General features: G+C 46.7%; 57 protein-coding genes and 1 other RNA gene (1 of these 58 running past the window's edge). 33 read left to right on the top strand and 25 right to left on the bottom strand.

From position 1 onward, the window contains the following. Window positions 1-222: 222 nt before the first annotated feature. Window positions 223-1,749 carry an alanine/glycine:cation symporter family protein gene (locus V7723_RS14355; RefSeq protein WP_335685177.1) on the bottom strand — a complete coding sequence of 509 codons (1,527 nt, stop codon included), beginning with the start codon at window positions 1,747-1,749 and terminating at the stop codon, window positions 223-225. A gap of 234 nt (window positions 1,750-1,983) precedes the next feature. Between V7723_RS14355 and V7723_RS14360 the strand changes: the two genes are divergently transcribed. The 5 genes from V7723_RS14360 (at window position 1,984) to V7723_RS14380 (ending at window position 7,202) form a co-directional block, all read left to right on the top strand. Continuing rightward, window positions 1,984-2,451, top strand: a complete 468-nt coding sequence (locus V7723_RS14360) for an Lrp/AsnC ligand binding domain-containing protein (RefSeq protein ID WP_443024232.1) — start codon at window positions 1,984-1,986, stop codon at window positions 2,449-2,451. A 12-nt stretch (window positions 2,452-2,463) separates the two neighbouring features. Then, window positions 2,464-3,801, top strand: a complete 1,338-nt coding sequence (gene guaD, locus V7723_RS14365) for a guanine deaminase (protein ID WP_335685179.1) — start codon at window positions 2,464-2,466, stop codon at window positions 3,799-3,801. A 189-nt stretch (window positions 3,802-3,990) separates the two neighbouring features. Then, a complete protein-coding gene (locus tag V7723_RS14370; protein ID WP_335685180.1) occupies window positions 3,991-6,168 on the top strand; it encodes a malate synthase G in 2,178 nt (725 codons plus the stop codon). Window positions 6,169-6,207: 39 nt separating this feature from the next. Beyond that, window positions 6,208-6,633, top strand: a complete 426-nt coding sequence (locus V7723_RS14375; RefSeq protein WP_335685181.1) for a GlcG/HbpS family heme-binding protein — start codon at window positions 6,208-6,210, stop codon at window positions 6,631-6,633. Window positions 6,634-6,734: 101 nt separating this feature from the next. Further along, window positions 6,735-7,202: a MarR family winged helix-turn-helix transcriptional regulator gene (locus V7723_RS14380; protein WP_335685182.1), complete on the top strand. Its 468-nt coding sequence runs from the start codon at window positions 6,735-6,737 to the stop codon at window positions 7,200-7,202. Here the strand turns inward: V7723_RS14380 and V7723_RS14385 are convergent. Beyond that, window positions 7,195-8,091 (bottom strand): LysR family transcriptional regulator, encoded by an 897-nt coding sequence (locus V7723_RS14385; protein WP_335685183.1) that lies wholly within the window; start codon window positions 8,089-8,091, stop codon window positions 7,195-7,197. The two genes, V7723_RS14380 and V7723_RS14385, sit on opposite strands and share 8 nt — an antisense overlap. 99 nt (window positions 8,092-8,190) lie before the next feature. Between V7723_RS14385 and V7723_RS14390 the strand changes: the two genes are divergently transcribed. From V7723_RS14390 to V7723_RS14420, 7 genes are all read left to right on the top strand, one after another. Further along, on the top strand, window positions 8,191-8,790 hold the full coding sequence (locus tag V7723_RS14390) for a cysteine hydrolase family protein (RefSeq protein ID WP_335685184.1): 600 nt from the start codon (window positions 8,191-8,193) through the stop codon (window positions 8,788-8,790). Window positions 8,791-9,398: 608 nt separating this feature from the next. After that, entirely contained in the window at window positions 9,399-9,950 is a 552-nt protein-coding gene (locus V7723_RS14395; RefSeq protein ID WP_335685185.1) for a hypothetical protein, read from the top strand. Next, a complete protein-coding gene (locus tag V7723_RS14400) occupies window positions 9,925-10,641 on the top strand; it encodes a hypothetical protein (RefSeq protein WP_335685186.1) in 717 nt (238 codons plus the stop codon). The genes V7723_RS14395 and V7723_RS14400 overlap by 26 nt, the downstream gene beginning before the upstream one ends. A gap of 115 nt (window positions 10,642-10,756) precedes the next feature. Next, entirely contained in the window at window positions 10,757-11,158 is a 402-nt protein-coding gene (locus V7723_RS14405; RefSeq protein ID WP_335685187.1) for a PilZ domain-containing protein, read from the top strand. After that, window positions 11,159-12,115, top strand: coding sequence for a response regulator (locus V7723_RS14410; RefSeq protein WP_335685188.1), 957 nt, complete (start codon window positions 11,159-11,161; stop codon window positions 12,113-12,115). A gap of 143 nt (window positions 12,116-12,258) precedes the next feature. After that, window positions 12,259-13,317: a TAXI family TRAP transporter solute-binding subunit gene (locus V7723_RS14415; RefSeq protein WP_335685189.1), complete on the top strand. Its 1,059-nt coding sequence runs from the start codon at window positions 12,259-12,261 to the stop codon at window positions 13,315-13,317. Between the two features lie 73 nt (window positions 13,318-13,390). Next, window positions 13,391-14,776 (top strand): leucyl aminopeptidase family protein, encoded by a 1,386-nt coding sequence (locus V7723_RS14420; RefSeq protein ID WP_335685190.1) that lies wholly within the window; start codon window positions 13,391-13,393, stop codon window positions 14,774-14,776. Here V7723_RS14420 and V7723_RS14425 read toward each other — a convergent pair. From V7723_RS14425 to V7723_RS14460, 8 genes are all read right to left on the bottom strand, one after another. After that, window positions 14,773-15,702 (bottom strand): 2-hydroxyacid dehydrogenase, encoded by a 930-nt coding sequence (locus tag V7723_RS14425; RefSeq protein ID WP_335685191.1) that lies wholly within the window; start codon window positions 15,700-15,702, stop codon window positions 14,773-14,775. The genes V7723_RS14420 and V7723_RS14425 overlap by 4 nt on opposite strands. A 27-nt stretch (window positions 15,703-15,729) precedes the next feature. Next, window positions 15,730-17,352 (bottom strand): ABC transporter ATP-binding protein, encoded by a 1,623-nt coding sequence (locus V7723_RS14430; RefSeq protein WP_335685192.1) that lies wholly within the window; start codon window positions 17,350-17,352, stop codon window positions 15,730-15,732. Continuing rightward, complete coding sequence (locus tag V7723_RS14435; protein ID WP_335685193.1) at window positions 17,352-18,377, bottom strand: ABC transporter permease; 1,026 nt, start codon at window positions 18,375-18,377, stop codon at window positions 17,352-17,354. Before V7723_RS14435 ends, V7723_RS14430 begins: the two co-directional genes overlap by 1 nt. A gap of 3 nt (window positions 18,378-18,380) precedes the next feature. Next, a complete protein-coding gene (locus V7723_RS14440; RefSeq protein ID WP_335685194.1) occupies window positions 18,381-19,484 on the bottom strand; it encodes a microcin C ABC transporter permease YejB in 1,104 nt (367 codons plus the stop codon). A gap of 29 nt (window positions 19,485-19,513) precedes the next feature. Further along, entirely contained in the window at window positions 19,514-21,379 is a 1,866-nt protein-coding gene (locus V7723_RS14445) for an extracellular solute-binding protein (RefSeq protein ID WP_335685195.1), read from the bottom strand. A gap of 11 nt (window positions 21,380-21,390) precedes the next feature. Next, entirely contained in the window at window positions 21,391-23,241 is a 1,851-nt protein-coding gene (locus V7723_RS14450) for an extracellular solute-binding protein (protein ID WP_335685196.1), read from the bottom strand. Window positions 23,242-23,341: 100 nt separating this feature from the next. Next, a complete protein-coding gene (locus V7723_RS14455) occupies window positions 23,342-24,115 on the bottom strand; it encodes an inositol monophosphatase family protein (RefSeq protein WP_335685197.1) in 774 nt (257 codons plus the stop codon). Between the two features lie 18 nt (window positions 24,116-24,133). Beyond that, complete coding sequence (locus tag V7723_RS14460; RefSeq protein WP_335685198.1) at window positions 24,134-24,679, bottom strand: c-type cytochrome; 546 nt, start codon at window positions 24,677-24,679, stop codon at window positions 24,134-24,136. Between the two features lie 165 nt (window positions 24,680-24,844). Between V7723_RS14460 and V7723_RS14465 the strand changes: the two genes are divergently transcribed. The 4 genes from V7723_RS14465 to V7723_RS14480 all read left to right on the top strand — a co-directional run bounded on the left by V7723_RS14465 (window position 24,845) and on the right by V7723_RS14480 (window position 28,207). Then, window positions 24,845-25,597: a 3-deoxy-manno-octulosonate cytidylyltransferase gene (locus V7723_RS14465; protein ID WP_335685199.1), complete on the top strand. Its 753-nt coding sequence runs from the start codon at window positions 24,845-24,847 to the stop codon at window positions 25,595-25,597. A gap of 27 nt (window positions 25,598-25,624) precedes the next feature. Continuing rightward, on the top strand, window positions 25,625-26,485 hold the full coding sequence (locus V7723_RS14470; RefSeq protein ID WP_335685200.1) for a prephenate dehydratase: 861 nt from the start codon (window positions 25,625-25,627) through the stop codon (window positions 26,483-26,485). 82 nt (window positions 26,486-26,567) lie between these two features. Further along, window positions 26,568-27,146, top strand: coding sequence for a queuosine precursor transporter (locus V7723_RS14475; RefSeq protein WP_335685201.1), 579 nt, complete (start codon window positions 26,568-26,570; stop codon window positions 27,144-27,146). Between the two features lie 203 nt (window positions 27,147-27,349). Continuing rightward, window positions 27,350-28,207 (top strand): DMT family transporter, encoded by an 858-nt coding sequence (locus V7723_RS14480; protein WP_335685202.1) that lies wholly within the window; start codon window positions 27,350-27,352, stop codon window positions 28,205-28,207. A gap of 14 nt (window positions 28,208-28,221) precedes the next feature. On the opposite strand, the gene nudC is transcribed toward V7723_RS14480, so the two are convergent. Further along, on the bottom strand, window positions 28,222-29,139 hold the full coding sequence (gene nudC / locus V7723_RS14485) for an NAD(+) diphosphatase (RefSeq protein WP_335685203.1): 918 nt from the start codon (window positions 29,137-29,139) through the stop codon (window positions 28,222-28,224). 134 nt (window positions 29,140-29,273) lie between these two features. On the opposite strand from nudC, the gene ffs reads away from it, so the two are divergent. From ffs to recR, 4 genes are all read left to right on the top strand, one after another. After that, window positions 29,274-29,369: signal recognition particle sRNA small type (gene ffs / locus V7723_RS14490), an RNA gene on the top strand. A 97-nt stretch (window positions 29,370-29,466) separates the two neighbouring features. After that, window positions 29,467-31,287, top strand: a complete 1,821-nt coding sequence (locus V7723_RS14495) for a DNA polymerase III subunit gamma/tau (RefSeq protein ID WP_335685204.1) — start codon at window positions 29,467-29,469, stop codon at window positions 31,285-31,287. Between the two features lie 27 nt (window positions 31,288-31,314). Beyond that, window positions 31,315-31,638, top strand: coding sequence for a YbaB/EbfC family nucleoid-associated protein (locus V7723_RS14500; RefSeq protein WP_335685205.1), 324 nt, complete (start codon window positions 31,315-31,317; stop codon window positions 31,636-31,638). 21 nt (window positions 31,639-31,659) lie between these two features. After that, on the top strand, window positions 31,660-32,271 hold the full coding sequence (gene recR / locus V7723_RS14505; RefSeq protein ID WP_335685206.1) for a recombination mediator RecR: 612 nt from the start codon (window positions 31,660-31,662) through the stop codon (window positions 32,269-32,271). Here recR and V7723_RS14510 read toward each other — a convergent pair. Further along, window positions 32,268-33,392: a DNA recombination protein RmuC gene (locus V7723_RS14510; protein ID WP_335685207.1), complete on the bottom strand. Its 1,125-nt coding sequence runs from the start codon at window positions 33,390-33,392 to the stop codon at window positions 32,268-32,270. The two genes, recR and V7723_RS14510, sit on opposite strands and share 4 nt — an antisense overlap. Window positions 33,393-33,514: 122 nt before the next feature. Between V7723_RS14510 and def the strand changes: the two genes are divergently transcribed. Genes def through truA form a run of 3 tightly spaced genes read left to right on the top strand, consistent with a single transcriptional unit; the run spans window position 33,515 to window position 35,705 of the window. Further along, window positions 33,515-34,033, top strand: coding sequence for a peptide deformylase (def, locus tag V7723_RS14515; protein ID WP_335685208.1), 519 nt, complete (start codon window positions 33,515-33,517; stop codon window positions 34,031-34,033). An 11-nt stretch (window positions 34,034-34,044) separates the two neighbouring features. Further along, window positions 34,045-34,968: a methionyl-tRNA formyltransferase gene (gene fmt, locus V7723_RS14520; RefSeq protein WP_335685209.1), complete on the top strand. Its 924-nt coding sequence runs from the start codon at window positions 34,045-34,047 to the stop codon at window positions 34,966-34,968. Continuing rightward, the gene (truA, locus tag V7723_RS14525; RefSeq protein ID WP_335685210.1) at window positions 34,968-35,705 is read left to right on the top strand and encodes a tRNA pseudouridine(38-40) synthase TruA; all 738 of its coding nucleotides are present in this window, start codon (window positions 34,968-34,970) and stop codon (window positions 35,703-35,705) included. Before fmt ends, truA begins: the two co-directional genes overlap by 1 nt. Before the next feature lie 14 nt (window positions 35,706-35,719). Here truA and V7723_RS14530 read toward each other — a convergent pair whose 3' ends face one another. Together V7723_RS14530 and dapE are read right to left on the bottom strand one after the other, a co-directional pair. After that, on the bottom strand, window positions 35,720-36,298 hold the full coding sequence (locus tag V7723_RS14530) for a hypothetical protein (protein WP_335685211.1): 579 nt from the start codon (window positions 36,296-36,298) through the stop codon (window positions 35,720-35,722). 5 nt (window positions 36,299-36,303) lie between these two features. Further along, entirely contained in the window at window positions 36,304-37,473 is a 1,170-nt protein-coding gene (gene dapE, locus V7723_RS14535; protein ID WP_335685212.1) for a succinyl-diaminopimelate desuccinylase, read from the bottom strand. Window positions 37,474-37,605: 132 nt separating this feature from the next. Here dapE and V7723_RS14540 point away from each other — a divergent pair, with 132 nt between their 5' ends. After that, window positions 37,606-38,487 carry a DMT family transporter gene (locus V7723_RS14540; protein ID WP_335685213.1) on the top strand — a complete coding sequence of 294 codons (882 nt, stop codon included), beginning with the start codon at window positions 37,606-37,608 and terminating at the stop codon, window positions 38,485-38,487. 33 nt (window positions 38,488-38,520) lie between these two features. Here V7723_RS14540 and dapD read toward each other — a convergent pair whose 3' ends face one another. Together dapD and V7723_RS14550 are read right to left on the bottom strand one after the other, a co-directional pair. Further along, a complete protein-coding gene (dapD, locus tag V7723_RS14545; protein WP_335685214.1) occupies window positions 38,521-39,366 on the bottom strand; it encodes a 2,3,4,5-tetrahydropyridine-2,6-dicarboxylate N-succinyltransferase in 846 nt (281 codons plus the stop codon). Window positions 39,367-39,453: 87 nt separating this feature from the next. After that, the gene (locus tag V7723_RS14550) at window positions 39,454-40,152 is read right to left on the bottom strand and encodes a pyrimidine 5'-nucleotidase (protein ID WP_335685215.1); all 699 of its coding nucleotides are present in this window, start codon (window positions 40,150-40,152) and stop codon (window positions 39,454-39,456) included. Window positions 40,153-40,337: 185 nt separating this feature from the next. On the opposite strand from V7723_RS14550, the gene V7723_RS14555 reads away from it, so the two are divergent. Beyond that, window positions 40,338-41,588 (top strand): DUF2336 domain-containing protein, encoded by a 1,251-nt coding sequence (locus V7723_RS14555; protein ID WP_335685216.1) that lies wholly within the window; start codon window positions 40,338-40,340, stop codon window positions 41,586-41,588. Here V7723_RS14555 and argB read toward each other — a convergent pair. The 6 genes from argB to rpmH are packed head-to-tail and all read right to left on the bottom strand — an operon-like array spanning window position 41,585 to window position 45,722. Continuing rightward, on the bottom strand, window positions 41,585-42,496 hold the full coding sequence (gene argB, locus V7723_RS14560; RefSeq protein WP_335685217.1) for an acetylglutamate kinase: 912 nt from the start codon (window positions 42,494-42,496) through the stop codon (window positions 41,585-41,587). The genes V7723_RS14555 and argB overlap by 4 nt on opposite strands. 9 nt (window positions 42,497-42,505) lie before the next feature. Beyond that, window positions 42,506-43,159: a ribosome biogenesis GTP-binding protein YihA/YsxC gene (gene yihA / locus V7723_RS14565; protein ID WP_335685218.1), complete on the bottom strand. Its 654-nt coding sequence runs from the start codon at window positions 43,157-43,159 to the stop codon at window positions 42,506-42,508. Between the two features lie 13 nt (window positions 43,160-43,172). Beyond that, entirely contained in the window at window positions 43,173-44,912 is a 1,740-nt protein-coding gene (yidC, locus tag V7723_RS14570; protein WP_335685219.1) for a membrane protein insertase YidC, read from the bottom strand. Between the two features lie 16 nt (window positions 44,913-44,928). Next, window positions 44,929-45,192 carry a membrane protein insertion efficiency factor YidD gene (gene yidD / locus V7723_RS14575; protein ID WP_443024233.1) on the bottom strand — a complete coding sequence of 88 codons (264 nt, stop codon included), beginning with the start codon at window positions 45,190-45,192 and terminating at the stop codon, window positions 44,929-44,931. A 14-nt stretch (window positions 45,193-45,206) separates the two neighbouring features. Next, a complete protein-coding gene (rnpA, locus tag V7723_RS14580) occupies window positions 45,207-45,584 on the bottom strand; it encodes a ribonuclease P protein component (RefSeq protein WP_335685221.1) in 378 nt (125 codons plus the stop codon). Window positions 45,585-45,587: 3 nt separating this feature from the next. Then, on the bottom strand, window positions 45,588-45,722 hold the full coding sequence (gene rpmH / locus V7723_RS14585) for a 50S ribosomal protein L34 (RefSeq protein ID WP_161313830.1): 135 nt from the start codon (window positions 45,720-45,722) through the stop codon (window positions 45,588-45,590). Between the two features lie 317 nt (window positions 45,723-46,039). On the opposite strand from rpmH, the gene V7723_RS14590 reads away from it, so the two are divergent. The 6 genes from V7723_RS14590 (at window position 46,040) to V7723_RS14615 (ending at window position 51,489) form a co-directional block, all read left to right on the top strand. Next, window positions 46,040-46,828 (top strand): TVP38/TMEM64 family protein, encoded by a 789-nt coding sequence (locus V7723_RS14590; RefSeq protein ID WP_335685222.1) that lies wholly within the window; start codon window positions 46,040-46,042, stop codon window positions 46,826-46,828. 16 nt (window positions 46,829-46,844) lie between these two features. Next, window positions 46,845-48,275: a dihydrolipoyl dehydrogenase family protein gene (locus V7723_RS14595; RefSeq protein ID WP_335685223.1), complete on the top strand. Its 1,431-nt coding sequence runs from the start codon at window positions 46,845-46,847 to the stop codon at window positions 48,273-48,275. A 122-nt stretch (window positions 48,276-48,397) separates the two neighbouring features. Continuing rightward, window positions 48,398-48,643, top strand: a complete 246-nt coding sequence (locus V7723_RS14600; RefSeq protein WP_335685224.1) for a hypothetical protein — start codon at window positions 48,398-48,400, stop codon at window positions 48,641-48,643. Window positions 48,644-48,801: 158 nt separating this feature from the next. Beyond that, on the top strand, window positions 48,802-50,133 hold the full coding sequence (locus tag V7723_RS14605) for a sensor histidine kinase (protein ID WP_335685225.1): 1,332 nt from the start codon (window positions 48,802-48,804) through the stop codon (window positions 50,131-50,133). Between the two features lie 108 nt (window positions 50,134-50,241). Next, window positions 50,242-50,595 (top strand): hypothetical protein, encoded by a 354-nt coding sequence (locus tag V7723_RS14610; RefSeq protein ID WP_335685226.1) that lies wholly within the window; start codon window positions 50,242-50,244, stop codon window positions 50,593-50,595. A 120-nt stretch (window positions 50,596-50,715) separates the two neighbouring features. Beyond that, window positions 50,716-51,489, top strand: a complete 774-nt coding sequence (locus tag V7723_RS14615; protein WP_335685227.1) for a methyltransferase domain-containing protein — start codon at window positions 50,716-50,718, stop codon at window positions 51,487-51,489. Window positions 51,490-51,497: 8 nt separating this feature from the next. On the opposite strand, the gene ggt is transcribed toward V7723_RS14615, so the two are convergent. Further along, window positions 51,498-53,213, bottom strand: coding sequence for a gamma-glutamyltransferase (ggt, locus tag V7723_RS14620; RefSeq protein WP_335685228.1), 1,716 nt, complete (start codon window positions 53,211-53,213; stop codon window positions 51,498-51,500). Window positions 53,214-53,321: 108 nt separating this feature from the next. On the opposite strand from ggt, the gene V7723_RS14625 reads away from it, so the two are divergent. Both V7723_RS14625 and V7723_RS14630 read left to right on the top strand, forming a co-directional pair. Continuing rightward, window positions 53,322-54,323, top strand: a complete 1,002-nt coding sequence (locus V7723_RS14625; protein ID WP_335685229.1) for a P1 family peptidase — start codon at window positions 53,322-53,324, stop codon at window positions 54,321-54,323. A gap of 17 nt (window positions 54,324-54,340) precedes the next feature. Then, the gene (locus V7723_RS14630) at window positions 54,341-55,819 is read left to right on the top strand and encodes an ABC transporter substrate-binding protein (protein ID WP_335685230.1); all 1,479 of its coding nucleotides are present in this window, start codon (window positions 54,341-54,343) and stop codon (window positions 55,817-55,819) included. 107 nt (window positions 55,820-55,926) lie between these two features. Here the strand turns inward: V7723_RS14630 and V7723_RS14635 are convergent, their stop codons facing one another. Then, window positions 55,927-56,676 (bottom strand): glutathione peroxidase, encoded by a 750-nt coding sequence (locus V7723_RS14635; RefSeq protein WP_335685231.1) that lies wholly within the window; start codon window positions 56,674-56,676, stop codon window positions 55,927-55,929. 193 nt (window positions 56,677-56,869) lie between these two features. Continuing rightward, a protein-coding gene (locus V7723_RS14640) for a hypothetical protein (protein WP_335685232.1) crosses the window boundary here: on the bottom strand, window positions 56,870-57,671 show its 3' portion. It continues 338 nt past the right edge of the window; only the last 802 of its 1,140 coding nucleotides appear in the window; the start codon falls outside the window, past its right edge — the gene reads right to left on this strand; it ends in the stop codon at window positions 56,870-56,872.

The raw sequence follows: 57,671 nt of genomic DNA on the forward strand, positions 1-57,671 counted from the left end.
GAGAAAGCTGCAATGCGGGCTACGCTGCACACAGCGTCTGAAAAAATGGACATTGTATCTTCTAATTCCTAAAAAAAGGCAAATTCTATTCCTTTAGTCTAGTCAATTAGATGTCTTTCGTCCTCGGAATTATGGGAAAGTCTTAACAACTTTTTGCGAGCATAGTTGTTTAAGAAATAAGGATAACCGGTTTGCGAGAACTGCCGCAAACCGGTTACTTCATTAAGTAGCGAGTGCGTGCCTATTGCTGGTAATTTTCCCTGTCGCCATTTTTTGCCAGTATTTATCAACTTCTTCTTTAACAACGGGCATTAACAGATAGAGGCCAATAACGTTTGGAATCGACATGGCGAAAATCATTACGTCTGAGAAATCGATAACAGGTGCCAAATCGGCACTCGCACCAACGACTGTAAAAGCGCAAAAAATAATTTTGAAACAAAGGTCTTTTTTACGGCCTTCGCCGACTAAATACGTCCAGGATTTGAGGCCAAAATAGAACCAAGCGATTGCCGTCGATAGAGCGAATAAAATCACCGCGACCGTCAGCAAAATGGGAAACCAAGGTAAAACGGTTCCGAAAGCGGCGGACGTAAGCTGGACACCTGTTAAATCTGTAAGGTGAACTTCGCTTACAACAATGATCAAAGCAGTCATGGCACAGACTACGACGGTATCGAAGAAGGGGCCGAGCATTGCTACATAGCCTTGGGTAACAGGTTCATCCGTTTTCACCGCAGCATGGGCGATTGCAGCTGAGCCTATTCCTGCTTCGTTGGAAAACGCCGCACGTTGAAATCCGACTATCAATGCGCCTATTGCGCCGCCAATAACACCTTGACCCGTGAATGCGCCTGCAAAAATCTCGCTTACAGCCCATCCAATATGATCATAATTGACGGCTAAAATGATGAAACCTGCACCCAAATAGATAATTGCCATTAGCGGTACGAGCTTGCTGGTTACATTGGCAATGGATTTGATGCCGCCAATGATCACGCAACCGATGATAGCAGCAACTATAAGGCCGAAAAGCCAGCCTTTACCGGCCAAAAAGCTTTCAGCGCCGCCAGTGACAGCAACAAACTGATCAAAGGACTGATTAACCTGAAACATATTTCCGCCGCCTATGGCACCACCAATACAACAAATGGCAAACATGATGGCCAGGGTTTTCCCAATGCCGCCGAAGCCCCGTTCTGCAAACCCCGTTTTCAGGTAATACATTGGTCCGCCGGAGATAGTACCGTCCGGATTGATTTGGCGATATTTAACGCCAAGAATTGCCTCAGCAAATTTCGTCGACATGCCCAGTAAACCTGCGACAATCATCCAGAATGTGGCGCCCGGTCCGCCGAGGGATATGGCGACTGCGACACCAGCGATATTTCCTAGGCCGACGGTGCCTGAGAGTGCCGTTGTCAGAGCTTTGAAATGAGATATTTCTCCGGTTTCACCTGGTTTGTCATAGTCTCCGCGAAGGATCGCAAAAGAGTGTCCAATTTTACGAAATTGGACAAATTTGAAGTATACCGTGAATATCACCGCCGCTAACACCAACCAACCAACGATGAGGGGAAAGCTGACGCCTGCTATTGGGATCGAATAGAACATGATATCCAGTGCCGCCGCAGAAAGCGGCATGAAGAATTCGTTGATCTTGTCATCGATCAGATGAAATTCCAGCGCCTGGGCCGTACTTGTTGAGGCAAATAAAGCGGCCAGGGCAATTAGAATTCTAGTTGTCATTTTAGCATCTCCGTACTTTGACATTTTTGTATTGTAATTGGCTTACAGGAAAATGCTACTAGGCAGCGGTATAAGCTACTCAGATATCCCCATTTTTAGTATTTTAACCGGTTAATATACGATTTTCTATACATAGGAAGAAAGCCTTAGGATATACACCTTTTATGAGACATTATTTAGACGATAGGTCTTTATTTCTTAAATAAACGGAATATTTGCATGGTAAGTAATAAAATTGATAGGACAGACTACAGAATTATTAAGGAATTGCAGGATAATGGACGCCTCTCCATAGTAGAATTGTCTAAGCGGGTGAATCTGACCAAGACACCATGTGCGGAAAGGATAAAGCGCCTTGAAAAAACCGGCGTAATTTCAGGCTATTTTACGCAGCTGGATCCCGAAATAGTTGATGCGGGGCATATTGTTATGGTTCAGGTCCAGCTTTCCGGGACCACTGGGAAGGATCTAGAGGATTTTAACGACGCAGTTCGTTGTATTCCTGAAATTCAGTCTTGTTTGATGGTTGCCGGTGGTTTTGACTATTTGTTAAAAGTTAGAACCCGAGATATTGCGTCTTACCGCGAATTATTAGGCAACGCCATATCGAAATTACCCAGCGTATTGCAAACTCATACCTATGTCGTTATGGAAGTGGTAAAAGACGATGTGACTTTGCATTTACCTCCGAACCCAAACTAAAATGAGAAAATGATGAAAACAGCAATTAGAGGGCAGATTTTGTCCTTCCAGGGCAATCCGTTCACAGAACCCATGGAAGATTGTTTGTATGTTGAAGAAGACGGCCTTCTCGTCATGGAGAATGGCTATATTTCGGAAGTGGGTCCTGCCGTAGATTTACTTGGGACACTAGCGTCAGATACTCCGATCGAAGTATATCAAGACGCTCTCATTTGCCCGGGTTTTATCGATTGCCATGTTCACTATCCTCAAACCGAAATCATCGGTGCGTACGGCGCCCAACTTATTGATTGGCTCAATAAATATACCTTTGTCGCGGAACAGAAGTTTTCTGATAAAGCTCACGCCTCCCAGGCTGCGGAAATTTTTCTAAAAGAAACACTCCGCGCTGGAACGACGACGGCATCCGTTTTTTGTACTGTTGATCCTACCTCTGTGGATGCTTTTTTTGAAAAATCTGAAAAGCTCAATATGCGGAATATTGCGGGTAAAGTCCTTATGGATCGAAATGCTCCCGATGGTTTGTTGGATTCGCCACAAACTGGATATGATCAAACCAAGGACCTCATTGCTAAATGGCACGGCAGAGGTCGATCTCTGTACAGTGTAACGCCTAGGTTTGCCCCAACCAGTTCCCCGGAGCAAATGGAAATGACGGGTGCCGTATGGCAGGAGCATCCAGGTACATATTTGCAATCTCATATTTCCGAAAACCTCGGTGAAATAGCTTGGGTTGCAGACCTTTATCCGGATCGAAACAGCTATGCCGATGTCTATCGTCATTACAACCAACTTGGTCCGCGTGCGATATATGGTCATGGCGTGCATTTTTCTGACGATGATTTTCGTTTATTCTCAGAAACCGGGACAGCGTTAGCGCATTGCCCAACTTCCAATCTGTTTTTGGGTAGCGGATTGTTTAGTATTGAAACTGCGATGATGGGGCCAAATAAAGTGCGTACAGGTTTGGCGACGGACTTAGGTGGGGGCACAAATTTCTCACAGCTTGTAAGTATGAACGAGGCTTACAAAATTGCTCAGTTGGCGGGCTACGCGTTGAGCGCCTATCATGCTTTTTATTTGGCCACTCGCGGAGCGGCAAACGCGCTGTATCTTGATGATAAGATTGGAAGCCTTGCAAAAGGGTATGAAGCGGATATTGCGGTTTTGGATTTGAAAGCGACGCCGATAATTGATTACCGCCTTGATTATACTCAATCGTTGGAAGAGACGCTTTTCGTTCTGATGATGATGGGCGACGATCGAGCCAACCGGGCAACTTATGTCGCGGGTGAGCGGGTTTATTTCAATGATAGAGAAGCTGGAAAAGAGTCTTTTGCTGAATTTTAAACAAGCAACGTTGATCCGATTACTCCGATCCACCGTAAATAAACAATAATTATCCCATAACTTTAATACGGCCAGATTAATTATTTCCGCCGCTGAGGAAATTATGTCAGTATGCCGAAAATTTTGCGGGCGGGGGCGCCTCGAAATTCTCGCAAACATCTTGTGAAAAAAAATGAAGAAGGTTGTTAGATGAACGCGCGTATCACCACAGGAAATTTATTGGTCGCACATGAAATTGCCGATCTAGTTCAAAACGAAATACTCCCAGGACTAAATATTGACGCAGATAGAGTGTGGGAATTGCTTGATAGCGTAGTTAGAAATTTTGCTCCGCGCAATCGCAAGCTCTTGTCCAAACGAGATGACCTTCAGGTTAGAATTGATACTTGGCACAATGCTAGAAAAGGCATGCCACATAATGCCGATGAGTATAAGAATTTTTTATTGGAAATAGGTTACTTGGTACCTGAAGGGCCTGCTTTCAACGTTACAACTAACAATGTAGATCCAGAAATATCTACCGTTGCCGGGCCCCAATTAGTGGTACCGGTGATGAATGCACGTTACGCGCTGAATGCAGCGAATGCGCGCTGGGGCAGTTTATACGACGCCGTTTACGGAACGGATGTTTTATCCGAAGAAAATGGATGCGAGAAGGGAACTGGATATAATTCAGTTCGCGGTGCGGCCGTGGTCTCTTACGCAGCATCTGTTCTTGACGACGCGGCGCCCTTGTCCAGCGGAAGCCATGGATCAGCGCAGAGATACAGTTTGCAGGGGGATGAAGGTCGACAAAGGCTCTCTGTAACCTTGACAGATGGAACGAGTACTAGTTTGGCGGATCCGGATCAGTTTGTCGGTTATCTCGGTGAAACTGAGCTTACTTCTGTCTTATTAGTGAAAAATGGTCTGCATCTGGATATTCAGATAGACCGTGATGCACCTATCGGCAAAGATCATCCAGCTGGTGTAAAAGATGTCATTGTGGAATCGGCAGTTTCTACAATTCAAGATGCCGAAGATTCCGTGGCTGCTGTGGACGCAGAGGATAAAGCGCTAGTCTATCGCAACTGGCTTGGACTGATGAAGGGGGACCTTGAGGATAGTTTCGAGAAAAACGGTGAGACAATAAAACGCACACTTAATCCAGATCGAATGTACCAAGATGTTGAGGGTGGAGAGCTAAGATTACACGGCAGGAGTTTATTGCTGGTTCGAAATGTTGGTCATCTTATGACAACCAATGCTGTGCTCGAGGTAAATGGGACGGAAATTCCTGAAGGCATTTTAGATACCGTGATGACAGCTCTTTGTGCCTTACACGATTTAGGGAATGCAAAAGAACTGCAAAATAGTCGCGCCGGTAGTGTGTATATTGTTAAGCCAAAAATGCACGGTCCAGAGGAGGCTGCTTTCACAAATGATCTCTTCGCTGCCGTGGAAGATGGTCTGGAATTGCCCCGTAACACACTTAAGGTCGGTGTTATGGATGAAGAGCGCCGGACAACTCTCAATTTAAAAGAATGCATTCGTGCCGTGTCTGAGCGGGTATTTTTTATCAACACCGGGTTCCTCGACCGGACCGGTGATGAAATACATACGAGTATGGAAGCCGGACCGTTTATGCGGAAAGACGCCGCTAAAGGAGAGCCTTGGATTGCTGCATATGAAGATTGGAATGTTGATATAGGACTGGAAGTTGGATTACCCGGTCATGCTCAAATTGGCAAAGGAATGTGGGCAATGCCGGACGAAATGGCAAAAATGATGGATGCAAAAATTGGCCACCCCAAAGCCGGTGCAAATTGTGCCTGGGTGCCTTCGCCAACTGCGGCGACACTACATGCAACACATTATCATCGCGTGTCCGTTAAGGATCGACAGGTTGAACTCGCATCGAGAGGAAGGGCGAATCTTGACGCCATAATGACGCCGCCTTTACTCGCCGGTCAGAATTTGTCCGAAGCCGAAATCAGGGCTGAGCTTGATAACAATGCACAAGGTATTCTTGGCTATGTCGTGCGCTGGATAGACCAAGGGGTTGGCTGTTCAAAAGTCCCTGATATCAACAACATTGGTCTTATGGAAGACCGCGCAACCTTGCGTATTTCAAGTCAGCATATTGCCAATTGGTTGCACCATGGTGTGTGTTCGGTTGAACAAGTTACAGAAACCATGGAACGTATGGCTGCTGTTGTAGACGATCAAAATTCGGATGATCCAATTTATCAACCGATGGCTGGTAATTTTGATACCTCGATTGCTTACAAAGCGGCTTGTGATTTAATCTTTAAAGGCAAAGAACAGCCAAGCGGATACACCGAGCCTATCTTGCATGCACGGCGGATTGAAGCGAAAGCCCGTTAAGACATTAATTTCCAAATTCATTAAGTGAGGAAAAGAAACATGCTTACAATAAACCGGCTCTCCCACAGTGATGCACTCATTCTCATTGATGGTGCGCGAGAAAAATCCCGTGAAATTGGAATACCAATGTGTATTTCAATTGTTGATGAGTCCGGAAATCTCGTTGCCTTTGAACGTATGGACGGAGGTAAGATTACGAGCATAACAATCTCGCAGGATAAAGCCTTCACAGCCGCTGCAGCCAAAAAAGCGACCCATGAATATAACGCCGCTAATGTCCCTGGAAATTTGGTGTTCGGTATACATACCGAAGTAGGTGGGCGACTGTCGAGTGTTGGTGGCGGTTTGCCAGTTCTCGTCGCAGGTGAGGTAGTTGGCGGTATTGGATTGAGTTCCGGTTCACCGGCCCAAGATATGGAATGTGCGGAAGCTGGCCTGCAGAAATTTTATAAAACGATCGAATAAATCGCTTGGACTTGTTTTCGATCGGAAGATGCGGCTATAACTAATTGTCAGATCCCACAAAACGTTTATGGGGCGGGATCGATAATCTGGGTGCGCAATTAATGACTGAAAATGGAATGATGGCCGGAAACGGCCAAACCGAAGGACTTACTTTGTCGTCATTAGACAACATTGTTGGTTTTCATATGCGAAAAGCAATCTTGAAAGCCCTAAGCAGGGTATCCAAAGTTGCCGGAAGACATTTGGCAACCGGGCAATACTCTGTAATGGCAATTATTCATGAAAACCCCGGTCGAACTCAGTCGGCGATAGCAGAAGCGGCAGGCCTGGATCGATCCTCTCTGGTTCCAATTCTAAATCAATTTGAGAAAAATGGATTCATAACTCGCGTACCAGCTGCCAAAGACAAACGCGCTTATTCAGTTAGCTTGACGGATGAAGGCCGGCGGGAACTTAAAGATTTGGATGTTATGGTACAGGAAATTGAGGCTAAAGTTGTTCATGGCCTCGGTCACCAGGATCACCAACACCTTATCGAACTACTGAAGCGATATCACAGTATTATTTAGGCCGAATTAATCTATTTCCGCTCAAGTGATTTGTATTTTCCAATACTGTCTTTTTGAGCCAATCGACGAAGTATCGAACTCTTGGTGTGTTCTTAAGATCTTTATTCAAAAGTAGCCAAGCTTCTCGGGAAACGATGGGCTCGCCTTTTGAAAGCCGGCAAATGTCTGGGAAGGAATCGCCTAGTTGGCACGGTAAGATTCCAATTCCTACTCCTGCCCGGATCGCGTTCGCAAGAGACAGTGCCGACCCGCTCATCAGGCGGATGTTCGCACTCTCGACATTCGCTGCGAGCCAGCGCATTTCTGGAAGCTGAAATAAGTTTTCATCATAAGCAACCCAAGGCATATCTTCGAGATTTTCTGTCGCGTACTTTGGCAGCTTTTTAGAAGCGCCGTAGATTGAAAATCCAATTTGGGCAAGTTTGCTAATCACCATGTCGCCGTCTATCGGACGAGCCAGTCTGATAGCGATGTCTGCTTGCCGTCGGTTTAAATGCAAATTTTCGCTGTCTGCAATGAACTCAATTTTGATATCTGGAAATTTGTCATAGAAAAAATTGATTTTAGGGATGAGAAAATGATTAATCAGGCTTTCGACTGCGGTGACGCGGACAATCCCCGAAGGAGAATTATCTTGATCAGCGACGATATGCGTTATTGCCACGGCTTCGAGTTCAATTGACTTCGCATGCTTGATAATTTTCTCGCCCATGTCAGTGGGTAAGTATTTGCCCTCGACCTTGTGAATAAGGGGTGTCTCAATTTGCTTTTCCAAAATACTTAATCGCCGCGAAACGGTTGTTTGATTCACGCCAAGTTCGCGTGCGGCGGCAGACAGTGTCCCATGCCTGACTATTGCCAAATAGTATTTTAGATCATTCCAATTCATTCTGCATAATTGCAGATTATTGCCGCAAAGTTAATCCTTTAATTTGCAAAAATGCAGGAGTAATATTTGCCGTAGATCGACTTAACCATGGAGAAAATCATGTCCGACCCTAAAACGTTGCTCTCACTTTCTGGAGCGAATACTAATCCAGGCGCATTATCCGACTCGACATTGATAATTATCGATTGCCAGCAAGAGTATGTCGACGGAATGCTACCGCTGCCTGGGGTACAGAAAGCGTTGTCGGCGGTATCCGACATTTTGTCTCGGGCGAGGGACGCTGGCACACCAATCATTCATGTCGCACATAAAGGTGCCGTGGGTGGCGCGTTTGATCGAACGGCTGCGAATGGTCAGATTGTTTCCCAAGTTGCTCCCTTAAATGAAGAGCTCGTGATCGAAAAACCTTTGCCCAACGCTTTTGCAGGCACCAACTTGGCAGACGAGCTTTCAAATATAGGCCGTAAGGAATTGATCGTATGCGGGTTTATGACCCATATGTGCATAAGTTCAACGGTTCGAGCGGCGTTAGATCTTGGTTATAGAAACACCATTATTGGGGATGCTTGTGCAACAAGGGACCTGCCAATGGTTGGTGGCGGTGTTTTAGATGCAGCAGCATTGCATCAAGCGAGTTTAACGGCATTGGCAGATCGCTTTGCTATAATTGCAGGTGGCTCAAGTGATGTTCCAGATTAAATTGGTCTTGTAAATATGGAAATTGATTCGCCTTGATATGAGACTTTGCTCGATGAATGCACTGCGATTTTAACCAATCAAAATGAGCCCGATTGTTAATTGATCAACATTTGGTGTGCCGCGTTGATAACGGAATGTAATAATGAGTATTGTATCGCAAAAAGTGTATAAAATTTATTTTTATCTACCAATGCGCTTGTTTTTGTAAATTTCTCCCTCATACTTTCGTCCTTACAAATAATATAATGAACCCGGGTATCCGGGGACGGAATAGATGAGGGGCCATATGATGCTGATATTTGGAGATTTGAATAAAGCGCTGTCAGTTAAACTTTGCTATTCGCGGTTTTTGTCTTCGTCCGCAGTAATTTTACTGACGATTTCTATGACTGCAGCTTTCTATTTCTATGAAAATTGGTCTCTGGGCGGCCAAGTTACACCGTTGCAGCAGCTTTCTTCTATTGAGTAGCCGATGAATGATATGTCTTAGAAAGAGAGGTTTTTAACGACTTCAACACAATTTTTTAATCATTTGAATGATACGATTGCAATCCGTCTGATATTGGCACACAGACGTTCCGGCCATAGGCATAAATCGATGATCGTTCATGATTGAAGTACAAAGTAAGTTAGAAAAATATCAGGCCCGTGCTCAGGGAACCAACGTTAATGCAGTAACGCTTCTTGCAACCGATTACCTCAATCACTTCAACGAAGCTCTGATGCTTGCTGAATTAGTTGTGGATATGCCGGAAATGTTGCCGGATTTCGCCGACTGGAAACCGAAATCCTACATCAATCATTTTGTAGAGAGCGGTATCGCTGATCGTGACCTGGCGATTGAAGCTTACGAGTACTCACCTGCGAAATTTAGAAATGAGTTAGATTCTACTATCCAGAAATTGGATTCAAAGATACAGAGATTGCAATTAGTTCTGGGTGATTTTGTACTGCAGAACAGGCCAATCGGATGTTCAGATACTATTGAACAAAGTTGCATTGACTTGAGAAGGTTAATAGATCTGGCTGGGTCGATTATTAATGGTCAATCTGATGGTAAAAGTGCTCAGATATCCATATTGCCACAAAATGTATCTGCTTCTGTTCAAGAAGAAGACGGAATTTTAGAACAAGATGATATTGATGCTTTGTTCGGGTAAGAAAGACATACGCAAGTTCGTCATCGGCTTAGCGCTGGTGATGAGCGGATGTGTGTATTTTGTCGTTCCGGTGCAGGCCGCGACGGATAGAAAATGTCTGGCGACCTGGGAATTTCCCCAGATCAAAACGAATTATGTGAAAGCCAAATCAAAACTCAGTCGAAATAAAACCGGTAAACAGATTGAACGAATAGCTAAAAAAAGTGGTTATTCCAAGCCAAAAGGCCACGGCGGCTTGTTAGGGCTGACCCACTCTTCTATAGGACCCAGTTTTGCGGTCTCAACAAAATATATCGAAGTCGAGAAAGGCCGGTATTGTTTGAAATTACGCAAAGTCGATTTTACTTTTGGCATTCGAAAGTCTGAAATTTATGTCGACCGAAAATACCGTAAATCGTCATGTGCTTACAAAGTCATCTATGCGCATGAGAAACAGCATGTTCGAATAAATGAAAAAACGGTCAATGACTATGCGCCAAAAATTTCCAAGGAACTGAAAAAAAGAGCGGCAGCTATTAAGCCATTTTACACTGATAATCCGAAAGAGGCGGCGCAGCTAATCATTAAGAAACTTACTGTGAGTATGAAACCGATTCTCCAAAAATTCGCGGATCAGCGCGAAAAAGCAAATGATGTGATCGACACGAATGAAGCCTACACCGCAACTCAAGCGAAATGCAGTGATTGGTGAGCAGATTATAATTTCGTTTGTAATTTATTAACATTTTCTTGCTCTAATTCATTAAGGTCTATGGCGCAACAAAGATCTAGCTGAAAAATCAGCTGCTTAGGGACAGAGAACTGACATGATCATTGCCGAAGATATCAAGAAAATGCTGCAGGCCTTGGAGGCGGAAAACAACCACAAGCACGGCGGTTCTATTCAAGATCGTATTTTTCCTCGCCGCGATGGATTATGGCAAGCAACAATCAGAGCTGAAGAGGGGCATGCAAGCCTCCACGAAGCTGAACGTGAAGTCTCTGGTATGATAAAAGATATTTCCGCAAATGGGGCACGTATTGACGTGGACGGTTCATTCTTTGAAAAAAACAATCTATTGCTGACAATTTCGGGACAATGCATTTTCCGGTGCGATTTAGTTTGGCGGCGCGGCAACAAAATCGGGTTGCAATTCTCAGAAGATCCCAAGAAGGTTATCAAGGAACTCGAAAAAATATCTCCGAAAATCGAGTCTATTCATAACTGAATGGTCAACTACTCTTATCAACCGGCTACAGTTCTTCTGTACGATCCGGATCCCGCGCTTCGACACAACACGAGAAGTGCGCTCCTGAATATCGGGTTTGGTGAGGTTGTTGCTATTCAGGAATACAGTGAATTTATTGAAAAAACCTCTGCCAAAGAATTTGACCTTGTATTGGCCGACTCGCGCGCGGTCGGGGGTGATCCAGTGGAGGCCGTTCGCAAAATACGGCGTCATGCAATTGGGAATAATCCATTCGTAAATGTAATTGTCTCGCTTTGGGATACCGCGCCCGAGACGGTGACAAATGCGCTTAATTCCGGCGCTGACGATATTATCTCCCGTCCAATGTCCAGAACGCATATTTTGGAACGCGTGGTTCGCCTTGTCCGAGATCGAAAACCATTTATTGTCACACCTGACTATTTGGGTCCGGACAGGCGACAAGTACCTCGGGGATATCCGCAAGGTTCTGCAATGGTTGTACCGAATTCGCTCCAAGCTAAAATAGAGAACCGTCCGGAATTTGCCGCAACACCGGAAACCATTGAAGCGGCAATGAAGGCAGTAAATGATCGCAAGATCTCAATATTTACGGAACAACTAATCAGATTGTCATCTGCAATACTGCTTCTTTCTGATACGAATGATAGTCATGGCGATCGCGAGAATGTAGTCCAGGCATTGTGCCAAATAAATGATCGGCTGGCCTCCAGGATTAGTGGAACGGCCCTTACACCTGTACTTTCTTTATGCGAGGGATTAAGTGATCTTTTGGAGAATATAAGAAAATCACACAAAATCCTGGATGAGCAGGAAAAAGAGCTATTGAAACAGATTCCGTATGCTATTCACAAAGGATGTAAAGAAGTCCAACGTTCGGCTTCCCTAGCTTTTGATATTCGGGATCTTTCTGCAGATTTGCAAAACCATCGTCGATTTTCGAGATCATCGGCTTGAGATCTTAGGCCATAATGTTGACGGTGTTTTGCAATAGTTCGTATGCGCACTACATTAGGCTTTGATGGAATGTACCGCGACACTACTAGGTCTTCTACATATCATTCCAATAAATTAGATAACAATAGAAGGAGTTACCAAGAATGATCGAGAGGAATACTCCTGTTTATGTCCGAGCAATTGGTACCGTTTTTACAAAACAGATTTTACCGGCTTTGCTCGTTATCTCTAGTTTATTGTTGGTGCCGATTGGTCAAAGTATCGCGCAGGACATTTCTTTTTTTCGGATTGGTACCGGCTCATCCTCCGGTACCTATTATCCTATCGGAACGCTAATCGGATCTGTTATTTCCAGCCCGCCCGGGAGCCGCGCCTGTGAAGATGGCGGATCTTGTGGTGTTCCAGGGCTCATTGTTACTGGCCAGACAACCCGAGGATCCATAGCCAATATTGAAGGCGTTTTGGGTGGTTCGCTGGAAACGGGGCTTGCGCAATCAGATATGGTTCAGGCCGCCTATACGGGGACGGGTGTTTATCGATTGAAGAAACCGGCGAAAGACCTCCGCGTTATTGCTAACTTATATCCGGAAAACATTCATCTTGTTGTTCGGCGAGATGCCGGAATAACGAACATTTCTCAACTCAAGGGTAAGCGGATTTCCTTGGACCTTCCTGGTTCTGGCACCCGTGAAAACGCCAAATTGATATTGTCTGCTTACGGGATAGCACCGCTTGAATATCAAGCAATTCCTGTTAATGCCGATAAGGCCGTTGGGATGATGCTGAATAAAGAACTAGATGCCTTTTTCTTTGTGGCGGGGTATCCCGTCACCGCCGTTTCAGAATTGGCGAATACGGGGATCATCGATCTTCTGCCTATCAATGGAAAGATTGCCGAAAAGATTGTCAACGACCATAGTTACTATTCTCTGAGTGAAATTCCAGAGGGTGTTTATGACGGTATTGCGGCGACTCCATCTTTGGCAGTCAGCACCCAATGGGTCGTGAACGCAAATATGGAAGAAGATGTTGTATATGATGTCACGCGTGCTTTGTGGCATCCAAAAAATCGAGTGCTCCTGGATAATGGGCATTTGAAAGGAAAGCATATTCGCCTCGAAACGGCTTTGGACGGCATTGCGACCCCCCTGCATGCCGGCGCTGAAAAATATTATCGCGAAAATGGAATGATCAAAAACTAGAGAGAGACAGTTTATACGGGTTGTATGGTCTTAGGGGCTTTGTTACTGTTCTTCTAATTCAAGGAGAAACCCTGTGACCCCCAATATTGTATCTACTGCAAACGCTGAAACCCGCCCCATTCTTGTCGTCGAAAAAAGCCAATATGATGAATGGTTGGTCGGGCAATCCGAACATTGGCGAAACTGGATAAATTCTCAGGATTTTGTGGCTGAAGGCGGGCGACATATCTTGTTGCCGAATGAAACCTCTCAGTTTGCTTCTGTTTTGTTCATCCGCAGCAAAGATTTTTCTATTTGGTCCCTGGCAGGCCTTTCAGTGAAACTACCAAAAGGGACTTACGCCCTTGAAACTGGTTTGTCGCCGAAACAGGCGACTGATGTCGCAATTGGCTGGTCTCTGGGGACATATGTTTTCGATCGCTATAAAAAGAACAAAACTGAGCCGGCCATGTTGGTTTTACCTGCCGGTGCAGATGCGGCATTAGTCCAACGTACCGTCAAAGCGACCTATCTTGTCCGGGACCTGATTAACATACCCGCGGCGGATATGGGCCCCTCCGCACTCGAAGCAGCCGCCTCACAGATTGCGGGCGAATTTGAGGCAAGACAAGGCAATATCGTCGGGAATGATCTTATAACTTATCATTACCCAATGGTGCATGCTGTTGGACGGGCGGCAGAAGATCCACCGCGCGTTATTGATATTACCTGGGGAAATCCGGATGCACCGAAGGTAACGCTCGTCGGGAAAGGTGTCTGTTTCGATACAGGCGGTCTGGATATTAAGGCATCGGCTGGCATGTTGATGATGAAAAAGGACATGGGCGGAGCAGCGACTGTTCTTGGCTTGGCGCATATGATCATGGATGCAGCCTTGCCCGTGCGTTTGCGGGTTATAATTCCAGCCGTTGAAAACTCTATTTCTGGCAACGCCTATCGACCTGGCGATGTCCTGACGAGCCGAAACGGTAAAACGGTCGAAATTGGAAACACGGATGCAGAAGGGAGACTTGTACTCGCCGATGCCTTGACAGCTGCAGATGATGACGAACCTGATTTGCTTATCGATATGGCAACACTAACCGGTGCCGCGAGGGTTGCCGTCGGGACAGAAATTTCTGCAACTTTCACGGACGACGATGAGTTATATGCAGCTTTGGCGAAACATGCGGAAATCGAAGCGGACCCTGTTTGGCGGCTTCCGTTATGGGAAGGGTACCGGCATCTAATTGATAGCAAAATTGCAGATTTAAATAACGCGGGATCGAGTCCCTTTGGCGGCGCGATTACAGCGGGACTATTCTTGAAAGAATTCGTTGAAAAGAGTCGAAGCTGGGTTCATTTCGATATTATGGCATATAATTCACGTAGCCGCCCGGGCCGCCCAATTGGCGGTGAGGCGTTCGCAATGCGAGCATTATATGCCATGATTAGTGAACGATATTCGGCTGGACCCTAGTATCCTTTATTGACGTCAACGGCATAGAGGAGCTCTTCACCGTTCTGAGTGCGAATGATGTTTTGCGCGACCAATTTTGCCACACTTTCAGGATCCGAAATACTAGCCACATGAGGTGTAATTCGAACTTTCGGATGATTCCAAAATGGATGATCCTCCGGAAGGGGTTCTGTGCGGAAAACATCCAAAGTGGCCGCAGAAAGGTGTTCACTATTCAACCCTGCGATCAGATCTTCATCAACTACGTGGGAACCTCGTCCTGCATTGATAATACCGGCACCTTTAGGTAATTTGGCAAAGAGGTCGGCATTGAGGAAGTTCGTTGTCGCAGCGGTAAGGGGTAAGAGGCATACGAGAATTTCGGTGCGGGCTAGAAATTCATCGAGTTGGTCATCTCCAAAATAACTAACGACACCGTCAATTTTCTTTTCGGACCGGCTCCAGCCTGCGACATCAAAATTGAGAGCAGTCAAAGCCTGCGCAGCACCACCGCCAAGTTCGCCCATACCCAGAATACCGACTTTTCGATCTGACGCGAAGGGTGCGAATTCTTCTTTCCATAGCTTTTGTCGCTGATTGTTGTCGTAAATAATCTCAAACCGATGATGGTTGAGGACATGTTGGACGACATATTCTGTCATCCGCCCCGTTAGATTCGGATCGACAACACGTGAAAACGGCAAATGGCGCGGAAAATCAGGATCGGCCAGTAAATGATCGACACCGGCCCCTAAAGAATACACAGCCTGTAAATTCTTGAACGTCGCCAGCTCACCATGCGGCATCTTCCAACAAAGGGCGTATTTGATTTCGTCACGGTCTCCGATGTCCGGCCAAATACGAACTTCCAAGTCAGGCACATATTTATTGAGTTCACGTCGCCACCAATCAGGACGATCTATATTACTTTTGAACAGCAATGCCATTTTGTCTTCAACCTCTTTTGGGGATGTTTATGTCCTAAGGATATTATCGCCCGCCGTTTCCAAATCAAACGCGGCTTTCATCAATGCTTTTGTATAGTCTGTTTGCGGATTGTCAAAGATTTGTTGAGAATGGCCCTGCTCGACGATTTTGCCATGCCGCATGACGATGACACTGTCTGCGAGCGCGCGAACAACTTTCAGGTCATGGCTGATAAACAAATACGTCAGGTTATGTCGGTTTTGTAAGTCGCGCAGCAAATCAACAATTTGAGCTTGCACAGACATATCGAGTGCGGAGGTTGGTTCGTCGAGGACAATAAATTTCGGTTTGAGGATCAGGGCCCGGGCGATAGCGATACGCTGACGTTGGCCACCCGAGAATTCATGCGGATATCTATCTTGGGCTTCTGGCGGAATGCCAACTTCCCTTAGAATGTCGGAAATCCTTTCCCGTCGCTCTATTGGGTCACCGCGCCCCTCGTGAACGGTTAGCCCTTCTTCGATTATCTGAGCAACCGACAGGCGTGGGCTCAGGCTGGAATAGGGATCTTGAAAAACAATCTGTATTTCAGACCGCAAGGGGCGTAATGTTTTCCAATTGGCGTTCTGGATAGAATTTCCCTCAAATAAAATATCCCCTTTTGAGGAAATTAATCGGAGGAGAGCTAAGCCGAGAGTAGATTTCCCTGACCCGCTTTCTCCGACAACACCGACAGTATGTCCCTGTTTTATGGACAATGACATGTCATCAACAGCCCGAACATAATCAATGGTACGTTTGAAAAAGCCGGCCTTTATTGGAAAATATACTTTCAAATTCCTGCCGCCCATTATTTCAGGCAGTGCGTCATTTTTCTTTACGGGCAATCCTTTTGGTTCCGCAGCAAGCAACATTTGTGTGTAGTCATGCTGCGGGTTCGAAAATAATTGTTCCGCGCTATTGGCTTCAACAATCTCCCCCGCCGTCATAACGCAAACATTCTTGGCCATTTTGCGGACAATTCCTAGATCATGGGTAATAAGCAAAATGGCCATTCCCATTCGCTGCTGCAAATCCATAAGCAGCTCGAGAATTTGCGCTTGAATTGTTACGTCTAAAGCGGTTGTTGGTTCATCAGCAATCAAAAGGTCCGGCTCGTTAGCCAATGCCATTGCAATCATGACACGCTGGCGCTGGCCACCAGATAACTCGTGGGGAAAGGCATTCAATCGCTCGTCAATGGCGTCCAGGCCTACTAGCTCGAGCAATTCGCGCACGCGCGCGGCGGCGGCTTTTGGTTTCATGCCTTTGTGGACAAGTAAGGTTTCGTTTATCTGTTTTTCAATCGTATGCAACGGATTGAGGGACGTCATAGGTTCCTGGAAAATCATGGAAATATTTTTCCCTCTGATTTTCCGCATATCTTTCTTTGCTTTTCCGACGACTTCCATGCCGTCAACGATAATTGATCCTTTTGGATGCTTCGCAAGAGGGTATGGAAGTAATTGCAAAAGGCTTAGGGCGGTAACCGATTTTCCGGAACCGCTTTCGCCGACGAGCGCCAACGTCTCCCCTTTTTCGATCGAGAAAGACACACCTTTAACCGCAGGCACCTCCACGCCGTCTGATTTAAATGTGACCCAAAGATCCTGTACGTCTACGAGTGCCATTATTGGAAGGTCTTTCTGGGATCAAAGGCGTCGCGGATGCCTTCTTGCATAAAGAAAGCCAGCGTCAACATGATAGAGAGGGTGAGAAACGCAGTGACTCCCAACCACGGAGCTTGAAGATTAGCCTTACCTTGCGCGAGTAACTCTCCAAGGGATGCGGAGCCGGGGGGAAGGCCGAGCCCAAGGAAATCAAGAGACGTCAGACTGACAATGGAGCCTGTCAGAATAAAGGGCAAAAAGGTCAAAGCTGAAACCATGGAATTGGGAAGCAGATGCTTAAACATTATGACACTATCGCGAACGCCCAGTGCGCGTGCCGCCCGAACATAGTCAAAATTCCGAGATCGTAAAAATTCCGCACGGACGACACCAACTAAACTTGGCCAGCTGAAAAGTAGAAGCAGGACCAAAAGAATGGTAAAAGTTGGCTCAATGAGCGAGGCGAGAATAATAAGAATATACAGGCTGGGCATCCCCCCCCAAACCTCCAAAACCCTTTGAAATATTAAGTCGGTCCAGCCGCCAAAATACCCTTGTACAGCACCCGCACTGACCCCGATTAAGGAGCTGAAAATGGTCAGGATCAAACCGAATGAAACGGAAATGCGATAGCCATAGATCACGCGCGCAAGAACGTCCCGACCCTGATCGTCGGTTCCGAGCCAGTTCTCAAAATCAGGTGATGAAGGGGCGGGTGATTTCAGATCGTAATTGATGGTCGTGTAGCTATAACGGATCGGCGGCCAAATTTGCCACCCATCTTCTTCGATGAGGTCTGCGACGAAGGGATCTCGGTAATCTGTTGCCGTTTCAAAATCACCACCGAAATCCGTTTCGGGATACGTAACGAAAGTCGGAAAGTAAAACTGATCTTTGTAGGAAACCAGCAACGGTTTGTCGTTGGCAATGAACTCTGCAAAAAGCGAAAGGATAAAAAGGCTAACGAATAAAACCATCGACCAGTAGCCCCGCTTATTGGCTTTAAAATTCTGATAGCGGCGGCGATTAATAGCGGAAAGACTCATACCCTAAGCCTCCCTTGCTTCAAAATCGATACGGGGGTCGATCAAGGTATATGTCAAATCGCCAATAAGGTTCATGATGAGACCGAGCAGCGCAAAGACGTAAACGGTTGCAAATATCACAGGATAGTCTCGATTAATTGCCGCTTCAAAGCCGAGCAGGCCAAGACCATCAAGGCTGAAAATAACCTCGATCAGCAATGAGCCTGTAAACAAGATGCCGATGAAGGCGCTGGGGAAGCCAGCGATGACGATGAGCATGGCATTGCGAAACACATGGCCATAGAGGACTCTGCTTTCGCTCAATCCTTTTGCGCGCGCCGTTAGAACATACTGCTGACTGATTTGATCGAGAAATGAGTTTTTGGTGAGTTGGGTTAGGGCGGCAAAACCACCAATAACCATTGCAGCGACGGGGAGTGTTATATGCCACAGATAGTCCGTCACCTTGCCAAATATACTCATTTGGTCCCAATTCTCCGAGGTTAATCCTCGCAAGGGGAACCAATCCCAATAAGAGCCGCCTGCGAATAAAACAATCAAGGCAACAGCAAAGAGAAAACTAGGAATAGCATTTCCAATTATGACTAATGAGCTCGTCCAGACGTCAAAGCGAGAACCATCGCGGACGGCCTTGGCAACGCCCAGTGGTATTGAAATTAAATAGACCAGGAGCGTCGTCCAGAGACCTAACGAAATGGACACTGGAAGTTTTTCTATAACAAGATTTACGACGGATTCATCTCGGAAATAGCTCGTCCCAAAATCAAACACCAGATAATTTTTCATCATCAGGAAAAAGCGCTCATAAGCGGGTTTATCGAAACCGAACTGAACTTCCAATTCCTTGATAAATTCGGGATCCAGGCCTTGGGCCCCTCGATAAGAGCTTTCACCACCTAAACTTGTGGTTGCCGTGCCGCCAGCAGCATCACCGCTTGCACTACCACCAATTCGTGATGTGGCGCCAACAGCTGTGCCTTGAATCTCCGCAATAATTTGCTCTATGGGGCCGCCAGGGGCAAATTGTATAACAACAAAATTGAGGACCATAATACCGAAAAGGGTCGGGATCATAAGTAATAAGCGTCTCAGTATATAGGCAAACAAAAACTACCCCCTCTTGCCCATAACAAGGCTTATTTTCCCCGGCGTTCTTCCAAATCTTTGGCTTTCACCGGATCATACCACCAGCTGTGCAGAACCGCACGATCAAAACCGGGTTTTTTGGCCTCCGGTTGACTGAATTTATCCCAATAAGCAATAAAATTTGTATTTTTGTACCATTGTGGAACGAAATAGTAATTCCACATTAATACGCGATCTAACGCGCGCGCTGCTGTCGTCAGATCTTCACGTGTTTTTGCTTGAATAATTTTCTCAACTAGGTCGTCGATTGCAGGGTTCTTGGCTCCGGCGATATTGAGGCCGCCATCAACGTCGGCCGATGTTGAACTCCACCAGTCCCGTTGTTCAACACCCGGAATCTGAGGTTGCGGAAACCGCCGGACGATTATATCAAAATCAAACTCCCGCATGCGGTTTTGCCAACTGGCGGAATCGATAACGCGAACTGTTGCGTCTATGCCTAAACGCTGTAGATTTTTTACATAAGGATTAATAATCCGGGTGAATGATTGCTCGAACAACAAAAATTCAGCTGTCATCTGGTTTCCAGCTTGATCCACCAGTATTTTATTTTCAAGGGTCCAGCCCGCTAACTGAAAAAGATTCAAAGCTTCGCGAATTTGCGGACGAATAATCCCAGATCCGTTCGTCTTCGCGGGCATAAATTCGGCAAGAAAAACATCGGGTGGCAATATTTCACGCCATGGGTCGAGAAGTTCTAGTTCTGCTTTTGAGGGCAGGCCGGTCGCTTTCATATCCGAATTTTCGAAGACGGAGCCTAATCTGTCATATAATCCATAGAATAGATTTGTGTTTGTCCATTCGAAATCAAACAGAAGACTAAAGGCTTTACGGACGTGAATATCCTCGAAGGGTGCACGTCGTGTATTCATGAAAAACGCTTGTAATCCTGTCAAAGAAGAGTTTTCCAGAGTATCTCGTATAATATATCCATTGCGGACAGCAGGCTTGTTTTCGTATTCGGTCGCCCAGCTTCGCGAGGTAAATTCTTCTCTAAAATCATATTCACCTGCAAAAAAGGCTTCCAAAGCGATTGTCCTGTCTCGGTAGTAATCTACTTGAATGCTACCGAAATTATAGCGCCCCTTATGAACGGGCAGATTTTCTGCCCAGTGGTTTTCTATCCGTTCATAGGTGATAGACCGACCGGGGCTGACTTTTGCGACCTTGTAAGGTCCGGACCCCATAAGCGGATCCATACTTGTCACTCCGAATTTACGATCTTTGAAGGACCTTTTGGAAAGGATAGGCATCACAGCGATTTGCCGCGGTAAGTCCCTTGTCAGTGCATCGATCCGAAAATTGAACCGGATTTTAAGAGGAGATAGAACTTTAGCCTCAATGATATCACGATATTGGAAGCGGTAACGGGGGTGGCCTTCGGTTTTCAAAGCCTCGAAGGTAAATGCCACATCTTCTGCTGTAATCGGGCTATTATCGTGAAAACGAGCGGTTGGTCTTAAGTTGAATTCTACCCATTGGCCTTTTTCATCTACTGTCGCCGTTTCCGCCAGAAGACCGTACACAGCATCTGGCTCGTCAAGGGATCGGGTCATTAATTGCGTGAATGTATAATCCGTTTTCCCGCCAATATCTCCGTTGACGATACCAACTTTGCCTTTAAGTAAAAAGGGGTTGAGGCTATCGAAGCTATCAATGTCCCGCAGTCTTATGGCGCCGCCTTTTGGTGCGGAAGGATTTACATAATCAAAATGAGTAAAACCGTCTTTGTATTTCAAATCGCCAAAAGTCGACAAACCGTATTTCGAAGCAGGTTCGGCTTGGCTGAAATTGGCGAATAAAATCCCGAAAAACAAGGCGTAGAAATATGGCGCTTTCAACAAATTACCCCCCAATCCTACTTCCTCTATTTTCCCTGTCTCAGTTTGCGTAAACCATCTTCTAATTTTTCTTCTTTTTCAGGATCTACCCACCAACTAAGAATATCCGTTCCCTGCGACGGATTGATATCGGAATGGCCAAATTTATTCCAATAGGCAATACGGTCGTAGGCCGCATGGAATTGCGGAATTACAAAGAAATTCCAAGTGAGAACCCGGTCAAGGGCATGGACGGCGGGTACCAAGTCTTCATAGGTTGGGGCCGCAATAAGATTTTCAATCAATGCATCGATAACCGGATCATCAATTCCCATCAGGTTTCTGCTGCCGGGCCGCTTGCCGGCCGCGGAACTCCAAAATTCGCGTTGCTCGTTCCCCGGGCTGATGGTTTGTCCGAAACCGCCAGTGGCCATGTCAAAATCATAATTCCGGAGACGCTCGGTGTATTGTGCGGTGTCGACGACTCTGGAAGAAGCATCTACGCCTAGCCGTTTCAGGTTTTTAATAAACGGTCCCGTAATTCTCAGGCTATTTGCATCGTACATTAAGAACTCGATCGTCAGCGGTTTGCTTGTTTTCGGGTCGATAAGTTTTCCATCTCTGATTTCCCAGCCTGCATCAGCGAGAATTTTCTTGGCTGTGCGAAGCGGGCCTCTATCCCGGCCGGTACCGTCGCTAACTGGCGCCTTATACGCTTCACCGAAGACGCGCGCTGGAAGCTGGTCTCTAAAGGGCTCAAGAATTGCCAATTCCTTTTCGCTGGGCAAGCCTGTAGCAGCCATAATGGAATTTTGGAAATAGCTGCTGGTTCGAGAATACTGGTCGTAGAAAATATTTTTATTCAGCCATTCAAAATCGAAAACATATCCCAGTGCTTCGCGCAGCGCCGGATCTTGAAATTTTTCGCGTCGGAGATTGTAGACATAACCCTGAAGGCCCGCGGAACGATCATTTTCAATTGCTTCCTTCGTAACTAATCCGGCTTTTACGGCCGGAAAGTCATAGCCAGTTGCCCAGTTTTTTGCGCTGTTCTCAGATCGGTAGTCATACTCGCCAGCTTTGAACGCTTCCAGCAATACCGCAGTATCCCGATAAAAGTCGTAGCGAATGGTATCGAAATTATTGCGTCCCTTATTAATGGGAATATTGGCGCCCCAATAGTCCGACACCCGCTCATAGGTGATATATCTATTGGCTTCGAATTCTTTCACCTTATAGGGCCCCGAACCTAAGATAGGCGTCAGCGTTGTGCTTTCGAATGTATGGGTTTCGAAATATTTTTTTGAAAGCAGGGGTAAAAGCTGACCAACAATCTGCGGTAACTCACGGTTAGGGGGTCCGGAGAAATGAAACTTTACGCGATGATCTGTCAATTTTTCCGCTTTTTCAACATCAGCATAATAGTACCGAAATAGGGGCGTGCCTTGTTCTTTGACAGCCGTAAGGCTGAAAATTACATCATCTGCGGTAATAGGCGAACCGTCATGAAAACGAGCTTCGGGCCGCATATTGAAAATCGCAAAGCTCAAATCTTCGGCGACTTCAACGCTTTCAGCGACCAGGCCATATTCTGCACTGGGATCGTCCATTGATTGAGTGAGCAATGTTTCGAATGTCAGGCCTAATCCGTTAGCGGACTGCCCTTTGGAGATATATGGATTAAGATTATCAAAGCCTCCCATAGCTGAAAGTTTGATATTTCCGCCTTTCGGGGCATCTGGATTGGCATAGTCAAGATGTTTAAAGTCCGAGCCGTATTTAAGGGGCCCCGCTAGGGACAACCCATGGCTCTTCGTTGTTTTGATATCGGTTGCGAGGCCAGGAGTGGCAACCGTCATCAGAAATGCAAAGACGGCAGCAGACTTCAAGATTCCCATTTACGACCTCACTGTACTAAATTTATATTTGTCTAAACAACAACATGGTAGGTTAACCCTGTGACATCAAGATCAATTTTTGTTTATCGCGATGTCAAATTCAAGCCAGTATTTTTATAGCCTGATCGTGAAGTTGTGCTGTTGCCGCCGCCAAAACATAGCCCGGATTTGAAAGAGTAAGGGGATTTCCGTCCCAATCAGTGATTTTACCACCGGCGTTCTCGACAATCGGAACCAAACCACAATAGTCATAGGGTTTCATGTCACAATCAGCGACAATATCAACAAACCCGGTAGAGAGAAGCGCGTAAGCATAGCAATCATAACCAAAGCGTTTGCGGAGTACTTGATCATAAAGCGCTCTGAAGTTTTTAGCTTTATCGCCTTCAAAGAGCTCTGCTCCCCAGGCGAATAATGTTGCCTCAGATACTTTTTCACAGTGTCTCGCCTTGACGATCTCACCATTTAATCTGGTCTCGCCATTTGCCCCAATCCATCTTTCGCCAGAAATAACCTGATCGAGGATGCCCATAATCGGTACGCCGTTTCGGGTCAGTCCGATTAAGCAGCCAAAAGTTGGACTGCCGGAAATAAATGAGAGAGTGCCATCAATAGGATCGAGTACCCAGACATATTCGGCATCAGTTCGGACCTCGCCATGTTCTTCCCCAAATATGCCATGATCAGGATATTCTGCTTCGATAATCGCGCGCATCGCCGCTTCAGCATTTCGATCGGCGATCGTTACCGGGCTGGCGTCTTCTTTGCCAATGATTTCGATTTTTTGGCGAAATAGCGGACGTATTACGGCGCCGGCCGCATCTGCCAACCGGTGCGCAAGGTCAATAAATTCTTGAGGGCACTCTTTGGTCATGAGTTCCCCGAGCCCAGCTTATTCTGCCGGTGGCAGTGGGACGTCTTCCTTACCGAGTGAACGAAGATAAGCAATCAAGTTGGCGCGCTCATTATCCTTCTTTACACCGGCAAAAGCCATTTTGGTGCCTTTGATATAAGTACTTGGTTTTTTCAGGAAAACATCAAGATCATCATATCCCCAGGCGCCGCCTTTAGCGATTAGCTGGTTGGAGTAAGCGAAACCATCAACTGCACCTTTGTCACGATTTAAAACACCGTGAAGGTTTGGTCCAATTTTATTGGCGCCGCCTTCTTCAGCTGTGTGGCACGCCCCGCATTTCCTGAATACTTTTGCCCCTTTTTCAATATCCGCTTCGGCCAAGAGCGCCCCTAGAGACGGGCCTTCTACGACATCTTTAGATGCAATTTCCGAGGCACCAACATCGCCTGTATCAATTGCATAGGCATTGGTTTCCGGATAAGTCGGATGAATGGCAAGTGTTGCCACTTCATTGACGACCATGATGATAAGGGCGCCCGCTAAAACGGCACCGGCGATTTTATTAAACTCAAAAGTATTCATTGCTGACCTCAGCTATCAAACCTGCCGGTACATTTACCAGTAGGAATAAAAAAAAGCGAGGGGAAATTAACAGCTTTCGTTGCTTCAGTGCACGACGTATATATGCAGCAACACAGGAAACGCTATTCTGTGGCATGCGAGCAACAAATCGGAGATAGAAAGAGCGTGACTATTGTAAGCAATCCAATAATCGTAATACCGGCAAGAATGGCATCCACAAGGCTACCGGGGAAACCCCTAGCTGAGATAGATGGTTTGCCAATGATTGTACAAGTCCTGCGGCGTGCAGAAGAAGCGGATATCGGCCCAGCCATCGTCGCCTGCGCTGAACGCGAAATCGCTGATGTGGTGGAAGCTGCTGGCGGACAAGCCATCTTGACCCGAGCAGACCACCCTTCTGGCTCTGACCGGGTATTTGAAGCGGTAGAAATTTTTGATCCTGATGGTAGTTATGATGCGATAGTAAACCTGCAAGGTGACTTGCCAGCTCTAGATCCGAAAGCAGTTTCCGCTGTTTTCCAGCCACTTGCGGCACCAGGCGTAGACATATCAACACTCGTGGCGGAGATAATCGATCGGACAGAGCTGGAAGATGAAAGCGCCGTAAAGGCGGTTGTTAGTTTTTCGGCTGGATCCAAAGTTGGCCGGGCCGTTTGGTTTAGCCGCCTTAAGTCGCCTTGGGGCGAGGGACCACATTATCATCATATTGGAATATACGCATATCGCCGTGATGCATTGAAGCGCTTTGTTTCATTGCCGGTTGCCCCTTTAGAGGCCCGTGAAAAGCTTGAGCAATTGCGCGCCCTAGAGGCTGGAATGAGAATCGATGCGGCCATCGTTGACACCGTGCCGCTTGGTGTTGATACTCCCGAGGATTTAGCGCGTATGCGCCAGTTGTTTACCTCGTCCTCTGAATGAGGACTTCATTGAAACGGAATTTTGATCATGTCCGATTTGGATCCTGAAAACTGCATTACCTTTCAAGGTGTGCCCGGTGCTTATGGCCATTTGTCTTGCAGCACAGTATTTCCAAAAATGGATGCGATAGCGTGCGATACGTTTTCTGAAGCATTGACGGCTGTTCGTGAAGGCCGTGCGCAATTGGCCATGATTCCGATTGAAAATTCTCTAGGTGGACGCGTTGCTGATATCCATCATCTTTTACCCGAATCGGGCCTGTATATTATTGGGGAACATTTTCAACCGGTTCAGCACCAACTACTTGGCGTGCCCGGATCGACCCTGTCGGACGTTAAGGCTGTCCATAGCCATGAACAAGCTCTTTCGCAATGCCGCGGTTTAACTCGCGATCTTGGAATCGAACCAATTATCCATGCTGATACCGCGGGCTCCGCAAAAATGATCGCAGATTTGGGCGATAAAAGTCAGGCGTCGATTGCATCAAGTCTGGCAGGAAAAATTTATGGCCTGGAAGTTTTACGGGATCGCGTAGAAGATCGCATTGGTAATACAACTCGGTTTGTTATCATGTCGCGCCAGAGAAAAGACCCGGACCCACGCGCAGGTAGCTGCATGACGAGTTTTGTTTTTCAAGTACGGAGTCAACCTGCAGCACTTTACAAGGCGCTGGGTGGATTCGCGACCAATGGAATAAACGTAACGAAACTTGAAAGCTATATAACAGATGCAAGCTTTGCTGCTGCGCAATTTTATATTGATATTGAAGGCCATCCAGAAGAAGCGCATGTGGCTCGCGCAATAGAAGAACTTCAATTTTTTTCAGCAAAACTGAAAATTCTCGGCGTCTATCCACAAAATTCTTATCGAACAGAATATAGCGCTTGATTTAGGTTGATTTCTGCGGGACTCGGGCATATAAGCGCTACCGAAATTGCAATGGCTTAAGCCCTAACAGAAATAGAATAAGATGATTCAGAAATACGTAGATGAATTTAATGCTTTGAACGCAAAGCAGAAGATTTTCCTTCTCATTGGTGTTGTTGCCATGGCGATTGTCGTCACGGCCTCTAATATTCTGGTTGAGATGCCTCTGAATGATTGGTTTACCTGGGGGGCAATTTCTTATCCCTTGGCATTTTTGGTGACTGATATCACCAATCGCACCTTAGGTGTCAGATTTGCGCGTGAAGTAGTGAGTGTCGGATTTATCGTTGCGGTACTGATGTCGCTTTTGATTGCAGACGCCCGGATCGCGGTGGCTTCTGGCTCGGCATTTTTGGTAGCCCAGTTATTGGACATAACAATATTCGATAAATTGCGGCGTCAATCCTGGTGGAAAGCGCCCATTGCTTCTTCGGTAATCGCGTCATTTGTCGATACCCTTATATTCTTCTCACTTGCTTTTGCAGGCACGGGCCTGCCTTGGCATACCTGGGCCATGGGAGATTATGCGGCGAAGCTTATCATGGTTGCTGTTTTGATTTTGCCCTTTCGCGGACTTATTCAAATTACTGATCCTCTCACGTTGGCACCGGCATCCCGCTAAAAACGGCTCCAAACTTTTAATAAATTCCCCGCTATGCTATGTTGCTAAGACCTATCTATGTGTAGCTAGGGTTCCGCTGAATTAAGGTCTGGACCGAGCGCTACGTAACGCCAATATCGGCAGACACCTTAAAGACTAAAAACCTAGGGGGGATGGACGGGTGCGATTTTCTGCGCCCGCAACCCGAAGCTCGAGTGTTTGCCATGAGTCTATTTGCGTTACTTCTTATTCTTGCTGCCGCCTGTTGCCACGCAACCTGGAATTTTCTCGTCAAACGAATTGACGGCGGGCCTGAACTGGTATGGCTGTTTTCCACTTGGACCAGTATTATTTATCTGCCATTGGTTGTCATCCTTTGCTGGATGGAACCGCCGACTTTCGGTGTGCAAGAATGGCTATTTCTTGCCGGAAGCGCCGGCATACACATGGCGTATTTTCTATTACTACAGCAAGGATACAAAAAAGGAGATTTATCTCTTGTTTATCCGACCGCGCGGGCAACTGGGCCATTTCTGTCTGTTATCTTCGCCGTTCTTTTTCTAGGTGAGTTTGTTACGCCGCAGATTATTGTCGGTGGTTTAGCTATTATCGTCGGCATATTCTTTCTTACAGGAGGGCATCAGCGCAGCGGCCGTCAATTGACGATGTCTCTAGTTTTCGGCCTGGCTACGGGCGTTTTAATAGGCAGTTATACTGCGTGGGATGCTTATTCGGTGACAGTTCTCGCTATTCCACCACTTATTTTGGACTATGCCTCTGCGATTAGCCGGGCTGTTCTTTTGTCTCCTTACGCGATCACCCGCCGCGCGTTAGTTCGACAACATTGGCGAAACCATAAGATCGCGGTACTTTGCGTGGCCGTCTTTAATTCCCTGGCGTTTATCCTTTTCCTTATTGCGTTGACCTTCACGCCACTTGTTTATGCAGCTCCCGCACGCGAAGTAAGTGTTTTGATTACGGTCATGTTGGGCACCCTATTGCTAGGAGAAGGCAATTTTCGTCAACGAATTTCTTGGGCATTATTAATTATGCTCGGGATGATACTATTAACCACTGGCTAAACAAGGCTGAAAAGTTATGCAATCCAGGCCTTGGCCAATTGATGGGCAAGAGACATTTCTGGAGACATTCGAAGGCCGGAAGGGTTTGTGCTACTTGCCAACATATCTCGAACCTGATCGCGAGTGAACCAACGCGCATCGCCAAGCTCTGTTGTGTCTACAGTGATGTCCTCGCTAATGGCATCGGCGAAACAGCCAATCATCAATGACGAGGGATAGGGCCAAGGCTGAGACGCATGATATCGGACATCTGCTACCTTAATTCCTGATTCTTCAAATACCTCGCGTCGAACGCCTTGTTCAATGGTTTCGCCAGGTTCAATAAATCCAGCCAGGCAGGAGAAAAAATCTGATGGGAAGTTTATACCTTGGCCCAACAAACATTTATCACCTTTGGTCACCATCATTATAGCGACGGGATCCGTTCGTGGAAAATGTGTCGCATTACAAGTCGAATCAGAGCAAATACGGGAATATCCTAGCTCCTGAGGATGAGTTTTTGAGCCACAAACCGCACAATATCCATGTCGATTATGCCAATCAATCATTGACCTTGCTTGCGCGAGTGCTGCGGCATCTCCTGGCCGGACCTGGGCAGCGACAGAGCGGACATCTATAAACTTGCCCCAATCAGATATTGGTGGCTGCTTCGGATTTGCAATTGTCGATACATCGATGGCGAAATGGCAGGAAAAATCGGCTATTCCGAGAAAGATAAAAGACGCGCCGGCGTCAATGTATTCGCGGACGTCGCTGATACCGCGCCAATCAATGCAAGCCGGACCCTGCAAATCGATTAGGGCTTTTAAGCCGTGTAGGGGCAGAAAACGGCTACTTGGGTCGCCGAGTTTCTCGGCCAGCCATTCAGGATCAGAACGATGATGTGCAGCCCGATCCAAGCGGCTGCCAGTAAATACGATAGGTTTTATCATGGCCGGCAGAGTGTCATATGTTTTCAGAGATCGCAATTAACAAGATAACATTTTGAACAATTGTTCCGATATTAAGTCAAAATACTGTGAAAAAGGACTTGCTAAACCGGATAAACTGAATGATATAAGCGTTGGAAGGCTGGCGATGGGCGTGCTCCTCGCGAACCCGGTCAGATCCGGAAGGAAGCAGCCGCAACGAGTTTCGGCGCGGGTTGTTGTCAGTCTTCTTATTTTCCTCCTCATATCGACATTGCCAATTGGATTATTTGTCCATGCAAGTCAGTTAAAACTTTGATATTGTCGCACAGTCTCTGATAAGATCATCGCATGTCAGATGAAAATTCCAGCACTCCCTATCGTGTCCTTGCCCGTAAATATAGGCCTTCAACTTTCGACGAGCTGATTGGCCATGAAGCAATGGTGAGAACTTTATCTAATGCGTTGGATTCAGGACGCCTTGCACATGCGTTTGTGCTTACAGGTACGCGCGGAATTGGAAAAACAACAACGGCTCGCATTATCGCGCGTGGGCTGAATTGTGTTGGTGCCGATGGCGCTGGGGGCCCTACAATTACGCCGTGCGGGGTTTGTACGAATTGTGTCGCAATTGCTGAAGATCGTCATCAAGATGTTTTGGAGATGGATGCCGCAAGCCGAACCGGCGTTGATGATATTCGAGAATTGATTGATGGCGTTCGGTACTTACCTGTAGCTGCTCGGTTTAAAATTTATATCATCGACGAAGTTCATATGCTGTCTAAGAATGCTTTCAACGCGTTGTTAAAAACGTTGGAAGAGCCTCCCGAGCACGTCAAATTTATATTCGCGACGACAGAAATTCGAAAAATTCCTGTTACGGTGTTGTCGCGCTGCCAAAGATTCGATTTGAAGCGCGTTGATGGTGAGACTCTCGCAGCCTATTTCGCAACAATCGCAGAAAAAGAGAAAGCACAAATTGAGCCCGATGCACTTGCGCTAATTGCGCGTTCGGCAGAAGGCTCCGTCCGTGATGGACTGTCACTACTCGACCAGGCTATTGCACATGGCGACGGTGCTGTTTCTGCTCTTCAGGTTCGAGATATGCTGGGTCTGGCGGACCGAACACAAATACTCGACTTATTGGGGCTGTTGATGTCTGGCGAGATTCGAGGGGCTTTAAATCTTCTCCGGTCTCAATATGATAGTGGCGCGGATCCGATCATCATAATTCAGGATTTGTTGGAATTGACGCATTGGCTTACGGCCTTGAAAGTGACTCCAGAAGCAGCAAATAATGTTGCAATGGCCGGTGGCGATGTTACCCGAGGCCAGGAATTATCCGCCGGACTGTCAATGCCCGTACTGGCGCGGGCCTGGCAAATGCTGCTCAAAGGCCTCGATGAAGTGAGAAAAGCACCCATGTCATTGGCGGCGGCAGAAATGGTTCTGGTTCGTATCGCGTATGTCAGCGACTTGCCATCACCCGAAGAGCTTGCAAAGCAGCTCGACCGGCGAACAGATACCTCTCCGACACCCACAGGGACCGGAAATCCCAGTTCGCCGCCTGGTTCCGCTCCGGTAATGGTTGCGTCCTCGGGAGCTTCAGCGGCGCCGCAATCTGTTTCTCCACTATCAGCTCCGGATAAAAGCCCGCGGGCCCATTTGTCTCTTGTTGCGCAGAATGATCTGGCGGTGGACATACCGCCCGTCGAGAGTATTCCCGAGCCAATCGAAGAAACGGTTATCGGCAAGAAATTACAGTCACTTGAAGATATTGTTGATCTTCTTTCTGACCGGCAGGACATTAAGATCAAAGCCGAAGTCACCAATTTCATGCGTCTCGTAAAGTTTGAAGAGGGCATAATAGAATTTAGCCCGACGCCCGGCGCTTCGCCGGACCTTGCCGCAAAACTTGGTGCTCGATTGCGAGATGTTACAGGGAATAAATGGGCTGTAAAAATGTCGGCAGATGCTGATGGTGCACCGACTTTGGCCGACAAAAGGCGACACGATAAAGCCGCCGAGATCAGCGCTTTGGAAAGCCATCCGATGGTGCGCAATATTCAAAGCATATTCCCTGGCGCAACGATCCGAGAAGTGCGTAATCTCGGGCCTACCCTTGACAGTCTGGACGAACACGACATATCCGAAATAGGTGAAATTGATTAAATTACGAGAAAATGGAGAGAATCTCGAATGAAGAACCTGGGCAATCTTATGAAGCAGGCCAAAGAAATGCAGTCCAAAATGGCGGAGATGCAACAATCTTTGGAAAGCCATGAAGTGGTAGGTGAATCTGGTGCCGGCATGGTAAAAATTACACTGAACGGTAAGGGTGACATGCGTCGCATTAGTGTAGATCCATCATTGATTGATCCAGAAGACGGAGAAGTTATGGAGGATCTTATTGTCGCGGCGCATGCAGATGCAAAATCCAAAGTAGAAGCGTATTCCGCTGATAAAATGAAGGAAATGACAGGCGGATTAGATCTACCGCCTGGAATGCAAATGCCGTTTTAGGCAGGACGGATTTGTAGTTGAATGAGTAATTCTGAAATTGATCATCTGATACAGCTGTTATCAAAGTTACCCGGTTTGGGACCGCGGTCTGCGCGACGTGCTACGCTTTATCTAATTAGCCGGCGAGAAAGCCTGCTTGCTCCGTTAAGTAAGGCAATGGCACTTGCGGCGGAGAACGTAAAAATTTGTGGAACTTGCGGCAATTTGGATACCCTTGATCCCTGCGCAATTTGTGCCAACCCGAAACGGGATCAGTCGATGTTATGTGTCGTTGAAGATATTTCCGATTTATGGGCTCTGGAGCGATCCGATGCCTTTCGCGGAAGGTACCATATTCTTGGAGGCACCTTGTCGGCATTAGACGGTATCGGTCCTGATGAATTAAATATTGAAGGACTGATGACACGTGCGCGGGAGCCTCAGATCGTGGAAGTAATTCTCGCGTTAAATGCAACGGTCGATGGTCAAACCACATCACATTATTTATCGGACCGGCTAGAAGATTCTGGTATCAAGATTAGTCGATTGGCCCATGGCGTCCCGGTTGGAGGAGAATTGGATTATCTAGACGATGGGACGTTGTCTGCGGCATTGAAGTCGCGACGTTCCATGGGGAATAGTAGAGAGGATTAATCTTTTTGTCTGAGTAATTCTGCAGGTGGCGCAATTAGTTCTTCAGTTCCTTCTTCACCCAGCTGCAGGTCTTCAATTTTTTCACCCCGACTGGTTATTTTCCGGCTAGACGTTTCGATCCCTTCAATATCTTTTGACGCTTGAGCAAAATGGCGTCCTAAACTATCGACCCGGCTTTCCAATCGAATAACATCTTTAAGCAACACGCCAACTTCTTTTTGGATGACACCAGCCTGTTCTCGCATCTGACTGTCCTTGAGCACAGCCCGAACAGTATTCAAGGTTGCCATTAACGTTGTTGGAGACACAATCCAAACTCGTGCCTGATAGGATTTTTCCATGATTGCTGGAAAGTTTGCGTGCAACTCTGCATAAACTGCTTCTGAGGGAAGAAAAAGTAAGGCCGATTCAGCGGTTTCGCCGTCAACTATATACTTGCTGCTAATATCATTGATATGTTTTTGCATCGCGGTAGTGAAAGCGCGCGAAGCAATTGTTTTATCACTATCCGTTTCTGCCTGCCGCAGCAGATGGAAGCTTTCTAGGGGAAATTTAGCATCAACAACGATGGAGCCAGGTGGGTTCGGTAGTTTTATTAGGCAGTCTGCTCGCCGACCATTGCTGAGCGTCACCTGAAAGTCATAGGCGGAAGGCGGCAATGCTGACTTCACTAGATCGTTGAGCTGAAGCTCACCAAATGCTCCACGTGCTTGTTTGTTTGCCAAGATATCTTGCAAACCGACAACCTGATTGGATAAATCCGTCAGATTGTCCTGGGCTTTATCTATCACGGCTAGTCGTGCCTGCAGGTCTGTCAAGCTTTTTCCGGTTTTCTCCGTCGATTGCGCAATGCTGTCGCCTAACCGTTTGGATACGGTATCCAGCCGTTCAGCCAGTGTTTTATTGATTTCTGTCCGACTCGCAGCACCATCTGCTGACATCTGCTTCAATTGCCCTTCTAGTTGGGATTGTTGGGCAAGGAGGCTTTCTGACAACCGGGCGAGATGTTCACTATTGGTGGAAGCCATTGCAATCAGTTTTTCGGCATTTTTCATGCGCAGAAGTAAGAATACTGTCACAGCAACCAATATGCCGATAACTGCAATGAGGACAATTTCCATAAAATACTCCCAAGTGATGGCCTTCAATGGCGCCAATGGTCTTGACGAAAGCAAGTTGGCGTAATAGGTAGACCCTAGATCCAGAATTTGGTTTATCGTAACTTGAACGACATCGGAATACTATGGCCATTTTGCCAATATATACTGCGCCAGACCCGCTTTTGAAAACAATCTCGGCACCCGTTTCGCAAGTCACGGATGAGACGCGCCTATTGATCGATAATATGTTCGAAACAATGTATGACGCACCGGGCATTGGATTGGCGGCCATTCAGGTCGGTGTGCAGAAGCGATTGCTGGTTGTCGATGTGGTTGGCAGGCAACAAGATGAACCTGCGCAACCAATTGCTATGATTAACCCAGAAATAACCTGGGTTTCGGATCATGACGCGACATATGAAGAAGGCTGTTTGTCGCTTCCTGAACATTATGCAGATGTTGTACGTCCGGCTGAAATTAAAGTTAAATATTTGGATCCAGATGGTAAACCGCAAAAGATGACAGTGGAGGGTTTATTGGCCACATGTATCCAGCATGAGATGGATCATCTGGATGGCATTCTATTTGTTGATCATATTTCTGCGTTGAAGCGCAATATGATTTTGCGCAAGCTTCTGAAATTGAAGAAAATGGCCAGTTAAAGGAACGAGTAATGAGGGGACTACGGATCGCGTTTATGGGAACGCCGGATTTCTCCTCTCAAGTGCTGACCGCGCTGATTGACGCGGGCCATGATATAGTTTGCGTCTATTCCCAACCGCCTCGACCGGCAGGCCGAGGTAAAAACCTGACGGCTTCTCCTGTTCATCGTCTGGCTGAATCCCGTAGTATTGAAGTAAGAACACCAACGTCATTAAAATCGGAAGAGGTGCAGACAGCATTTGCCGATTTGAACCTAGATGTCGCCATCGTTGTCGCTTACGGTTTAATTTTACCGACGGCTATCCTGGAGGCCCCGAGATTTGGATGTCTGAACCTTCATGCATCCCTACTTCCCAGATGGCGCGGCGCAGCGCCTATTCAACGGGCGATAATGGCGGGTGACAGTGAAGCCGGCGTGGCAGTAATGCAAATGGCCGAGGGGCTGGATACGGGTGATGTTCTGAGTGAATCCAAAGTTTCTATTTCTAATCAGACGACAGCCGGAAGCCTACATGAAGAGTTGGCAGGCGCCGGGGCAACTTTGATAGTGGAGACAGTATCGCGTCTGGGGGACCCCAGCTTGGTAGCGGCCGCGCAGTCAAATGAGGGTGTGACTTATGCTGAAAAAATATCCAAATCGGAAGCGGCTATTGACTGGAGCCGCTCGGCCGAAGCACTTTGTCGACATATTCACGGTTTGAGTCCCTTTCCGGGAGCTTATTGCACACATAATGGCACGCGGGTTAAATTGCTCGAGGTAACCGTCGTAAAGGGAGCAGGTGAACCCGGGCAGGTCTTGGATAATGATCTGACGATCGCTTGCGGAAAAGGTGCGCTCAAACTTGTGCTTTTGCAGCGGGCTGGGAAATCTCCGATGCCCGTAAAAGTATTTCTAAATGGGCATTCCATTCGTAAAGGCGAGGTGCTGACCTGATGCCAAATTATCGGGTTGGTATTGAGTATGATGGCAGAGGCATGGTCGGTTGGCAGCGCCAGAAGAAAGGTGTGTCAGTCCAACAAAGTATTGAAGAGGCGCTGTTTAAGTTTTGCGGTGAAGATATCCGTATACAATCGGCGGGCCGCACGGATGCAGGCGTTCACGCATTGGGTCAGGTTGCCAATTTTGCGCTTCTATCACATCGTGATCCTCAGACAGTCATGAATGCCGTCAACCAGCATCTGAAGCCAATGGCGATAGCGATCACATCATGTGAGGAAATCGATTCAGAGTTCAATGCTCGATTTTCGGCAACAGGCCGACATTACCTTTATCGGATCATTAATCGCCTGGCGCCGCTCACCGTAGATTTTGGTTTGGCTTGGCAATTTAAACGCCCGCTTGACCATGAGGCGATGCACGAGGCTGCGCAGCTCCTCGTTGGCCGTCATGATTTTACAAGTTTTCGTGCTGTTGCATGTCAGGCAAAGTCACCGCTTCGAACATTGGAAAAATTGGAGGTTACCCGCGTTGGAGCAGAAATACAGATCCGGACATCAGCGCGATCATTCTTGCACAACCAGGTTCGGTCAATGGTCGGGAGTCTATCGCTGATCGGAACGGGGCAATGGCAGAAGCAAGATCTGCAAAACGCGCTTGAAGCAAAAAACCGGCAGGCAGCCGGTCCCAATGCACCGCCTTATGGTCTTTATTTGGTCGCTGTTGACTACTAGAGAAAGCCGGAATTTTACGCCGCCGTCGTGAACAGGAAATCTGAGAAAAGAACCTGTGTTAAGATGGCGATCATAAATTCAAGAAATGCAAATCCCACCGCTAGCAAACCCGAGATACCGAGGGTGATCCGTAAAATTCGCCATAGATAAACATATGTCGCGGCAATGAATAGTATGCTGATGATAGCGGAAAGCCCGGCATTCAAAAGTCCAGTCGATAGTACTGATAACGGCAGCCAAATAAAAATTAATGCAAGTTGTGACCAATTATAGACAATCACAAAAACTGTGAATTGCTGGGAAAAATCCAATAGGCGGGCAAAGAAACCCGCAGCGATCAAGTAACACATCCAGCTGACAGCAAGGGCAATTCCAAGGACGATCAAGAAAGGTGTGAAAGAGGTCGCTGTTTCGAATTTTTTGTAGTCGATAGCATTTTCGATCAGAAAAAACGGCAACGCTATTACAACTGCTGCGAATGATCGATAGAAGCCGGATGCGGAGATATTAAAATATTGCAATGCATCTGGATCTAGGCGCGCGAGTCGGTATGTGCCATATAGCGACGAGATTATTTCCTTGATACTCACCATGATTTTTATGCAAAATACCGTTCTAAAATATCTGTGTAAATATCTGCGAGGGCTTCGATGTCCGCAACATCGGCACATTCGTCAACTTTATGCATGGTTTGTCCAACAAGTCCGAATTCAATGACCGGACAATAATTCTTAATATAACGCGCATCGGACGTACCGCCAGTTGTCGATAAATCGGGCTCCCGTCCCAGCCGTTCTGCGATCGCATCGGCGACAAGCGCACTAAAGTCACCTTCTTCCGTCAAAAACGGTTCGGAATTTTTCAATGCCAGAAGTTCGTACTTTGCCCCACAATTTGCTGCGGTTTGATCAAGGCAAACACGGATTTTTGCCTCCAGGCTATCCAGACTATGGTGAGTATTAAATCGAATATTGAATGTCGCCGTGGCTGTTCTCGGAGTAACGTTCGTCGCGGTGTTGCCAACATCCATGGTGGTGAATTCAAGATTGCTCGCTTGAAAATGCGCACTGCCTGTGTCTAATTCGAGTTCGCTTAAGGCGGTTACCAGAGTTGTCAGGTGAGGTATGGGATTATCCGCCAAATGCGGATAGGCAACATGCCCTTCGCTCCCGATTACTTTCAAGAAACCCGTAAAAGATCCACGCCGACCAATCTTCACCATTTCACCCATTTTTGTTGGGTTTGTAGGTTCCCCGACGAGACAGTGATCAATTTTTTCTCCGTTTGCGGCCATCCATTCAAGAACTTTTCGGGTTCCGTTAATTGCGGGGCCTTCCTCATCACCTGTAATAAGCAGGCTGATGGAACCTCGAAATTTCTTGTCAGAATTTTCGATAAAGCGGGCAGATGAGGCGGCAAAGCACGCTACGGCGGCTTTCATGTCCGCAGCGCCTCGACCATAAAGGACGCCGTCCTTGATAACGCTTTCAAAGGGGCCGGTGTTCCACGCGCTTTCATCACCTACGGGTACGACATCGGTATGGCCGGCAAAACAGAAATTTGGTGCTTCGTTACCATATCGAGCATACAAATTATCGACATCTGGCGTATTTTCGTCTGAGAACATAAGCCTATGGCAAGTAAAGCCAATTTTCTCCAACATTTTCTGGAGCACATTGAGTGCACCTGCGTCGGCTGGCGTTACACTGGGACAGTTCATCAGTTCCTGTGTCAGAGCTATTACATCAATGGAATTATTTTTATTCATAGTTTTCTTTACCGTCCGCTTGGGCCTCCGGTCAATGACGAAGGTTACGAATGCAATAAAATGACTTCAAACAATATTGCTTATTCGCTCCGCTCAAGATAAGACTAATGCTCCCACGCGAGAGAATTCCCCATGGCAACCCTAATTCCGATCAAATCACAGAATATTCAAGGAATCGGCTTTATGCTGATCGGTGTTTTGTTTATGTCATCGATGGATGCCGTGGGTAAGTTTCTAGTGCAGGCAGATTACTCCGTTATTCAGATTTTGGCTATTCGTGGCATGTTCAATTTGACGATTCTGTTGACATGGATGGTGACTCACGGTGGGTTTGGATCTGTAAGGACCAAGCAATATAAAGGCCATGGCTTAAGAATAATTTTCGGCCTTTTGGCTCCGTTGCTTTTTTTCATGTCGCTTAAGCATTTGCCCTTGGCGGAGGCAACGGTCATATTTTTCGTCTCCCCTTTTGTCATGACGGCTCTATCCGTCCCAATATTCAAAGAAAAAGTAGGGCTTCACCGTTGGGGCGCCATTTTTGTCGGATTTGCCGGTGTACTAATTGTTTTGCAGCCGACAAGTGGGCTTTTGGAAATTGAAGCCTTTATGGTTTTAGGTGCCAGTTTGAGTTACTGCGCGATCATGTTGATCGGTCGCTGGCTTGGTACAACCGAATCAACCTTCACGATAATTTTCTATATGACCTTGGGAACAACGACTATTACGGGCCTTGCCTCAATTTTTGTTTGGCAACCTATCCCGCTCGAACACATCGGTTTAATTGCGGCAATGGCGGTTCTATCTTTGACAGGAAATATCTGTCTGATTCGAGCGTTCAAGGTAGGAGAAGTAGGCGTGATTACGCCATTTGAGTATACAGGGCTATTGTGGGCGGTGATGTTGGGTTATCTGGTGTTTGCCGAATTGCCCGCAGCGCATGTCTGGACCGGTGTTGGGGTAATTGGCGTCAGTGGTCTTTACCTGGTGTACCGGGAGAACCGCCAAAAGAGTTAGGGTGGAGCTCACTCCACCCTGTTTTTGGACGGCTTAATCGCGCAGCAGATCATTGATGGAGGTCTTCGAGCGCGTTTGCTCATCAACAGTTTTGACAATAACAGCGCAATATAAACTTGGTCCGGGAGATCCATCGGGAAGCGGTTTTCCGGGCAAGTTTCCTGGGACGACGACTGAATAAGCTGGAACCCGGCCAATATGAATTTCGCCGGTATCGCGATTGATTATTTTCGTTGACGCGCTGATGAAAACACCCATAGACAACACAGAGCCTTGTTCAACTATCACACCTTCAACGACTTCCGAACGTGCACCAATAAAGCAATTGTCTTCTATGATAACTGGATCCGCTTGCAATGGCTCTAGGACGCCACCAATACCGACACCGCCCGATAAATGAACGTCCTTACCGATTTGCGCGCATGAACCAACGGTTACCCATGTGTCTACCATGGTGCCGCTATCAACATAGGCGCCCAAATTAACGAAGCTTGGCATCAATACCGCGCCTGGTGCGATATATGCACTCCGCCTGACAACACAATTTGGTACCGCCCGAAAGCCGGCTTCTTTGAAATTCGTTTCAGTCCAGCCTTCGAATTTACTAGGGACTTTGTCGTACCAATTGGAGTTTTGACCGGGGCCGCCTTTGATGATTTCCATATCATTGAGGCGAAAAGACAGAAGAACAGCTTTTTTAAGCCACTGATTAACGACCCAGCCACTTTCGGTTTTTTCGGCAACACGGGCGGAACCGCTATCCAATGCTTCCAATGTTGCTTCGACAGCGTCACGCTCTGCGCCTTTGGTGGCGGGGGATATGGCATCCCTGTTTTCCCAAGCCGCGTCGACGACAGGCTGCAAATCCGCTAATGTCATAGTAATTCCTTAAGCAAGTGAATGAGTATTTTTCGAAAACATAAACTGCCCCGTTAGGATGTCAACATAAGCCTTTTAGAGCAGTTCTCAACCTTGACTAACTGTCCTGTCATTCAGAAGGTTTTGCAGCCAAAGGGCGAGGTTATCTGTAGAATATTGGATATGACCATTCTCAGCTGATTCATGGGACCAATGTTCGTCATTTGGCAACCAAACCGTGATCATGCCCATTTCTCTGGCCGGTGCCAAATTTTTTGCCATATCTTCGAAAAGAACCGCTTTTTTGGGATCGATGTCGAGTTCCTGAACAAGCTTCTCGTAAACACTCATATCTGGTTTTGGGCGATAATCAGCGGCGACGATGTCGAAAATATGTTCAAAATGATGATCTATGCCCAGTTGAGAAGCCACATTCGTTGCATGATAATGCGACCCATTGGTGAAAATGATTTTTCGACCTTCTAATGCCTCCAGTGCGGTACTAAGCTCCGGCGCTGTTGCCAGATCTGTGACATCAATGTCATGGACATAATCAAGAAAGCCCTTTGGATCCATTCCATGATTTTGCATCAAACCGTTCAGGGTTGTCCCATGCTCGTGAAAATATTTTTTCTGGACGGTTTTTGCTTCGGGCAAATCAACACCTAGAAAATCCGAGACGAATTCCCCCATTTTTTTGTCAATCTTGGCAAAAAGGTTCGAGTGCGCTGGATAGAGGGTGTTATCCAGGTCAAAAATCCAAGTATCGATATGATCGAAGTCGGCCCATTTAGGAATTAGTTTCATGACAATGATTGTGGCTCTGATTACAAGATAGAACAAGGCTTAATCAATCAAATTGCATTAGAGACAGCGGTTTGATGATTGAGAAATTTAAGAGGCTATTAAGACCTTTCCTCTAGTCTCACGAGCATTGAAATCCAAAAATATATCTAAGTTTATGCTGCTTGGATCGACCGGAATCGTAAGCCATGGCCCGCACCCGCCACATAGGTAGTGAAATATCGGCGTTTTCCTACGAAGAAAACAAATTGCGAGCTCATAGCAATGATGTCGGCGCGCGCGCGGAGGTTGCTCTTGCAACCGAAACTGAACCAGAAATACTGTATTATCTTGCGGATGATGATGATGTAAATGTCCGACGAAGCCTGGCGCTAAATCCAGCCACTCCGGTTCAAGCAAATGCGCTGCTGGCCAAAGATGAAGAAGATGAAGTCCGGCAGGACCTTGCGAGGAAGATCTGTAAAATTCTTCCGGATTTGACGGGAGAGGCTGCCAAAGCATTGCAAGAGAAAACCATTGAAGTTCTAGAAATGCTGGCAGAGGATCAAGCGACATCCGTTCGGGCAATTGTTTCTGAAGCTCTTAAAGAAGCGTTAGACGCCCCTCACCATATTGTTCTAGCATTGGCGCGGGATCTTGAAGAGATCGTCGCCGGCCCCATCCTGGAATATTCTCCTTTGCTCAGTGATAACGATTTGATCGAAATTATTGCGAGTGGCGTAGCCGCACGAGCATTGCCAGCGATCGCACGACGTGAAGCAATTGATGAGGATGTGTCTGCGGCCGTGGCCGCAAGTCTTGAAATTCCGGCAGTAGCTGCGCTACTGGCTAATTCTTCTGCAAAAGTGCGCGAAGAGACAATAAATGAAATTATTGACCAGGCTGAGAATGTTGCTGATTTGCATGAGCCATTGGCAATGCGGCTTGATCTTTCGCTTCGGGCTGTTCGTCGGATTGCCGGTTTCGTTGGCGCGTCCCTAATTGAAAAACTAGCTCGGAAACGAAATCTAGCACCGGATGTTGAAGCTGACTTAAAACAAATTGTTCGGTCTCGCATCGATAGGGCGGAAGAAATATCGACGTTTCCTGAACCTGATGCCGTATTAAATGCGGACGCATTATGGGCAGCAGGTACATTGGATGAAGAGCGTTTGACCGCTGCCATCAAGGATAAGAACTATGTCTTCGTCATGTCGGCGTTGTCTCTTATGACGGGTTTTAGTCAAAAGAAAATACGGGCAATGCTGGAGGCCCGGAACGGTAAAATAGTGACATCAATGTGTTGGAAAGCGGGGCTTTCCATGAGGCTTGCTTTTAAAATTCAGACGAAAATTGCGCATGTTCCGAGACAAGAAATAATCAATGCACGAAATGGAATCGAATTTCCGTTTACAGAAGAGGAAATGGATTGGCAGCTTTCTTTTTATGCTGAAGATTAATCGATATGGTCCGTAATCATTGTACCGACACCATGTTCAGTAAAGATTTCTAGTAGCAACACATGAGGAATTCTGCCGTCTAGAATGGTTGCGGCATCAACACCTTCTTCAAGGGCGAAAAGGCAAGTTTCCAGTTTGGGAATCATACCGCCGACAATAGTTCCATCCCTCTGCAATTTTTTTACGTCAGTTGGGCTTAGCTTGGACATAAGGTTTTTGTCTTTGTCCAGTACACCCTCAACATCTGTCATCATGATCAGCTTGGTGGCCCCAATAGCAGCTGCTATATGGCCGGCCACCGTATCGGCATTAATGTTATAGGTTTGTCCTTTTGGGCCAATGCCTATGGGTGCAATAACCGGGATTGCGTTGTTTTCCTCAAAATTCTCAAGAATTTCTGGATTAATACGCCGGGGCTCACCGACAAAACCGAGATCAAGTATCCGCTCAATGTTGCTGTCGGGATCACGTTTGGTACGGGTAAGTTTCTGGGCCTCGATCAAATTTCCGTCTTTACCAGAAAGGCCAACGGCCAATCCGCCAGCAGAATTGATTGAGGACACGATTTTCTTGTTGAGGGATCCGGAGAGAACCATTTCCGCAATCTCGACAGTTTCCTTATCCGTAACCCTAAGGCCATCGACGAAGGAACTTTTAATTTTTAGTCTTTCAAGCATGGCACCAATTTGCGGTCCGCCGCCATGGACGATAATCGGATTGATTCCCACTTGCTTAAGCAGTGCGACATCCCGGGCAAAATCATGGGCAAGACTCTCATCCCCCATAGCATGTCCGCCATACTTAATAACGAACGTTTGGCCCGCAAAAAGATGCATATAAGGAAGTGCTTCGGAGAGGGTTTGTGCCTTCCGTAGTTGCTCTTCTACTGTTAATTCCGTGTCACTCATAATTCTTACTCATTCTTCCGAAAGCGAAGCTAGCTCTGCGCGAAGCTCTTCAATTCCAATTCCTTTGGCGGCGCTGGTCAAAAATACTTCCGGATGCGCGGCAGGCCGCTTTGCAAGCTCCTGTTTAATTTTCCCCAATACAGATTTCAAGTCGCTTTGATTGGTCTTGTCAACCTTTGTGAGAATTATCTGATAATTGACCGCATTTACATCTAGCATGTCCATTACCTCGCGATCGGTAACCTTCAACCCATGCCGTGAATCTACGAGGAGGCAAACGCGGCGAAGTTTTGGGCGGCCTTTTAAATAGGTATTTACAAGATCCGTCCAGGCGCTGATTTTTTCCTTAGATGCTTTCGCATAACCATGACCCGGTAAATCGACCAAATACATACGGCTCCCGAGGTCAAAGAAATTAATCTGTTGTGTGCGACCGGGTGTATTGGAGGTCCGCGCCAAGGTGTTGCGATTTGTTAATGCATTTATCAAGCTTGATTTACCGACATTAGACCGGCCAGAAAAGGCAACTTCATTCAGTGGTAAATCCGGTAGCATTTCAAGTGTCGCGGCTCCCGCTACGAATTGGCATTCCTTGGCAAAAAGTAAGCGGCCCGCGTCAATGCGGGCCGCCTTGTTTTCATTCGGATCCAGGTTATCCGTCATTATGTTTCTTCTTTCAGGTTTTATTGCCTGACACAGAAACGCCCATACGTCTCATAATAAGCCATTGTTGTGCCATACTTAGAATATTATTCCATGTCCAATAGATCACGAGGCCGGCTGGGAAGCTTGCCAGCAAGTACGTAAAGAAAATGGGCATGAACAAGAATATTTTTGCTTGTATTGGGTCTGCCGGTTGTGGGTTGAGCTTTTGTTGCAAGAACATGCTGACGCCCATAAGAAGCGGCAAAACACCGATCATCAAGAACTGCGGCGGATCCCAGGGTATTAGGCCAAATAGATTGAACATTGTCGTTGGATCTGGCGCGGCCAAATCCTTGATCCACCCATAAAAGGGTTGATGTCGCATTAGAAGCGTTACGAATAAAACTTTATAGAGGGCAAAGAAAATCGGAATTTGCATGGCGATTGGTAAACAACCAGCCGCCGGATTAGCTTTTTCCTTTTTGTATAGAGCCATCATTTCCTGATTGAGCTTTTGTTTGTCATCACCAAATTGCTCACGCAATTTTACCATTTCCGGCTGAAGTTTTTTCATCTTGCTCATGGAGACGTATGATTTATGGGCGAGGGGAAGAAGAATGATCTTGATGACAACTGTTAAGGCCATGATGGCTAAACCAAGGTTGCCAATCAAACCGTTGAAAAACTCGAGTGCGAAATAAATTGGTTTGGTAAGGAAATAAAACCATCCCCAGTCAATGGCGAGGTCAAATTTCGCGATACCGTATTCTTCCTCATAGGTATCGAGAACAGAAACGACTTTTGCTCCAGCGAACAAGTGATTGGTAACACCAACGGTCGATCCTACGGGAATATTTATGCCTTGTTGATCAAGGAAGTCTGTCTGGAAACGGTCGCCTTGGCTTGTATGTGTAAAGCGTGCTTTGATTTTCGTCTTCTGATCGGGAATGAGGGCCGTTAGCCAGAATTTATCCGTAATACCGATCCATCCGCCAGTAGAATTATAGGATTCGTCAGCACCGTCTGATAAATCATCATAGTCTACTTCTTCCAGCGTTTCATTCAGGACGCCAATTGGGCCCTCATGCAGGATATAGAAATTCGTAGTTTCGGGTGTTCCGTGCCGAGAAATCAAACCATATGGATATAGCGTTACATCCGAAGAGGTCTTATTTTCTACCATTTGTTCAACAGTAAATAAATAGTCTTTGTCAACGGAGATCGTCCTGTGGAAAATCAATCCGGCGCCATTGTCCCATGTTAGTTTGAGAGGCGCTTCAGGTGATAATTCATTTGTTGTCGTCGACCAGAGAGTGTTTGCATTTGGCAGTGCAACGGTCGAATCCGTCGACGGACTCCAGCCAAACTCCGCGTAATAGGGGTTCGGGCTGCCGGCGGGCGATAGTAGTTTGATTTCCGGGCTCGTCGGGTCAACTGTCTCGTGATACTCCACCAAAGTCAGGTCATCGAGTCGCGCGCCTAAAAGAGATACCGAACCGTGTAAAGACGGCGTATTGATTTTTACGCGTTCAGTTTTTTGAAGGCTTTCTTCCCGGGTTACAGCATTTGGGATTGCGGACCCTGGGATGCTTGGTGATGAGGTATCCGCACCAATTGTCGGTGCTTGACCCGTCGTACCGTCTACAGCATTTGTCGCGGCTTGGTTTTGCTGCTCTGCATCGACTTGTGGCCCTTCAACAAAATATTGAAACCCGAAGATAATCAGGAAACAAAGGACGATCGCGATGATCAGGTTTTTCTGATCTGACATTATTTAAACCCTGTTTTTACTCAATGCTGGCGTGGCCGGATGGTTCCGTCCCGCAATGTTGACATTCGTTCTTCTTTTCGGGGACTGGATCATAGCCCTGTCCGCCAAAAGGATGACATCTACTCAATCGACCCAACGTCAAAAATAGGCCTTTTACAGGCCCATGTTTATCCAGCGCTTGCAAAGCATAGCTTGAACACGTTGGGTAATACCGACAACTCGCTGGCAAATAGGGCGAGATCGCATATTGATATACCTTTACCAAACCCTTTAAAACCATTGTTATTGGATTCATCACGATTGACTCCGATTTTTCTTATTTTGGGTCAAAGTGACTTTGTTGAGGGCGGTTAACAAGTCTGTTTGCAGGTCTTTGAAATCACGCTTTATGGTCGTATGCCGACCGATCAAAACGTAATCCCATCCCGGAACAGCGTTACCGGGAATTAAATTCTGTGCAACAGCACGCAGGCGTCTCTTGACGCGATTACGGACTACTGAATTTCCAACCTTCTTAGTCACAGTGAACCCAACACGTACTCTGCCGTCATTTTGATCGGCAGGGACACATGCAGCTTGTAAAACTAGTCCAGGGGCTGCCCATTTGCGACGAACAGAGGCGACACGGAGAAAGTCCGAGCGCTTCTTTAATCGTTCGACGCCGATTGGCATGGATTAAGCTGAAAGGCTCTTACGGCCTTTTGAGCGGCGATTGGCAAGCACCCGGCGGCCACCTACTGTTGCCCGGCGGGCACGAAAACCGTGGCGACGTGCGCGCACCAATTTGCTCGGTTGATATGTACGTTTCAAGAAACTTCTCCGTCGATCATCCACGCCTCAGGGCATAGAGAGAAAACAAGCCCCGCTGTATAAGGTTTCTGCTATGCGAAGTCAATGCAGGAGATGAAAAATGCGAAATTCATTTTTAGGCGGGGTTCAACTCGTCTCACGTTTGGGTGAGCAGGGCTTTCGCAAACGCCCGTGCATAATATGTTCTGAAGACTCAGAGGTTCTAAATGAGAGGAAATCGGATATGCAGTTAGCAGGGAAATTATGTTTTCAAGCTCTTGCATGTGCTACTCTGCGGAGATGGGGCCTCCTAACGTTAGTTAAGGAACGAATCGAACATGGATAAATCCACCAGCAAAAATGGCAGCAAAGGGGGCGGCTTTTCCTTAAAAAAACTCGCTCCATTGATTATCGTTGTTTTACTTTTCGCCTCGTTCTTTATATTTGGGCTGGATAAATACCTTACTTTTCGCGCGTTGAGTGAGAACCGCGATGGGCTGCTGAATTTCGTAAGTGAAAACTACTTAACGGCAATTCTCCTTTATATGGCGTTATATATTGTGGCTGTCGCGTGTTCGTTCCCAGGCGGCTTGCTGATGACCATTACCGGAGGTTTTTTGTTTGGTTGGATTGTTGGCGGAGCTGCGACTGTCATTGCCGCAACTATAGGCGCAACGATTCTTTTCCTTATCGCAGCGACCTCTCTTGGTGAACCTCTTCGAAAAAAAGCAGGGCCATGGCTTAAAAAGCTTGAGGGTGGCTTTGCAGAAAATGCCCTTAGCTATTTATTATTTTTGCGCTTAGTCCCAGCCTTTCCGTTCTGGCTTGTCAACATTGCGCCAGCTTTCCTGGGCGTAAACCTCCGGACTTATGTCATCGGAACTCTAATTGGTATTATTCCCGGCACCTTCGTTTTTGCTTTCTTAGGCGTCGGGCTTGATAGCATTATTGTTGAACAAAAAGGCAAATATGACGCGTGTATGGCGTCTGGTCAGGCGGGATGTACGCTTGATTTTCAGATATCTTCTCTAATCACGACGGAGATCATTTTGTCTTTTGTCGCACTTGGCGTTGTTTCTCTTTTGCCAATTGTCATTAAAAAAGTACGCAAAAGCAAAACCACATAAATAGGATGCCCATATAATGACGACACTTATAAAAGCTGATATTTGCATTATCGGCGGCGGTTCAGGCGGCCTGTCAGTTGCTGCGGGGGCCAGTCAAATGGGCGCCAAAACAGTTCTCGTCGAGGGTGGCAAAATGGGAGGCGATTGCCTGAACTATGGATGCATACCCTCGAAGGCCTTGATTGCAGCCGCTAAAAAGGCGGCGGCCTTAAAAGGTGCGGAAATTTTCGGCGTGACAGGTCCCGATCCTGAAGTGGATTTTTCTAAAGTGATGGATCATGTGGCCGATGTCATTGCGTCCATTGCGCCGCATGATTCAGTTGAGCGATTCGAAGGTTTGGGTGTTCAAGTGCTGCAGGGTTACGGCAGGTTTGTCGGGCCAAATGAGATCGAGGTGGGAGACAATAGAGTCAAAGCTCGTCGGTTCGTCGTTTCGACAGGTTCAACTGCAACAGCGCCACCAATTGAGGGGCTTGAAAAAGCGGGATACCTTACCAATGAAACAATATTTGAAAACAGGGTAAAGCCGGATCATCTTATAATTATTGGCGGTGGACCTATCGGTCTTGAGATGGCGCAGGCGCATGTTCGTTTGGGATCAAAAGTGACCGTTCTTGAGGCTTTTAAAGCATTCGGTAGAGACGATCCGGATCTGAGTTCGGTTGTTTTATCGCACTTGAAAAAAGACGGTATTGATATTCGAGAAGGGGTTAATATTGTCAAAATCTCGAAAGGATCAGATGGCGCCTATAAGATTTTACTTGGCGAAGGAGAGGCGCAAGAAACTCTATCTGGTTCACATCTACTCGTTGCAGCCGGACGGAAAGCCAATGTTGAAAATCTAAATCTGGAGGCAGCCGGGATTGACTATTCCCCTCGAGGTATTGACGTCGACGCGCGTTTACGCTCGACCAACAAAAAGGTATTCGCCATAGGGGATGTGGCAGGGGGGTACCAATTTACGCATATCGCTGGTTATCACGCCGGCATCGTTATCAGAAATGCGTTGTTTCGGTTGCCGGCAAAAGTCGACTATTCGGCTGTTCCTTGGGTTACCTATACGGATCCTGAACTCGCAAATGTTGGGTTGAGTGAAGCAGAGGCGCGGAAGCAACATGGTGATCGGATCAAGGTTCTGGAATTTCCGTTCGCTGACATAGATCGTGCCAGAGCGGAGCGGAAGACTTCAGGTCTGATAAAAGCAATTACGACGGACAAAGGAAAAATTCTTGGGGCGGGAATCGCCGGTGCTCATGCGGGTGAGCTGATTCATCCTTGGGGAGTTGCCATCACGGCAAAGCTCAAAATAGGGACAATGGCGAGCTATATCGCGCCATATCCGACTTTGGGAGAAGTCAGTAAGCGGGCAGCCGGAAGTTACTATACACCGAGCCTTTTTAGTGAGAAAACGCGGAAAATCGTGAAATTTTTATCATTATTCGGCTAAACTTATGGATGATAACGCTTTCGTTATCTCAGTTGATTCGGCTTTTGCTCGTAAAATTGCCATGTTTAGCGTCTAAGGATTTGATCTTAGTTAAATAATTTATGAAGAGACAGGAGACGTCTATGTTCAAGGAAGTTCTAACTGCTGCGGCAATCGCAACAATGGCCTCGTCCGCAATTATTCCTGCTGCTGTTGCTAGCTGTTCAGCTGCAAAAGTATGCAAAGCTTGTGGCGCTTGTGGCGCGAAAAAAGCTTGTGGTGCTTGTAATCCTTGCGCCGCGAAAAAAGCTTGCGGTGCTTGCAATCCTTGCAAGGCAGCTAAAAAATGCAGCCCATGCAATCCATGTGCAGCGAAGAAAAAAGACTAATATTTAATAGTTAAGCCGTTTTCGAATGGTTTGTTCTATAGTCAAGGACTGGCATCATTATATTGATGCCAGTCCTTTTTTTTGGTCTATTCTGCAGCATGCTTTATTTTAAGAAAATTGCCAGCGTCTTTAAGAGCTTGTCTGCTCGGCTACTATTGATGACACTTCTATTTGTCATGTTAGCGGAAGTGCTTATTTTCGTGCCTTCCGTCGCATTCTTTCGGCATAACTATTTGGCTAAAAAAACCGAATTCGCGCATTTGGCGACGTTGTCTCTATTGGCCTCTCCGGACAATATGGTGTCCGAAGAATTGAAAGAGGAGTTGTTGTTCAGGGTGGGTGCCCGCAGTGTCGTTTTACATGGCGCAAACTCGAGGCTTCTCATTTTGAGTGAAAACATGCCTTCAGGTGTTGATGCCGAATTTAATCTCGCCAATAGCAGTCCACGCACGTTGATCGAAGACGCCTTTATGAGCTTAATGATAGGGCCAGATCGTATCATTCGTATAATTTCGCCGATTGAGAATGAACCCAATTCATCGTTGGAAGTGGTAATTGATGAGAGCCCTCTCATTGACGCTATGTACGATTATGCGTGGAATATCTTATGGCTGTCGTTGATCATTTCATTGCTGACTGCGATCTTGGTCTATCTATCATTACATTGGTTGATGGTACGCCCGATGCGGCGGTTGAGCGAAAATATGATTAGTTTTCGTCGCGCTCCGGAAGATCCAACGACAAGCCTCATCGCAACGGCGCGGCAGGATGAGATTGGAGTGGCGGAACGAGAATTAGAGATAATGCAGACAAGGCTGAGGACAGCCCTAAAGCAAAAACAACATCTTGCTGCACTGGGTACCGCTGTGACCAAGATCAGCCATGATCTTAGAAACATCCTCTCGACGTCGCAAATCGTCAGCGATAGCCTCGCACAGATTGATGATCCGAAAGTACAAAAAATCGTTCCCAGACTAATGACGAGCATTGATCGGGCAATTGAACTTTGCTCACAAACTTTAAAATACGGTAAGGCTGAAGAGCGCGAACCGAAAAGAGAACGGTTTTTATTGGAGCCGTTGGTCAATGAAGTCAAAACGTCTGTCGGGATGTCCGCGAGCTCGAAAATTATCTGGAAAAATGATATTCCAGGCGGACTAATGTTGAATGCTGACCGTGATCAATTGTATCGCGTGTTACTAAACCTTTGCAAAAATGCGATACAAGCGATGGAAATGGAAGGTCAAATCGAAATTGAGGCTCGGCGAGCGAACAGTCGAACCATTTTACGGATTGGCGATAGCGGGCCTGGATTGCCAATGAAAGCAAAGGAACATCTATTCGAACCGTTTGCGGGCTCCGCACGTGCGGAAGGAACAGGCTTGGGTTTGTCTATTGCCCATGAACTGATATCCGCTCATGGCGGCGAAATTTCATTGGAACGAACTGACGAATCGGGAACGGTTTTCAGAGTGAAAATTCCAGATTAACCTAATTTAAACCGCTAAATGTTAAGTATATCCCGATGAAACACTATTAATGGTATTTTGTGGGGTTTGCGTTTGGCTATGTTTGGTCTTTGTAAAATAGGATGCGTGATGGGCGCGGCAGTTTTTCTGACGGCCTGTACGACCGATATCGTGAAATCCTTTGATAAACAAATATCTGAATATGCCGGAATTAGCTGTTCTGCGACTAACCTTTCCATCGGCGAAGATTACTGCCAATCACCAACAGAAACTTTTTTGCAAGCTTCGGTATATTGCTACAAAACAATGGGCGGCGTTGATTGTTATCGGAAGCCAAATCCCTATCATACGGAAAAATCTGAAAGAGTACGGCAAACTCTATCCTTGGGTTCCCGAGGTGCTGAAGTCATGACCACGGAAGAATTTGAACTGCGACAGATCATGGCTGAAGGCGTAAAAGCAAGCGATAAGTCGCCGAACTAGCTTCGTATCTGGTCAAAAAACCCCAGAACAAATTTCACTATATTTTCTCTATCCGCTCTTTATTAAGTGCGTAAAAATGTTACGTTACTTAATAACACTCATTGGGAGATTAGAGAGACTATGGCTTGGAATCCAGAACAATATACGCTCTTCTCTGATCATCGATTACGGCCTGCGTTGGATTTATTGGCACAGGTCCCAATCAATCCACCATCTGTAGTTTATGATCTGGGTTGTGGTACGGGAAATGTAACGTCGATAATTTCGCAACACTGGAATGATGCAGTTGTCGTTGGTATCGATAGTTCTGAAGAAATGCTGGAAAAAGCCCGAAGCGACCATCCTTCCATCGAATGGAAGCACGGCGATATTTCTAGTTTCAACCCGACCAGTAAGGGCAATTTGATTTTTAGCAATGCAGCCTTGCATTGGCTTGATGATCACGAAAAACTGTTCCCTATGCTATTGTCAAATTTGCGGCCAGGTGGCGTTCTTGCGGTTCAAATGCCGAATAATTTCAATGCACCATCACATCAGAATATTTACGAATTGGCGCAAGCTCCCAAATGGATTGACATGCTGGGCGGTTTGGTTCGCCCGGCCCCTGTTCATAATATTAATTGGTACTTTGATCTGCTATCTCCTTTGGCCAAGCGTATCAATATTTGGGAGACTACTTACTTTCAAGTGCTGGAGGGCAGAAATGCGGTTCTGGAATGGACGCGTGGCACTGCTTTGCGCCCATTTTTGCAAGCACTTGATGAGAATAGCGTCGAAGCCTTCGAAGCCGAGTATGCGGAGCGTTTACTTGAAGCTTATCCGCAAAGACGTGATGGCTCGACACTTTACCCGTTTTCAAGGTTGTTCATCGTGGTTCAAACCGACGAAGATTAGAGATAAATTTATTGGTCGAGCACTATGCCTTCGCGGCGCGGATCGGCTCCGCCTTGCAGGCCTTCTTTCGTTACCAATATACCGTGAAGACCACTGTTAAGTGTCCGGAGTTTTACTTTATACCCCAGTTTTTCCAAATCGGTTTTGTGCGCAGCCAAAGATGTCTCTTTTTCCAAATCTAAGGTGCCGTTTCGATTGATGTGATGAGGCATATCGATGGCAGATTGCATATCCATATCCCAATCGAGGACACCGACGATTGTCGAGGTGACGTAGCCAATGATTCGGCTTCCACCAGGCGATCCAATTACCATCTGAAGATTCCCGCCGTCGTCCAGCACCATGGTTGGTGACATGGAGCTTCGTGGGCGCTTGCCAGGCTGAATTCGATTATTAACAAGGCCATTGTCGCCGATTGGATTAAAGGAGAAGTCTGTGAGCTGGTTGTTGAGAATAAAACCATCTACCATCAAACGGGAGCCAAAAACATTTTCGACCGATGTCGTCATTGAAACAGCATTGCCTTCTTGATCGATTATGCTGAAATGGCTCGTTGATGGTAACTCAATTGCATTATCGACACTCAATTTTCCCTGCTTTTCAGAAGGTCGGCCAGCGTTAAATGGTATCTGCGAAATAGTGGTATCAATTCGTTTTGCCTGGCTTGCAATATAGGCGTCAGTTAGCATCTCTTTTACCGGAATATCGACGTAGTCGGCATCGCCCAAATACTTGTTTCGATCAGCAAAGGCCAATGCACTTGCTTGTGAAATCAAATGGATTGCATCTGGGCTTCCAGGAGCTACTGCCGCCATATCCCAGTTTTCCAAAACCTTGAGGGTTTGCAAAACCGTAATTCCACCAGATGTAGGTGGACCCATTCCGCAAACTTTATTTTTTCGGTAATCAGCACAAACCGGCTCTCGCATGACCGCTTGATAATTTGCTAAGTCTGCCTCGGTTAGCAAACCAGGATTTGAGCTGTCTGATTGCACTGCAGTAACAATATCTTTCGCGATCTTGCCGCTATAAAAAGCGTTACCACCATTTTGTGCGATACGTTCAAACGTATCCGCCAACTTTGGATTCTTCAAGATAGTGCCAACCGGTTTGGCGGCGCCATCAGGTAAATAAAAATACTTTGCAGCCGCAGTTTTGGTTTTTAAAAATTTATCTCGCTCAAGGAGGAAATGCAGTCGTTCTGAGATCGGGAATCCATCGCGCGCCAATTTTATGGCCGGTTGAAACAGGACGTTCCAAGGCAGGATGCCATGATCTTGATAGGCCAGCTCCATCATCGCAACGACACCAGGTACACCGACTGAGCCACCACCAACAACCGCTTCGTAGAATTTTTTCTTGGTTCCGTCGGATTTGAGGAAATGGTCTTCAGCAACGGCAGCAGGAGCCATTTCACGGCCATCATACGTTTCAACTGCTTGATTTTCGCCGTCGAAATAGAGCATAAATGCGCCTCCTCCAATACCGGAAGATTGTGGCTCCACCAATGTCAAAACCATTTGTGTCGCAATCGCGGCATCAACGGCGCTCCCGCCCATTTCCAAAATATCCCGTCCGGCTTTGGCCGCAAAGGGGTTAGCGGCGGAAATCATAAATCTGCTAAATTCTTGTGCAGTAGCAGCACTCGTCGAGCCCGCTATAATGACTGAGGACAAAACAAGTAGTTTTATGCTGGCGCGACGAAAAAATGCCGTATGGCTCATGGAAAAAAGGTTCCTTTAGATTGAATTTTGCAGTTGCGAAGAAATGTTGACCGATACAAAGCGCAAGGCTAACCTCCTTACTCTAAATGTAAATTTAAGAAGCAGAGTATGATAAAGACTGGTCCCCTAAACCTTATCACAGATGTGGACGGCATAAAAATAGGCAATGCCGAAGATACTAAAGTCGTGACGGGCGTCACAGCTATTATCCCTGATGCCGCCGCAATAGGAGCTGTTGATGTTCGAGGAGGCGGGCCGGGAACGCGAGAGACAGAGGCCCTTAACCCTGATTGTTTGGTTGAGCGAGTGGATGGTATCGTCTTGAGTGGCGGATCTGTTTACGGGCTGGAAGCGGCATCAGGTACGGTGGCTGAATTGGCGCGACAAGGAAAAGGGTTTAATCATAAAGGTATTATTGTCCCTATTGTTCCGTCGGCAATATTATTCGACATGTTAAACGGTGGCGATAAAAACTGGGGCGATACATCGCCATATCGGCAGTTAGGGATTGAGGCGACCCAAAATCTTGTCACAGAATTTCAACTCGGAAATGTCGGCGCCGGTTATGGTGCGACTGAAGCGCGCTATAAAGGCGGGCTGGGCAGTGCTTCTATGGTGACAGACAAAGGAGTACAAGTCGGTGCAATTGTGGCCGCAAATCCTGTAGGCAGCGTTATTATTCCGGGTACAAAGTCTTTTTGGGCCTGGGCGTTTGAACAAGAGGGTGAATATGGGGGTCTCGGTCCGCCGGCCTTTGTTGGAGACATGCCTCTTGATATGCCTGAAGGCTCCAGCCTTGCCGAAAATACGACGATTTGTGTTGTTGCAACGAATGTCGCGTTGACTAAATCAGAGGCGAGACGGGTTGCGATAATGGCCCATGATGGGATCGCACGCGCAATTAGGCCTGTACATACCCCGTTTGACGGGGATAGTATTTTTACATTGTCGACTGAAAAGCAAGAACTAGAAGAGCCTCGGTCGATTGGACTGGCAAGAATTGGAGCGATGGCAGCAGACTGTGTTGCTCGGGCAATTGCCAGAGGCGTTTACAATGCGGAGAGTTTAGCAGGTGTCCCCGGATTTCAGTCAGAGTTGTTCAAGGATTAATACTTAGGGAGAAAGTAATGAGAAAACTATTTATTGCGGCAGCTGTCGCCAGTGCTGTATTTACACCGCTGTCAGCGCAATCAGCAAATGACAGTGCTAATTTCGCGATGCGATTGGAACCACCGGGACTGGATCCCCGAACAGGCGCTGCTGCGGCTATTTCTAGCATTACACTATACAATGTATTCGAAGGTTTGACCCGCATCGATGCCGCTGGAAATGTGCAACCAAATCTTGCTGAAAGCTGGACAGTTAGCGATGACGGTAAGACTTATACGTTTAAGCTTGTCGAAGGCGCTAAATTCCATGATGGATCAGATTTTGATAGCTCGGACGTAAAATATACATTTGAAGCGAATGCCGCAGAAGATAGTAAAAACAAGCAAAAAAAGCGTTTCACTAATATGGCAAGCATCACAACACCGGATGCCAATACGGTTGTGATTGCGTTAAAGGAACGGCGCCCTGACTTATTGGCACAATTGGGTGAATCAACAGCCGTAGTTGTAGATCCAGGGTCAGCATCTGGTAATGCAACAACACCTATTGGAACGGGTCCGTATAAATTTGATAGTTGGATTAAGGGAGATAGTGTCAAACTTTCTGCTGCAGATACTTATCGGGATGCGGCAAATATTCCTATCAACAAAGTGTCCTTCCGATTTATCGGCGATGGGACAGCGCGTCTCGCAGCTTTGCTGGCCGGGGATGTTGATTTCGCGGCGATTCCAAATGAGTTGCTATCGAGCGATGCTTTGAATGACAACTTCGTAATTATTTCTGGCAATACAAATGGAGAAACAATCCTCAGCACGAACAATGCCACCGAAGCCTTGTCAAAATTGAAAGTGCGGCAGGCCATTGCCCATGCCATCAAGCGTGACGATATTATTGATGGCGCGATGTTTGGCTACGGTACGCCTATTGGATCTCATTTCGCACCTCATCATCCGGACTATATCGATTTGACCAATACATATCCGTATGACCCGGAGAAATCCAAACAACTGCTAGCTGAAGCTGGGTATCCAGACGGACTGGAGCTTTCGCTGAAATTGCCGCCCGTAGACGACTATGCGCGCAAAGGTGGTCAGATCGTTGCTTCACAGCTTGAAAAGGCTGGGTTTAAAATTACCATTGAAAATGTTGATTGGCCGAAATGGTTGGACGAAGTTTATAAAAAGAGAAATTATGACTTGTCCATCGTCAGCCATGTTGAGCCAATGGATATCGGGAATTACGCTCGAGATAGTTATTACTTCAACTACAAGAACGAAAAATTTAACGAAGTAATCCGTCAAGCCGATTCAGCTCAGTCACCTGCCGAACGTACGGAACTACTTCAGCAGGCCCAGACCATTCTTGCGGAAGATGCGGTCAATGGCTTCCTGTTCCAGCTTGCACGGGTTGTCGTTATTCGCAAAGGACTGAATGGCGTCTGGAAAGACTTGCATTTGTTTTCGACAGATGTCGCTCGCATGTCTTGGGATAACTAGTAACCGCCGACTAAAATGAAAAACCCGCTGGTGGGAAGCCAGCGGGTTTTATTTTGAAGAGAAGGGTATCTGAACAAACGCTCCTCTTCGCAGGAAGCTTTGTTTTGTTAGGCCGCCACAGAATGGCGTCCACTTAAATATTGGTCTAATTGATCAGCACCGCCGATTTTTATGCCGTCGATGAAAATTTGAGGGGTTGTTAATTCTCCCGAGATTGCGCGGAGTGACCTATTAGTCGCATCTGATCCCAAAACAATTTCTTCGAAATCAAAGCCCGCTTCGTTCAATGCAGATTTAGCGCGTGCACAATGCCCGCAACCTGGCTTGGAGAAAACACTAATGGCCTTTGGCTTTACGGCCTTTGGATTGAGATGCTGGAGCATGGTATCGGCGTCAGATACTTCAAAAGGATCTCCTTCAACATCCGGCTCAATAAACATCTTTTCTATTTTGCCGTCATTTACAAGCATGGAGTAGCGCCAGGAGCGCTTGCCGAAACCTAAATCACTTTTGTCCACCAGCATGCCCATGCCTTGTGTAAAGGCGCCGGTTCCATCAGGTAGAAAGGTTATATTTTCGGCCTTCTGCGTCTTTTTCCATTCGTTCATAACGAAGGTATCGTTGACGGAAAGGCAAATGACATCATCAATACCGCACCCCTTAAAAGTAGTCGCCAATTCATTATATCTGGGCAAATGCGACGATGAACATGTTGGGGTAAATGCACCGGGAAGGGCAAAAAGAACAACCTTTTTACCGGCGAATAATTCGGCGGTTGTAACGTCTTTCCAGGCATCGCCGCTGCGTGTTTTAAAATTTACGGTTGGTATCTGACGACCTTCGATATTTTCAAGCATTTAGTGTCTCCGAACGCTGTAATTGAATTTCTCACTTTATATAAGGAGGAGGTGCCATTTTTGCAAATACTTTTTAGAATTATTAAAAACTATTACATAGTAAATCAAAAAATGAGTGATTAGTCATAAAAAAAGCAGCTGAAGATCAGCCGCCGCTCGTAATCTTAAGTAAGATTATCGTACGAATATGCGATTATCGTACGAATATGTGAACTTCATTTGCGGCAACTTGTGTATTCGAAGTTGCTGACAGGTTTACTCGAGACGCCGGCAATCCCATATTCGTAAGGGACCGAAGTACTTTTTCCGCATTGCGGGCTGACTGTGCCTGGTTCGCAGCAACATCTCCCTGCAGCGGTGAAATAGAGACGACATCAAAACTTGATTGAGGGCGTTGCTGCATGGTTTGGCTAACCGCTTCATATAATGCCTGTTCATAGGCCACATCTTCTCTGTCGAAGCGAATGATAACCAATGCATTTGAGCCACCAGTTACCGGGTCGGACACCGAGGAGGTTTTTAAATAGTTTCTACTTCCCGCGCTGCCTAGAAAGCCACCATTTTTTATGGCATCGGAAAGATTGGTCAGGTTCGCTCGCTCAGCGCCTACATAGGAAGTCTGTCGGGTAATGTCTCCTGAAAGCTGATTTAAAAGCCGGTTAGCAATCACCGAGGTTCTGCTTGCTTCATCTTCCAGTACCGTCAGTTGCCGATGATCTTCCTCGATTGCGCCACTGAGTTCGAAAGTAGATTTCGTTGAATCGAGTAAATACCCCGCTTCGTTGGCATCTGCTGAAACATTATTCGCCAGACCATTCATCTGCGAAACATCGTCTGCAATTTTTTCGAGGCCTTTTTGCGCGTCATTCCACTGGTTTATGAGAATCGGGTTGCCTTTAGTTGTCCCAATTTGCAGACGCGCATTTATTGCTGCCATCGTACCGTGATACTGCTGCGAATTTGCGGCTGTTGCTGCTTGAAGCTCTTCAAATTGT

The organism is Sneathiella sp. (assembly GCF_036960985.1).
Lineage (GTDB): Bacteria > Pseudomonadota > Alphaproteobacteria > Sneathiellales > Sneathiellaceae > Sneathiella.

What these genes read in the sequence shown, in the direction of transcription:
- V7723_RS14355 (WP_335685177.1), bottom strand. Translation starts at nt 1,749, where the DNA reads ATGACAACTAGAATTCTAATTGCCCTGGCCGCTTTATTTGCCTCAACA.
- guaD (WP_335685179.1), top strand. Translation starts at nt 2,464, where the DNA reads ATGAAAACAGCAATTAGAGGGCAGATTTTGTCCTTCCAGGGCAATCCG.
- V7723_RS14370 (WP_335685180.1), top strand. Translation starts at nt 3,991, where the DNA reads ATGAACGCGCGTATCACCACAGGAAATTTATTGGTCGCACATGAAATT.
- V7723_RS14375 (WP_335685181.1), top strand. Translation starts at nt 6,208, where the DNA reads ATGCTTACAATAAACCGGCTCTCCCACAGTGATGCACTCATTCTCATT.
- V7723_RS14380 (WP_335685182.1), top strand. Translation starts at nt 6,735, where the DNA reads ATGACTGAAAATGGAATGATGGCCGGAAACGGCCAAACCGAAGGACTT.
- V7723_RS14385 (WP_335685183.1), bottom strand. Translation starts at nt 8,091, where the DNA reads ATGAATTGGAATGATCTAAAATACTATTTGGCAATAGTCAGGCATGGG.
- V7723_RS14390 (WP_335685184.1), top strand. Translation starts at nt 8,191, where the DNA reads ATGTCCGACCCTAAAACGTTGCTCTCACTTTCTGGAGCGAATACTAAT.
- V7723_RS14395 (WP_335685185.1), top strand. Translation starts at nt 9,399, where the DNA reads ATGATTGAAGTACAAAGTAAGTTAGAAAAATATCAGGCCCGTGCTCAG.
- V7723_RS14400 (WP_335685186.1), top strand. Translation starts at nt 9,925, where the DNA reads ATGATATTGATGCTTTGTTCGGGTAAGAAAGACATACGCAAGTTCGTC.
- V7723_RS14405 (WP_335685187.1), top strand. Translation starts at nt 10,757, where the DNA reads ATGATCATTGCCGAAGATATCAAGAAAATGCTGCAGGCCTTGGAGGCG.
- V7723_RS14410 (WP_335685188.1), top strand. Translation starts at nt 11,159, where the DNA reads ATGGTCAACTACTCTTATCAACCGGCTACAGTTCTTCTGTACGATCCG.
- V7723_RS14415 (WP_335685189.1), top strand. Translation starts at nt 12,259, where the DNA reads ATGATCGAGAGGAATACTCCTGTTTATGTCCGAGCAATTGGTACCGTT.
- V7723_RS14425 (WP_335685191.1), bottom strand. Translation starts at nt 15,702, where the DNA reads ATGGCATTGCTGTTCAAAAGTAATATAGATCGTCCTGATTGGTGGCGA.
- V7723_RS14430 (WP_335685192.1), bottom strand. Translation starts at nt 17,352, where the DNA reads ATGGCACTCGTAGACGTACAGGATCTTTGGGTCACATTTAAATCAGAC.
- V7723_RS14435 (WP_335685193.1), bottom strand. Translation starts at nt 18,377, where the DNA reads ATGAGTCTTTCCGCTATTAATCGCCGCCGCTATCAGAATTTTAAAGCC.
- V7723_RS14450 (WP_335685196.1), bottom strand. Translation starts at nt 23,241, where the DNA reads ATGGGAATCTTGAAGTCTGCTGCCGTCTTTGCATTTCTGATGACGGTT.
- V7723_RS14455 (WP_335685197.1), bottom strand. Translation starts at nt 24,115, where the DNA reads ATGACCAAAGAGTGCCCTCAAGAATTTATTGACCTTGCGCACCGGTTG.
- V7723_RS14460 (WP_335685198.1), bottom strand. Translation starts at nt 24,679, where the DNA reads ATGAATACTTTTGAGTTTAATAAAATCGCCGGTGCCGTTTTAGCGGGC.
- V7723_RS14470 (WP_335685200.1), top strand. Translation starts at nt 25,625, where the DNA reads ATGTCCGATTTGGATCCTGAAAACTGCATTACCTTTCAAGGTGTGCCC.
- V7723_RS14475 (WP_335685201.1), top strand. Translation starts at nt 26,568, where the DNA reads ATGATTCAGAAATACGTAGATGAATTTAATGCTTTGAACGCAAAGCAG.
- V7723_RS14480 (WP_335685202.1), top strand. Translation starts at nt 27,350, where the DNA reads ATGAGTCTATTTGCGTTACTTCTTATTCTTGCTGCCGCCTGTTGCCAC.
- nudC (WP_335685203.1), bottom strand. Translation starts at nt 29,139, where the DNA reads ATGATAAAACCTATCGTATTTACTGGCAGCCGCTTGGATCGGGCTGCA.
- V7723_RS14495 (WP_335685204.1), top strand. Translation starts at nt 29,467, where the DNA reads ATGTCAGATGAAAATTCCAGCACTCCCTATCGTGTCCTTGCCCGTAAA.
- V7723_RS14500 (WP_335685205.1), top strand. Translation starts at nt 31,315, where the DNA reads ATGAAGAACCTGGGCAATCTTATGAAGCAGGCCAAAGAAATGCAGTCC.
- recR (WP_335685206.1), top strand. Translation starts at nt 31,660, where the DNA reads ATGAGTAATTCTGAAATTGATCATCTGATACAGCTGTTATCAAAGTTA.
- V7723_RS14510 (WP_335685207.1), bottom strand. Translation starts at nt 33,392, where the DNA reads ATGGAAATTGTCCTCATTGCAGTTATCGGCATATTGGTTGCTGTGACA.
- def (WP_335685208.1), top strand. Translation starts at nt 33,515, where the DNA reads ATGGCCATTTTGCCAATATATACTGCGCCAGACCCGCTTTTGAAAACA.
- fmt (WP_335685209.1), top strand. Translation starts at nt 34,045, where the DNA reads ATGAGGGGACTACGGATCGCGTTTATGGGAACGCCGGATTTCTCCTCT.
- truA (WP_335685210.1), top strand. Translation starts at nt 34,968, where the DNA reads ATGCCAAATTATCGGGTTGGTATTGAGTATGATGGCAGAGGCATGGTC.
- V7723_RS14530 (WP_335685211.1), bottom strand. Translation starts at nt 36,298, where the DNA reads ATGGTGAGTATCAAGGAAATAATCTCGTCGCTATATGGCACATACCGA.
- dapE (WP_335685212.1), bottom strand. Translation starts at nt 37,473, where the DNA reads ATGAATAAAAATAATTCCATTGATGTAATAGCTCTGACACAGGAACTG.
- V7723_RS14540 (WP_335685213.1), top strand. Translation starts at nt 37,606, where the DNA reads ATGGCAACCCTAATTCCGATCAAATCACAGAATATTCAAGGAATCGGC.
- dapD (WP_335685214.1), bottom strand. Translation starts at nt 39,366, where the DNA reads ATGACATTAGCGGATTTGCAGCCTGTCGTCGACGCGGCTTGGGAAAAC.
- V7723_RS14550 (WP_335685215.1), bottom strand. Translation starts at nt 40,152, where the DNA reads ATGAAACTAATTCCTAAATGGGCCGACTTCGATCATATCGATACTTGG.
- V7723_RS14555 (WP_335685216.1), top strand. Translation starts at nt 40,338, where the DNA reads ATGGCCCGCACCCGCCACATAGGTAGTGAAATATCGGCGTTTTCCTAC.
- argB (WP_335685217.1), bottom strand. Translation starts at nt 42,496, where the DNA reads ATGAGTGACACGGAATTAACAGTAGAAGAGCAACTACGGAAGGCACAA.
- yihA (WP_335685218.1), bottom strand. Translation starts at nt 43,159, where the DNA reads ATGACGGATAACCTGGATCCGAATGAAAACAAGGCGGCCCGCATTGAC.
- yidC (WP_335685219.1), bottom strand. Translation starts at nt 44,912, where the DNA reads ATGTCAGATCAGAAAAACCTGATCATCGCGATCGTCCTTTGTTTCCTG.
- yidD (WP_443024233.1), bottom strand. Translation starts at nt 45,192, where the DNA reads ATGGTTTTAAAGGGTTTGGTAAAGGTATATCAATATGCGATCTCGCCC.
- rnpA (WP_335685221.1), bottom strand. Translation starts at nt 45,584, where the DNA reads ATGCCAATCGGCGTCGAACGATTAAAGAAGCGCTCGGACTTTCTCCGT.
- V7723_RS14590 (WP_335685222.1), top strand. Translation starts at nt 46,040, where the DNA reads ATGGATAAATCCACCAGCAAAAATGGCAGCAAAGGGGGCGGCTTTTCC.
- V7723_RS14595 (WP_335685223.1), top strand. Translation starts at nt 46,845, where the DNA reads ATGACGACACTTATAAAAGCTGATATTTGCATTATCGGCGGCGGTTCA.
- V7723_RS14600 (WP_335685224.1), top strand. Translation starts at nt 48,398, where the DNA reads ATGTTCAAGGAAGTTCTAACTGCTGCGGCAATCGCAACAATGGCCTCG.
- V7723_RS14605 (WP_335685225.1), top strand. Translation starts at nt 48,802, where the DNA reads ATGACACTTCTATTTGTCATGTTAGCGGAAGTGCTTATTTTCGTGCCT.
- V7723_RS14610 (WP_335685226.1), top strand. Translation starts at nt 50,242, where the DNA reads ATGGGCGCGGCAGTTTTTCTGACGGCCTGTACGACCGATATCGTGAAA.
- V7723_RS14615 (WP_335685227.1), top strand. Translation starts at nt 50,716, where the DNA reads ATGGCTTGGAATCCAGAACAATATACGCTCTTCTCTGATCATCGATTA.
- ggt (WP_335685228.1), bottom strand. Translation starts at nt 53,213, where the DNA reads ATGAGCCATACGGCATTTTTTCGTCGCGCCAGCATAAAACTACTTGTT.
- V7723_RS14625 (WP_335685229.1), top strand. Translation starts at nt 53,322, where the DNA reads ATGATAAAGACTGGTCCCCTAAACCTTATCACAGATGTGGACGGCATA.
- V7723_RS14630 (WP_335685230.1), top strand. Translation starts at nt 54,341, where the DNA reads ATGAGAAAACTATTTATTGCGGCAGCTGTCGCCAGTGCTGTATTTACA.
- V7723_RS14635 (WP_335685231.1), bottom strand. Translation starts at nt 56,676, where the DNA reads ATGCTTGAAAATATCGAAGGTCGTCAGATACCAACCGTAAATTTTAAA.